General features: G+C 62.3%; 54 protein-coding genes, 1 tRNA gene and 1 pseudogene (1 of these 56 running past the window's edge). 28 read left to right on the plus strand and 28 right to left on the minus strand.

The window, feature by feature from the left end:
* Together D002_RS0103205 and D002_RS0103210 are read right to left on the minus strand one after the other, a co-directional pair.
* On the minus strand, positions 1-976 hold the 5' portion of the coding sequence (locus tag D002_RS0103205) for a phospholipase D family protein (RefSeq protein ID WP_018140471.1). It extends 590 nt beyond the left edge of the window; only the first 976 of its 1566 coding nucleotides appear in the window; the start codon lies at positions 974-976; the stop codon falls past the left edge of the window.
* A 131-nt stretch (positions 977-1107) separates the two neighbouring features.
* Positions 1108-1184: transfer RNA gene (locus D002_RS0103210), tRNA-Val, on the minus strand.
* Between the two features lie 326 nt (positions 1185-1510).
* Between D002_RS0103210 and D002_RS0103215 the strand changes: the two genes are divergently transcribed.
* A complete protein-coding gene (locus D002_RS0103215; protein ID WP_018140472.1) occupies positions 1511-1879 on the plus strand; it encodes a nucleotide pyrophosphohydrolase in 369 nt (122 codons plus the stop codon).
* Between the two features lie 72 nt (positions 1880-1951).
* Here the strand turns inward: D002_RS0103215 and D002_RS0103220 are convergent, their stop codons facing one another.
* On the minus strand, positions 1952-4360 hold the full coding sequence (locus D002_RS0103220; protein WP_018140473.1) for a DNA/RNA helicase domain-containing protein: 2409 nt from the start codon (positions 4358-4360) through the stop codon (positions 1952-1954).
* Between the two features lie 388 nt (positions 4361-4748).
* Here D002_RS0103220 and D002_RS0103225 point away from each other — a divergent pair, with 388 nt between their 5' ends.
* The 5 genes and pseudogenes from D002_RS0103225 (at position 4749) to D002_RS13690 (ending at position 10636) form a co-directional block, all read left to right on the plus strand.
* Positions 4749-5195 carry a hypothetical protein gene (locus D002_RS0103225; protein WP_018140474.1) on the plus strand — a complete coding sequence of 149 codons (447 nt, stop codon included), beginning with the start codon at positions 4749-4751 and terminating at the stop codon, positions 5193-5195.
* An 86-nt stretch (positions 5196-5281) separates the two neighbouring features.
* A pseudogene (locus D002_RS13300) lies at positions 5282-5810 on the plus strand (class I SAM-dependent DNA methyltransferase); the annotation flags it as partial.
* A gap of 234 nt (positions 5811-6044) precedes the next feature.
* Complete coding sequence (locus D002_RS13305) at positions 6045-7283, plus strand: hypothetical protein (protein WP_081610805.1); 1239 nt, start codon at positions 6045-6047, stop codon at positions 7281-7283.
* Between the two features lie 380 nt (positions 7284-7663).
* On the plus strand, positions 7664-8716 hold the full coding sequence (locus tag D002_RS0103235) for a lipase family protein (protein WP_018140477.1): 1053 nt from the start codon (positions 7664-7666) through the stop codon (positions 8714-8716).
* Positions 8717-10009: 1293 nt separating this feature from the next.
* The gene (locus tag D002_RS13690) at positions 10010-10636 is read left to right on the plus strand and encodes a hypothetical protein (RefSeq protein ID WP_018874765.1); all 627 of its coding nucleotides are present in this window, start codon (positions 10010-10012) and stop codon (positions 10634-10636) included.
* Positions 10637-11123: 487 nt separating this feature from the next.
* Here the strand turns inward: D002_RS13690 and D002_RS0103245 are convergent, their stop codons facing one another.
* Together D002_RS0103245 and D002_RS13315 are read right to left on the minus strand one after the other, a co-directional pair.
* Entirely contained in the window at positions 11124-11411 is a 288-nt protein-coding gene (locus D002_RS0103245) for a HigA family addiction module antitoxin (protein WP_026181483.1), read from the minus strand.
* Between the two features lie 10 nt (positions 11412-11421).
* Positions 11422-11700, minus strand: a complete 279-nt coding sequence (locus D002_RS13315; RefSeq protein WP_081610807.1) for a type II toxin-antitoxin system RelE/ParE family toxin — start codon at positions 11698-11700, stop codon at positions 11422-11424.
* Between the two features lie 373 nt (positions 11701-12073).
* Here D002_RS13315 and D002_RS0103250 point away from each other — a divergent pair, with 373 nt between their 5' ends.
* The 4 genes from D002_RS0103250 to D002_RS0103265 all read left to right on the plus strand — a co-directional run bounded on the left by D002_RS0103250 (position 12074) and on the right by D002_RS0103265 (position 13508).
* Positions 12074-12316, plus strand: a complete 243-nt coding sequence (locus tag D002_RS0103250; protein ID WP_018139194.1) for a type II toxin-antitoxin system Phd/YefM family antitoxin — start codon at positions 12074-12076, stop codon at positions 12314-12316.
* A complete protein-coding gene (locus D002_RS0103255; RefSeq protein WP_018140480.1) occupies positions 12313-12576 on the plus strand; it encodes a Txe/YoeB family addiction module toxin in 264 nt (87 codons plus the stop codon). The genes D002_RS0103250 and D002_RS0103255 overlap by 4 nt, the downstream gene beginning before the upstream one ends.
* A gap of 346 nt (positions 12577-12922) precedes the next feature.
* Positions 12923-13174, plus strand: coding sequence for a YlcI/YnfO family protein (locus D002_RS0103260; protein WP_018140481.1), 252 nt, complete (start codon positions 12923-12925; stop codon positions 13172-13174).
* Positions 13175-13199: 25 nt separating this feature from the next.
* Positions 13200-13508 carry a type II toxin-antitoxin system RelE/ParE family toxin gene (locus D002_RS0103265; RefSeq protein ID WP_018140482.1) on the plus strand — a complete coding sequence of 103 codons (309 nt, stop codon included), beginning with the start codon at positions 13200-13202 and terminating at the stop codon, positions 13506-13508.
* 28 nt (positions 13509-13536) lie between these two features.
* Here the strand turns inward: D002_RS0103265 and D002_RS0103270 are convergent, their stop codons facing one another.
* Together D002_RS0103270 and D002_RS0103275 are read right to left on the minus strand one after the other, a co-directional pair.
* The gene (locus D002_RS0103270; protein WP_026181484.1) at positions 13537-14229 is read right to left on the minus strand and encodes a transposase; all 693 of its coding nucleotides are present in this window, start codon (positions 14227-14229) and stop codon (positions 13537-13539) included.
* Between the two features lie 95 nt (positions 14230-14324).
* A complete protein-coding gene (locus D002_RS0103275; RefSeq protein WP_018140484.1) occupies positions 14325-14687 on the minus strand; it encodes a DUF1622 domain-containing protein in 363 nt (120 codons plus the stop codon).
* Between the two features lie 325 nt (positions 14688-15012).
* On the opposite strand from D002_RS0103275, the gene D002_RS0103280 reads away from it, so the two are divergent.
* The 3 genes from D002_RS0103280 (at position 15013) to D002_RS0103290 (ending at position 17295) form a co-directional block, all read left to right on the plus strand.
* Positions 15013-15984 (plus strand): DUF5996 family protein, encoded by a 972-nt coding sequence (locus D002_RS0103280; protein ID WP_018140485.1) that lies wholly within the window; start codon positions 15013-15015, stop codon positions 15982-15984.
* Positions 15985-16513: 529 nt separating this feature from the next.
* On the plus strand, positions 16514-16921 hold the full coding sequence (locus tag D002_RS0103285; RefSeq protein ID WP_018140486.1) for an ATP-binding protein: 408 nt from the start codon (positions 16514-16516) through the stop codon (positions 16919-16921).
* 32 nt (positions 16922-16953) lie between these two features.
* A complete protein-coding gene (locus D002_RS0103290; RefSeq protein WP_018140487.1) occupies positions 16954-17295 on the plus strand; it encodes an STAS domain-containing protein in 342 nt (113 codons plus the stop codon).
* Between the two features lie 29 nt (positions 17296-17324).
* Here D002_RS0103290 and D002_RS0103295 read toward each other — a convergent pair whose 3' ends face one another.
* Together D002_RS0103295 and D002_RS0103300 are read right to left on the minus strand one after the other, a co-directional pair.
* Positions 17325-19286, minus strand: coding sequence for a SpoIIE family protein phosphatase (locus tag D002_RS0103295; protein WP_018140488.1), 1962 nt, complete (start codon positions 19284-19286; stop codon positions 17325-17327).
* Positions 19270-20223 (minus strand): ABC transporter substrate-binding protein, encoded by a 954-nt coding sequence (locus D002_RS0103300; protein ID WP_018140489.1) that lies wholly within the window; start codon positions 20221-20223, stop codon positions 19270-19272. Before D002_RS0103300 ends, D002_RS0103295 begins: the two co-directional genes overlap by 17 nt.
* Before the next feature lie 178 nt (positions 20224-20401).
* Between D002_RS0103300 and D002_RS0103305 the strand changes: the two genes are divergently transcribed.
* Both D002_RS0103305 and D002_RS0103310 read left to right on the plus strand, forming a co-directional pair.
* A complete protein-coding gene (locus D002_RS0103305; protein WP_026181486.1) occupies positions 20402-22603 on the plus strand; it encodes a TRIC cation channel family protein in 2202 nt (733 codons plus the stop codon).
* A 312-nt stretch (positions 22604-22915) separates the two neighbouring features.
* Positions 22916-23248: a DUF3634 family protein gene (locus D002_RS0103310; protein WP_018140491.1), complete on the plus strand. Its 333-nt coding sequence runs from the start codon at positions 22916-22918 to the stop codon at positions 23246-23248.
* A gap of 93 nt (positions 23249-23341) precedes the next feature.
* On the opposite strand, the gene katG is transcribed toward D002_RS0103310, so the two are convergent.
* The 3 genes from katG to D002_RS0103325 all read right to left on the minus strand — a co-directional run bounded on the left by katG (position 23342) and on the right by D002_RS0103325 (position 26253).
* Positions 23342-25522, minus strand: a complete 2181-nt coding sequence (gene katG, locus D002_RS0103315; protein WP_018140492.1) for a catalase/peroxidase HPI — start codon at positions 25520-25522, stop codon at positions 23342-23344.
* Positions 25523-25737: 215 nt separating this feature from the next.
* The gene (locus D002_RS13885; protein ID WP_255349317.1) at positions 25738-25869 is read right to left on the minus strand and encodes a hypothetical protein; all 132 of its coding nucleotides are present in this window, start codon (positions 25867-25869) and stop codon (positions 25738-25740) included.
* Between the two features lie 153 nt (positions 25870-26022).
* On the minus strand, positions 26023-26253 hold the full coding sequence (locus tag D002_RS0103325; RefSeq protein WP_231362911.1) for a hypothetical protein: 231 nt from the start codon (positions 26251-26253) through the stop codon (positions 26023-26025).
* Positions 26254-26451: 198 nt separating this feature from the next.
* Between D002_RS0103325 and D002_RS0103330 the strand changes: the two genes are divergently transcribed.
* Together D002_RS0103330 and D002_RS0103335 are read left to right on the plus strand one after the other, a co-directional pair.
* Positions 26452-27402 carry a PDC sensor domain-containing protein gene (locus D002_RS0103330; RefSeq protein WP_018140494.1) on the plus strand — a complete coding sequence of 317 codons (951 nt, stop codon included), beginning with the start codon at positions 26452-26454 and terminating at the stop codon, positions 27400-27402.
* 155 nt (positions 27403-27557) lie between these two features.
* A complete protein-coding gene (locus D002_RS0103335) occupies positions 27558-28019 on the plus strand; it encodes a hypothetical protein (protein WP_018140495.1) in 462 nt (153 codons plus the stop codon).
* Positions 28020-28086: 67 nt separating this feature from the next.
* Here the strand turns inward: D002_RS0103335 and D002_RS0103340 are convergent, their stop codons facing one another.
* A complete protein-coding gene (locus tag D002_RS0103340) occupies positions 28087-28455 on the minus strand; it encodes a rhodanese-like domain-containing protein (protein WP_018140496.1) in 369 nt (122 codons plus the stop codon).
* Positions 28456-28500: 45 nt separating this feature from the next.
* On the minus strand, positions 28501-28848 hold the full coding sequence (locus D002_RS13825) for a PilZ domain-containing protein (protein WP_026181487.1): 348 nt from the start codon (positions 28846-28848) through the stop codon (positions 28501-28503).
* A gap of 291 nt (positions 28849-29139) precedes the next feature.
* On the opposite strand from D002_RS13825, the gene D002_RS0103355 reads away from it, so the two are divergent.
* A complete protein-coding gene (locus D002_RS0103355; protein WP_026181488.1) occupies positions 29140-29343 on the plus strand; it encodes a hypothetical protein in 204 nt (67 codons plus the stop codon).
* Between the two features lie 136 nt (positions 29344-29479).
* Here the strand turns inward: D002_RS0103355 and D002_RS0103360 are convergent, their stop codons facing one another.
* Positions 29480-29848 carry a nucleotide pyrophosphohydrolase gene (locus D002_RS0103360; RefSeq protein WP_018140500.1) on the minus strand — a complete coding sequence of 123 codons (369 nt, stop codon included), beginning with the start codon at positions 29846-29848 and terminating at the stop codon, positions 29480-29482.
* A gap of 713 nt (positions 29849-30561) precedes the next feature.
* Here D002_RS0103360 and D002_RS0103365 point away from each other — a divergent pair.
* Positions 30562-30900: a hypothetical protein gene (locus D002_RS0103365; protein WP_018140501.1), complete on the plus strand. Its 339-nt coding sequence runs from the start codon at positions 30562-30564 to the stop codon at positions 30898-30900.
* A gap of 85 nt (positions 30901-30985) precedes the next feature.
* Here D002_RS0103365 and D002_RS0103370 read toward each other — a convergent pair whose 3' ends face one another.
* Positions 30986-31429, minus strand: a complete 444-nt coding sequence (locus D002_RS0103370) for a hypothetical protein (protein WP_018140502.1) — start codon at positions 31427-31429, stop codon at positions 30986-30988.
* A gap of 541 nt (positions 31430-31970) precedes the next feature.
* Here D002_RS0103370 and D002_RS0103375 point away from each other — a divergent pair.
* Positions 31971-32342, plus strand: coding sequence for a rhodanese-like domain-containing protein (locus D002_RS0103375; protein WP_018140503.1), 372 nt, complete (start codon positions 31971-31973; stop codon positions 32340-32342).
* 420 nt (positions 32343-32762) lie between these two features.
* On the opposite strand, the gene D002_RS0103380 is transcribed toward D002_RS0103375, so the two are convergent.
* Positions 32763-33311, minus strand: coding sequence for a glutathione peroxidase (locus tag D002_RS0103380; RefSeq protein WP_018140504.1), 549 nt, complete (start codon positions 33309-33311; stop codon positions 32763-32765).
* Between the two features lie 143 nt (positions 33312-33454).
* Here D002_RS0103380 and ubiG point away from each other — a divergent pair, with 143 nt between their 5' ends.
* The gene (gene ubiG, locus D002_RS0103385) at positions 33455-34213 is read left to right on the plus strand and encodes a bifunctional 2-polyprenyl-6-hydroxyphenol methylase/3-demethylubiquinol 3-O-methyltransferase UbiG (RefSeq protein WP_018140505.1); all 759 of its coding nucleotides are present in this window, start codon (positions 33455-33457) and stop codon (positions 34211-34213) included.
* Between the two features lie 177 nt (positions 34214-34390).
* Entirely contained in the window at positions 34391-35359 is a 969-nt protein-coding gene (locus D002_RS0103390) for a sensor domain-containing diguanylate cyclase (protein WP_018140506.1), read from the plus strand.
* Between the two features lie 72 nt (positions 35360-35431).
* Here D002_RS0103390 and D002_RS13035 read toward each other — a convergent pair whose 3' ends face one another.
* Both D002_RS13035 and D002_RS0103405 read right to left on the minus strand, forming a co-directional pair.
* Entirely contained in the window at positions 35432-35977 is a 546-nt protein-coding gene (locus D002_RS13035; RefSeq protein WP_018140507.1) for a cyclin-dependent kinase inhibitor 3 family protein, read from the minus strand.
* Positions 35974-37242: a phosphatidylserine/phosphatidylglycerophosphate/cardiolipin synthase family protein gene (locus tag D002_RS0103405; RefSeq protein ID WP_018140508.1), complete on the minus strand. Its 1269-nt coding sequence runs from the start codon at positions 37240-37242 to the stop codon at positions 35974-35976. Before D002_RS0103405 ends, D002_RS13035 begins: the two co-directional genes overlap by 4 nt.
* 167 nt (positions 37243-37409) lie before the next feature.
* Between D002_RS0103405 and D002_RS0103410 the strand changes: the two genes are divergently transcribed.
* Complete coding sequence (locus D002_RS0103410) at positions 37410-40562, plus strand: error-prone DNA polymerase (RefSeq protein WP_018140509.1); 3153 nt, start codon at positions 37410-37412, stop codon at positions 40560-40562.
* Between the two features lie 182 nt (positions 40563-40744).
* On the opposite strand, the gene D002_RS0103415 is transcribed toward D002_RS0103410, so the two are convergent.
* Together D002_RS0103415 and D002_RS0103420 are read right to left on the minus strand one after the other, a co-directional pair.
* Positions 40745-42175 carry a mannose-1-phosphate guanylyltransferase/mannose-6-phosphate isomerase gene (locus D002_RS0103415; RefSeq protein ID WP_018140510.1) on the minus strand — a complete coding sequence of 477 codons (1431 nt, stop codon included), beginning with the start codon at positions 42173-42175 and terminating at the stop codon, positions 40745-40747.
* A gap of 5 nt (positions 42176-42180) precedes the next feature.
* Positions 42181-43524, minus strand: a complete 1344-nt coding sequence (locus D002_RS0103420) for a phosphomannomutase/phosphoglucomutase (protein ID WP_018140511.1) — start codon at positions 43522-43524, stop codon at positions 42181-42183.
* Positions 43525-43706: 182 nt separating this feature from the next.
* Between D002_RS0103420 and D002_RS0103425 the strand changes: the two genes are divergently transcribed.
* Positions 43707-44468 (plus strand): class I SAM-dependent methyltransferase, encoded by a 762-nt coding sequence (locus D002_RS0103425; RefSeq protein WP_018140512.1) that lies wholly within the window; start codon positions 43707-43709, stop codon positions 44466-44468.
* Between the two features lie 625 nt (positions 44469-45093).
* Here the strand turns inward: D002_RS0103425 and D002_RS0103430 are convergent.
* The 4 genes from D002_RS0103430 to D002_RS0103445 form a co-directional block, all read right to left on the minus strand.
* Positions 45094-46365, minus strand: coding sequence for a GGDEF domain-containing protein (locus D002_RS0103430; protein WP_018140513.1), 1272 nt, complete (start codon positions 46363-46365; stop codon positions 45094-45096).
* Positions 46366-46488: 123 nt separating this feature from the next.
* The gene (locus D002_RS0103435; protein ID WP_018140514.1) at positions 46489-46881 is read right to left on the minus strand and encodes a CBS domain-containing protein; all 393 of its coding nucleotides are present in this window, start codon (positions 46879-46881) and stop codon (positions 46489-46491) included.
* An 11-nt stretch (positions 46882-46892) separates the two neighbouring features.
* Positions 46893-47240, minus strand: coding sequence for a P-II family nitrogen regulator (locus D002_RS0103440; RefSeq protein ID WP_018140515.1), 348 nt, complete (start codon positions 47238-47240; stop codon positions 46893-46895).
* 2 nt (positions 47241-47242) lie between these two features.
* Positions 47243-48754, minus strand: a complete 1512-nt coding sequence (locus tag D002_RS0103445) for a DUF1538 domain-containing protein (protein WP_018140516.1) — start codon at positions 48752-48754, stop codon at positions 47243-47245.
* 77 nt (positions 48755-48831) lie between these two features.
* Between D002_RS0103445 and D002_RS0103450 the strand changes: the two genes are divergently transcribed.
* Both D002_RS0103450 and D002_RS0103455 read left to right on the plus strand, forming a co-directional pair.
* A complete protein-coding gene (locus D002_RS0103450) occupies positions 48832-49536 on the plus strand; it encodes an SDR family NAD(P)-dependent oxidoreductase (protein ID WP_018140517.1) in 705 nt (234 codons plus the stop codon).
* A gap of 90 nt (positions 49537-49626) precedes the next feature.
* Complete coding sequence (locus D002_RS0103455) at positions 49627-50277, plus strand: OmpW family protein (RefSeq protein ID WP_018140518.1); 651 nt, start codon at positions 49627-49629, stop codon at positions 50275-50277.
* Positions 50278-50306: 29 nt separating this feature from the next.
* Here D002_RS0103455 and D002_RS0103460 read toward each other — a convergent pair whose 3' ends face one another.
* The 3 genes from D002_RS0103460 to D002_RS0103470 are packed head-to-tail and all read right to left on the minus strand — an operon-like array spanning position 50307 to position 53844.
* Positions 50307-50729, minus strand: coding sequence for an HIT domain-containing protein (locus D002_RS0103460; RefSeq protein ID WP_018140519.1), 423 nt, complete (start codon positions 50727-50729; stop codon positions 50307-50309).
* A complete protein-coding gene (locus tag D002_RS0103465) occupies positions 50719-52686 on the minus strand; it encodes a M1 family metallopeptidase (RefSeq protein ID WP_018140520.1) in 1968 nt (655 codons plus the stop codon). The genes D002_RS0103460 and D002_RS0103465 overlap by 11 nt, the downstream gene beginning before the upstream one ends.
* A 3-nt stretch (positions 52687-52689) precedes the next feature.
* Positions 52690-53844, minus strand: coding sequence for a ChaN family lipoprotein (locus tag D002_RS0103470; RefSeq protein ID WP_018140521.1), 1155 nt, complete (start codon positions 53842-53844; stop codon positions 52690-52692).
* A gap of 125 nt (positions 53845-53969) precedes the next feature.
* On the opposite strand from D002_RS0103470, the gene D002_RS0103475 reads away from it, so the two are divergent.
* Together D002_RS0103475 and D002_RS0103480 are read left to right on the plus strand one after the other, a co-directional pair.
* The gene (locus D002_RS0103475) at positions 53970-54749 is read left to right on the plus strand and encodes an FkbM family methyltransferase (RefSeq protein ID WP_018140522.1); all 780 of its coding nucleotides are present in this window, start codon (positions 53970-53972) and stop codon (positions 54747-54749) included.
* Positions 54750-54780: 31 nt separating this feature from the next.
* Entirely contained in the window at positions 54781-55587 is an 807-nt protein-coding gene (locus tag D002_RS0103480; protein ID WP_018140523.1) for a creatininase family protein, read from the plus strand.
* The last annotated feature ends 328 nt before the right edge of the window (positions 55588-55915 follow it).

The following is a 55915-nucleotide window of genomic DNA, read 5'->3' on the forward strand; positions in this document are numbered from 1 at the left end:
CTTCAATGCGCTCACCCAGGGCATCCGCGACCCGCGAGCCGGTCCCACGTCCGCGCGCCTTGGCCTCATCGTCGACCACGAACTCCGCCGCGTCCGTCCACACATACGCGGCCGAATCCGTAACCGGCTGGGGCACAGGCTGACCGTTCAGGGGTTCCATCTGCATCAGAGGGTGGGTGTGATGCCGCGCCACCCAAGCGCGTAATTCACCATGCTGCCGGGCGAGCTGCTCGGGCGAACCCGACTCCCGTGCCACGCGGGCCACGTGCAGCGCACCCGGGCTATTCCAGAACTCCACAAACGAGTGCTCCACCTCCGCGACCAACGGCCCCACTAACACAAGGTCGAGATCCGCAAAGTTGTAGTCCGGGCTCGCTTCGAAGTACTCATCCCCCACATTGCGCCCCCCGGTGATCGCCAGGTGCCCATCCACCACCCACGCCTTGTTGTGCATCCGATGGTTCAAGTCGCTGCCGCGAAGAACAAACTCCGCACTCGCCCGCAGCAGCCCAGCACGCGTTCGGAACGGGTTAAAGATGCGCACCTCGATATTCGCGTGCTGATCCACCGCTGCCAGCAACGCGTCCCGCCCGCGGGCGTCGATATCATCCAGCAGTAGCGATACCTGTACCCCGCGATCGGCTGCCCCCAGCAACTCCCCCATCAACACACGCCCGGCCACATCGTCACGCCAGATATAGGACTGCACCTGAATCCGCTCGCGCGCCATTCGCACGCTCATCACCCGCCAGCGAAAGGCCTCCGTCCCGTCATCCAACAAGCGGAACCCGGTCTTGCCGTCCTCGCGGGCCGGCGCCAGTTCGCCCAGCCATTCGGCCAAAGGCCCCTGGCTTGCAGGCGGCTCCTGGGCCACGGGGACGCGGTCCGGCGCCGGCTGCAACGGCGCACAGCCGCCCGCCAGCACCACCAGAAGCAGCACCGCCACAACCCCAAAGCCCCTGTAGAGATCACGCATCAATCGCCAGCCGCAAACAAAGCCCCCCTAGCACGCCAGGCACAGCGTGCCGTTCCACCCGGTGCCTGTCCATTCCGGTGCCCAGAAACAAAAAAAGCGAGCCGGGCGGACCCGGACTCGCTTTTTAAATTTGGTAGGCGCGATTGGACTCGAACCAACGACCCCTACCATGTCAAGGTAGTGCTCTAACCAGCTGAGCTACGCGCCTGTCGTCTTCGAGCGGCGTATTGTACCGCCTCCCCGCCCCCTGTCAAAGCCCATCGCAACGCATCGCCTTCCAGCTTTCCCAGGGGCAACTCCGCGCCATGCCTTCCCCTGTGGGAGCCTGCTTGCAGGCGAAGCTCCAGCCAAACCCGGGCACAGGCAGGGGCTTCGCCTGCAAGCAGGCTCCCACAATTTGTGCCCCACCTCATCGTTATCCCGGCCGCGGCGCAGCGTAGAGCCGGGTATAAACGGCACCGCACAGCCGTGAATCAACAGGGGAGTGAATCCGTTAGGATGCCCGGACCAAGACCAACAGTCTGAGGAGCGAAGATGAACGCAGAATCGAACGGCACAAAGACCCTAGAAGAACTGGCTTCCCGGGTAGAGATGTTCGTCGAGGAGCGCGACTGGGCCCAGTTCCACTCGCCCAAGAACCTGTCGATGGCGCTCTCCGGCGAAGTTGGTGAACTGATTGAGCACTTCCAGTGGTTGACTCAGGAGCAGTCGCGGGAGTTGTCTGGCGAGGCATACGAGTCGGTTCGGCAAGAGATCGCCGATGTGCAGATCTATCTGCTACTCCTGGCGCGCAAGCTCGATATCGATCTCGTGCAAGCTGCCAGCGACAAGTTGGATATGAACGCGCGGAAGTATCCCGTGGAAAAGGCGCACGGCAACGCCCGCAAGTACTCGGAGCTTTAACACCCGTCACCGTAAGACACCAACACGGCTGAGGCGACCGCACGGCAAAATCAGCAGCCTGGGCGAAGTCCCTCAGCTATCGAGCTGACCGACGTACTCGCCCACGACCACGAGATCGGACAGCGCATCCTCTTCCAGCACAATCGGCTGATACCCCGGAAGACTGGACTCCGGCTTGAGGATGATCCGTGCGTGGCGCCACTCCGTATCCGGGTCGATGGTTTTCTCGCTGTGGTACCGCTTGATGGTGAAACTGGCGCCGGTGTCCGGATCATCGATGTCGCGATGCTGCACCAGTACGATCTTGCCCTCTCGGGTACCGCCCCCAGGCGGAGCGAACAGGCACCACGCCCCATCCGGAATCCGGCGGTTCATCGATTCACCGACCACTTGGGCGATAAACATGCCTGGCTTTGGTGCGATGAAGTCGGGCGGTGTCACCCAATCGAAGGCCTCCGGGTTCTGTTCAACGTTTTGCAGTTCGCTGAAGCCGCCCGCAGCCGCCTTGAACGAAACCACCGGCAGCGCATTCGCGAAAGGCTCGACCTCCTCCAATGCGAGTTTCGGAAACGGCAGCGTATCCGCATCGACGCTGTCGCTATCCGCCACATCAGGCTCTCCAACGTGTCGATGCACAAGCGCGCTGAAGTATTCATTGGTCTCCGGGTCCGCCGACCAGATCAAGCACCCCTTCATCCCGCGGCTCATCAGCGTGCGGTAGGTGTTCTTGATGATCTGGTCGGCCTTCTTGCGCGCGTGGTCCGGGTTTTCCTTCAGCGCCTTCTTGTAACCCTTGATCGAGGCATCGTTCTTTGAACGCGCCTCCGGAACCGTGATCACTTCGCCATCGCGTACGATCAGGTCCGGCCCGATGATCACGCCCACATAATCCAGCTCCAGCCCCTGGCTGGTATGGATACAGCCAATCTGGTGCACCGACTCCGGCTGGATCATCCAGGCGGAACCGTCCTTGTCCAGGTTCCACTGCATCGCGAAGTTGTGCTCCGCGAACCGGATATCCATCGCCTCCGCGTCCTTCTTGCTATCCCAGTCCCAGCAGTAGCCGGCCAGCAGCCGCGCCCGATTGGCCTCCACGTTCAGCGCGAAGATGCGATCACGCAGCTCGGTGGGCGACCCAACCACCTCGACCGAGTAATCCAAGTCGTCCAGGTTCTCGTTCGCGGTCTCCCGGATCTGCAGCGCCTGATCCAGCCAGGCCAGGTAGCCGTCAGAACCAGCGCAGCGAAACTGCGAGCGCAACTCGGCGTAGTGGATAGTCGCCCCGGCGGCCTTAGCCCACCGTTCGATCTCCTCGCGCGAGCCGATATCCTTCCAGTGGATCCGCTGCTCCTCGTCCAGGAAGAACACGGCCGTACGCGCGGCCCGGATGATCTCCTTGGCCTGGTTCTCCCCCAGGTTCTGATACATGCCGGACTTCTCGTTCAGGCGGTGGGCCTCGTCCACGATCAGGGTGTCGAACGTGTCCGCCTCCGTCTCGTGATAGGAACCGGAACCTCGGAACAGGTTGCTGATCCGAGTCTTCTTCATCGTGCCGGTCAGTCGAGCCTCGTATACCGCCCTGGGGGCTGCATTACGCGTCACGTACTGGGCCACCTTGCCCTGCCGGGTTAACTCCCCTAACAGGTTCACCGCCACGACCGACTTTCCGGTTCCTGGCCCGCCCTGCACGATGAACACCTGTTTGCCGTGCTCTTCGGCGATCGCGGAAAGGTTGAGCGCGCTCTCGAAAACCAGCTTCTGGTCATCGATCATCAGAAACTCGGCATTGCCCTGCAGCAACGAGGCCAGATGGTCCGCCAACGACTTCGACGGACGGATGCGGCCGTGCTCGACCCGATAGAGGATGTCGTTGGCATCCCCCTCACGCACATGCTGGCTCAGGAACCGGGCGAGCTTTTCGGTATCCGCCTTCAAGAAGGCCGGCGCGCGTTCCAGGTGCTCGTGATACCGCTCATCCCCGATCGCAGGCGACATGCTGTTGTGCAGGTAGGCGCAGGGATGCAAACCGATGTTGTCGGTCTGAACGGTTTCATTGTAGTCCTCCAGAAGCGCTGCATAGGACCACGCCTGGTAGGACGGATGGGTGACTTCGCGTTCTCGGCCACCGACGAAGGTACGCACAATCGCATCCTTCTCGGTCGCCTCCACATGCTCCCACTGCTTTAGCTCGACGATCACTGCAGTGTCATGCCCGTCGCTGTTGCGCCCGGTCAGGATGAAGTCCACCCGCTTCGAGGTCTGCGGGATCATGTATTCGATCGCCACGCCCGCATCATCCGGGATCCTGGACGCGCTGAGCACGTTTTCCATGTACTGCATGGAGTTGCGCCACGACGTGATCTCGTTGGGCGAGGGTTTGCCCTTCCCGCTACCCAGCATCCTTGCCAGAATGCGATCCTCGATCTCGTTGCCGCGCACATGCTCGATGAACCGGCGCTTGTCAGCCGTGTAGATCAGCATCCCGACGTTCCCTGCCCCCGCCTAAAACTCTGCCTGCTAGCGCGCACTACAACGCTCCTTGTCTGTTGCAGATGTAACCCGTTCGGAGACAACGGCATAGCCGCCCCACCAGTCCCTGCGCTCTCCCTCGTCACCCGCATCCCTTGGTATGAACGCCTTCACTACCCAGCATCCTAGCGAACTCCGCCCTGCTCCAGTAATCGCGGCTACCCCTGCGTACACGCGCCATTCGCTCAATATTGGTATGGTCTCCCCGAAGGAGCTCACGAACAACTGGATAAACAACGAGAGAGCTGCACGGATGGGGCTATCAGACCGAGATTACGACCGTGACGGGCCGCCCCGTCGTAAACGGGGACGACAACCGCGTCACTCGGACGAGCCAACGATGGACCGGAGCACCAAGCAACTGCTTATGGTCGTCCTGATCCTCGCGCTCATCCTTGCCCTAGCCTACCTGTTGCACTACCACATGCAGATCCGGGCCGTGAACAACCTGCTCGAGCGGCTAGGAGTGGTCCAGTCCGAAGCGACCGAGCAGCTCGTGAAACCGGCTCTGGAAGGCCTGCGCGGCCAACAGGAACGCCTCGAGCGACAACAACGGCGGGAAGAAGCAATCCGTCAGCGTGAAGCTGCGGAGGCCCAAAGGGAACGCGCCTTTGAACGCGCGTTCATCGCCCAGTATGACGTCCCGGAAGGCTGCGACAGCTGGGACTCCGAAGCGCAAATGGTCGAGTGCACCAACCACCGTATCCGCGCGCGCCGCGAGTTCCGTGCCGAATTCCTCCGCGAACCCGCGCCCAACCAGCTCCTGCTGGAGGGCACCCGGCAATGACGGCGCAGAAATCCACCCGCCTGATGCCCTCGAACACTCCGCGTCACCCAAGCGACCGGCACGGCCTGAAATCGGTGTCATCCACCGAACCCGACCTCGTCTCCCTGCTGCGCGAACTGCACGACGACCTCGACCGCGCCGTCTTCGACGCCTACGGCTGGAACGACCTCGCCGACCGCCTCGTCGGCCGCCCCGGCGCCACCACCCCGCTGCCGGACAAACCCGCCGACCAGGCCGAAGCCGAAGAAGAACTCCTCAGCCGCCTCGTCGCGCTCAACGCCGAACGCGCCGCCGAAGAAGCCCAGGGCCACATCCGTTGGCTCCGCCCCGACTACCAGGCCCTCGAAGCCACCCAGACCACCGCGACACTGGAAGCCAAGCCCGAGGCCGCCGCCGAGACCCCCAATCGAACCTGCAAAAAAGCCCATCTAGCCCAAATCCATGCCCGACCGGGTCGAAGTCGATTGCCGCCTCCTCGCGATCGTCCCCCAGACCCCGGAAGCTCTGGCCAGCCACTTCAAGCGGAAACCAACCAAGTCGATCACCCAGGTCCTCGCCGCCCTACAAATCCTAGGCCAGGCCACAACAGACAACGACCACTGGCGCCTGATATGACAAACCACCCACAGCATCAAGAGTCCATCGCCCGGCCATGTTCCCAAACCTCATCGACAGCAGCGGGAGATAACACGGTGCTCAAAACCGCCCCCGCGACACATCTGATTGATTCACGGCCGCTTCCTGATCCCACGCGCCCGACTCAATATCCAATTAAACACGCGCGCACGTTCATCCGATATCCGCGCGCACTATCCAATCACTGTTAGCTGTAAAAGGAACGGAGAGAATATGAGGCGCGGCTACGGAAAAATAGCAATTTTCGCTGAAAAAGACTTGGGAGATTACTTGGAGGGGAGAAAATCCTCAGTAATTCATTCCATCGAAAATGAACAGGATGACTACCTTCTTAATGTGAATGAATCCGACTATGTAAGGTACAAGGTAGATGAGGCGCTGGTTGACCCTTTAGAGATTCATGTAGACCAGATTTATGCTTCGTCATCGGAGCAAATGATTCCAGCTGAGTATTTTCCTCAATCGTTCCATGTTTGCTCAGGAAAAAGCTATAAGAAAGACGTTATTAAGTTCCACATTCCGTTTAGCGGCAACCCAGACCTGCTTAGATGCGTTCCTAGTACACGAGTCTTATGGTCGATGGATGTGGAGATTTCAGGTAACGAATTTTCATTTGAAATAATAAATTTTAGTGATAATGCCGAAAGCATAGGCCGAGATAAAGATTCAAACATGCGAAGCATTATGCAGCAACTTGGGAACGTTTCCTCAGAAGTAGAGCGTTATAACTCAGGCTTGCATTCACAAATTAAGCAAGCGTTTGAAGCGAGAAAGCAGAGAATCCTGGCAAAAAGTAATGTGCTGGCTTCTTTAGGTGTGCCTATTAAAAAGGCTGGCAATGTTTCTCCAACATTTTCTGTTCCCACACCGCAAAAGCGGAAGAAAGTCACTTTCAGTCGCCCTGCTGTAGCTGAGACTGGCTACAAGCCTGAGCCAAGCCTTGACCAATCGGCATATACAGACATACTTCGACTAATTCATGATGTTGGAAAAGAGTTTGAACGTCTCCCGAGCCTCTACGCGGGAAAAGAAGAAGAGCATTTAAGGGATCACTTTCTTATGATGCTTGAGCCCAATTTTGAGGGGTCTGCTACAGGTGAAACATTTAATAAAACAGGGAAAACTGACATCCTTCTGCGTTACGAAGGTAAAAACGTGTTTATTGCGGAGTGCAAATTTTGGCGAGGACAAAAGAATTTCTTAGATACAATCACCCAGCTACTCGGATATTTGACGTGGAGAGACTCTAAAGCTGCAGTGATTATGTTTGTACCAAATAAAGATTTTACGTCCGCCCTTGAAACCGCAAAGCACGTCATCAGTGAGCACCAAAATTACATCGAGTATAAAGATCAGATTGATGAGACCTGGCTAAACTACTCATTTCACCTAAATGGTGACAGAAATAGGGCGGTAAGTATCGCTGTCATGTTGTATCACACGCCAAGATAGGCAGCTAACTGAAAAACGGGGACAGATTTATTTTTCCCGAAGGCCATGACGGGGTCGGACCACGGTAACGCACTGTCGAGACTGCGCGGAAAACGGGGACAGATTTATTTTTCCGCGGCCAGAACGTCATCCCGGCCGGAGCGAAGCGGAGAATCGAGACTGCATAACGGGGACGGACCACGGTAGCCATCTGTATTGCAGACGATTAACGCCCCCTGAAGGCTGGGGCTTTGGGGTCAGACCTTGCTTCTTGCTCCCTAGCTGGCAGGTCTCGCCTGATTGCATTCCGCGAGAAGGCTGGTCTGATCCTCTGGCGCCACGCGTCTGATGTCTGCGCGCACCTTCTCAACGGACACGAGATCACAGGAGCTGACACCGATATGGACATCCAACACCTGCCATTCCCCGACCCCGCCGAGTTCGGCGATTACGACACTGACCTGGCTAGCTGCATGGCCGCCCACTCCGCTCTCGTTTACAAGGGCCACCGGGAGATCGCCACAACCCTCACGGCCGCCGGTTACGACCGGGTCGTCATCTTCCGCGACGGCGGCACCAACGCTTATCTGGCGCGCTGCAGTCCAACCCCGGAGGAGCGCGGCCGCCGCTGGGTGTTGGCGTGGCGGGGCACCGAAGCGGATTACCAGGACATCATCGCCGATGTCACGTTCCTCAAGCGCACCTCCGACTACCGCAATAAGTGGCGGGTCCACGGTGGCTTCCTGACCGCCCTTCAGGGCGTCTGGGGCTCCTGGTGGGAACCGGACCTGCCAGACGAGGCGGACGGCGCCCTGGTGACGCGCGTCGGCTCGGAGGGGGTCACGGAGATCATCGCCAGCGAGGTCGACGCACAGGACCGCCTCGTGGTCACTGGACACAGCCTCGGCGGTGCGCTGGCACAGCTTGCCGCGTTCTACCTCCACCGCGACGTGTTTCCCGACCGTGACCAGCTCGCGGCCGTCTACACCTTCGGCTCCCCCAGGGTGTTCGGAGCCGACCAGGCCAAGCACTTGGAGAGCGCGTCGCCCTACCCCCATTTCCGGATCGTCAACGGCGCGGACTTGGTGCCCCGGGTGCCGCCAATGGCGCTCAATTTCCGACACACCGGGCGCAACGTGTACATCGAGCGCAGCGGCGGCATCCGCAAGGACCCGTCTTGGTGGTGCGTCTTCAAGGATGTCGGCTGGCGCCAGGCAGTGCTGGTAGTCCTCACACTGCTGCTGGTATGGGGCGGGTTCGCCTGGCTTGAGTCGGCCGATCTGATGGCGTCGTCATGGCCCCTGCGAGGCGCCGTCATGGCCGTGCTCGCCGGTGGAGCGGTGCTCTTGCTGCCGAAACTGTTGCGACTTCTTCCCGGCACGGCCCGCTGGCGCTTGGTCAGCGACCATTTCATGGAGGCGTATGCGACCGGGGTGAAGCAGGGGCGGTCCTGAACGTCGCGAGACGATGAGGAGTGTCAGGTAAGCCTTATCTCCGGGCAGCTCTGCGTGATCCCGTCTGCGCAGATAGACTGACAAAACGCCGATGACGGGGTCGGACCACGGAAAAGGAAATGATGGGCTGAGACAACGGGGTCGGACCACGGTAACGCAAACCGTACAAGGCCTAACCAGCGCAGGCGCGCCGACGCCCTTTCTATTGCGCCTTCGGCTCCGATCCAAGGGCGCGCGTGCTGCAAACCTTGAGCAGTAGAAGAAGCCTCTGGGGGCTCACATGCCTTTGATCGATACCTACCGAAACGCGCTCCAGCGGAACCGCGAAGAGCTGGCGAAGCTATCTGCTGACAAAGCGAAACTTCAGAAGAAGTTGGCCGACTATACTGGAAAGGCTCAAAAGGCATCCGAAGCCGCCAGTCGATCAAACAATTCTTCCACGATAGGTAGCAAGTTGCGCGAAGCGGCTAGGCACGAAAAGAATGCAAGCCAAGAAGCTGACAATCTGGCTAAGCTGAGAAACTCGGGGGTCAGACCTTGCCTTTTGACCCCGCATCAAGGGAGAGGCAAAAGGCAAGGTCGAGGAAAAACAAAAAAAGGGGACAGATTTATTTTTCCCGAAGGCCATGACGGGGTCGGACCACGGTAACGCACTGTCGAGACTGTACGACTCAACTCAGGAGATTCGATGATTCTTAAGGAGAAGGACGGCCCGAGCGGCCAGGATGAACGCTCAAAGGCCGGGCACCAGCAGGAACAGGACGGGGCTTTGGGGTCAGACCTTGCCTTTTGCCCTTGCGCTCACTGCTGTCCCACTTACGCGGTCCTCAGTCGCAGCCCCAGCATAACGGGGTCGAACCACGGTAACCATCTGTATTGCAGACGATTAACGTCCCCTGAAGGCTTGTTCAACGCCTTAAAGCGCCCATTTCGACGCTGAAATCGGCCGCCAGCGCCAATTGATGGGGTCGGACCACGGTAACCATCTGTAGTGCAGACGAGTAACGTCCCCTGAAGGCTTGTTCAACGCCTTAAAGCGCCCATTTCGACGCTGAAATCGGCCGCCGGGGGCGCCTGGCGGAGATCGTGTAAGGCGACGACGGAGAGGCTGCCATACTGAACCGGATCAAGATGTTGAACAGGGGGCATGATGGGTGAAGTGAATATGTGGATGGTGCGTGCGGGCCAGGGAGTAAAAGGGGTTCAGGGTCAGACCTTGCCTTTTGCTCCCGTATCGAGGGGGAGGATAATGGCAAGGTCCGCCCCCCCACGATTCACAGTTGAGGTAAGTCGATGAGTGAGATCATATCTGTATGGGTGCCTGTGGGGAGGGATCTGGTGTTGGCTCTGTCAGCGGGGCTTACGACTGTTGCGGCGTGGATCGGGCTTTGGACATGGAAACGTGAACTTGCAGGAAAGGAGCAATTTCATGCTGCCAGGAGTCTTCTGAAATGTAGTCACCGGCTTTGGAGAGCCTGCGCGGAACTTAGTAAAGAGGTTAGGTCCGCGGAGCTTCAAAAAGTAGTAATAGAATTTGAAGATGGGCTTTCGGAGCGAGAGAAGACGGTGATAGCGGCAGCGGACGTGTACCTAAGGAGAGCCGCTGAGGCTCGAAGAGAGTGGGAGGAGTACAAGGAGGCCCGCCTTGAAGCTGGCGTTGTTATGGGGGTCTGGGTATATGAGGTCTTTCTTCCCTTTGACGAGAAGGTAGGGGAGGCACTCGATCAAGCTGCTGAGCGTCTGGGCGTGGGTTCAGTCGAGGATCGTGTTTCGCTGTTATTGTCGAGAATAGATAAATCGGAAAATTGCATGTCGCATGACTTAGCGGTAGACGACGAAATTTCGAAAGAGCTCCGCAAGACGTGGGTGGCTGCTGAGAAGCAACTTCGAGAAGCCTTGGGTCGGTCAAAGCATTCTTGATTTGATCGGTTCTCTGGGGGACACCTAGGGCCGGCGGGACAGATTCATGACGGGGTCGAACCACGGCAACCATCTGGATTGCATACGATTAACGTTACCTGAAGGCTTCTTCACTGCGTTAAAGTACCCATTTAGTCGTTGAAAATGGCCGCTGAGGGCGCCTGGCGGGAATCGAGTAAGGCGACCGCGGAGCAATGCATAGAAGGCGAAAACCGGGGACCGAAAACCGGGGACAGATTTATTTTCTCATCGAAACGGGGACAATCGAAACGGGGACGACAATCGAAACGGGGACAGATTTATTTTTCCGCGGCCAAAACGTCATCTCGGCAGGAGCGAAGCGGAGAATCGAGATTGCTGACGCTAACGCCTACCCCGCCGGCCGAGATCCCGGATTACCGCTTTGCGGTTTCCGGGATGACCATGGGTTGCATCGGGGGCATGCCCTGCATGGGTACGGCCATTGGGCCAGGGAGAAGAGCGGGATTTATGCGGCTACGAGCCTCTTTACCTTGAGGTCTTTCCGATGCTGCTCCGCATGCCAGAGCTCATATTGAGACTGCTGGTTCAGCCAGCTTTCCGCCGAGGTGTCGAACGCGATGGAAAGGCGGATGGCCATTTCAGGGCTGATCCCAGCTTTGCCGTTAAGTACGGCGCTCAGGGTTTTTCGGCTTACGCCCAGGGCTTCTGCCGCTTCGGTCACGGACAGCCCAAGGGGATCGAGGCAAAGCTCGCGCAATACTTCACCTGGATGGGGGGGGTTGTACATCAACATCGGCGCCACCTCAGTGGTAATCCTCGTAATCGACGATTTCGGCATCTCCATCCTTGAAGCGGAACGTCACTCTCCAGTTGTCACTGACAGCGACGGACCAGATTCCGGCACGTGCGCCCGTGAGTTCGTGTAGCCGCAGGCCGGGCAGGTCCATATCTGCGGGCTGTGACGCTGCATGGAGTCGGCCCAGAATGAGTCGAAGCCTTTTTGCGTGCACCGCCTGAATCCCCGCAGTACTGCCCGAGTCGAAAAACTTCGCCAATCCCTTGTGCTTGAAGCTTCGAATCATTCAGCGAATGTAACGCGTAACGTAACAGGTAACAATTACGCCTGAAAGAATACAGGCCATGAATCAGAGAAAGAGGACACCCATCTTTTCCCTCCCAGCTTCTCCCTGGCGGCAAACGGTCATCCCGGCCGGAGCGAGGCGGGGAATCGAGATTGCTGACGCTAACGCCTGCCCCGCCGGCCGAGATCCCGGATAACCGGCGCGCGGTTTCCGGGATGACCTTCCAGGCTGGGCGGAAGGATAATTCCTGGAACGATCCGACCCGTTGCCGCAGTTTCTGCGGTGTCTTGCAGTGATCGGATACCCGTACGGTTTACGGGACGTACGCCAAAGCGTACTCTTGGTCGAAGCCCACACACTTGCGAGGTGCGCCATGACGGGAATTACGGCTACAGAGGCGCGCAGCAACCTCTACCGGCTGATCGACGAAACGGCGGAATCCCATGAGCCGATTGTGATCACCGGCAAGCGGAACAACGCGGTCCTGCTATCCGAGTCGGACTGGTCGGCCATTCAGGAAACCCTGTACCTGCTATCGGTGCCGGGTATGCGCGAGTCGATCCGCGAGGGCATGGATACTCCGGCGGATGAATGCCACGAGGAGCTGGATTGGTGACATGGAAGTTGGTCTACACCCGACAGGCTCAGAAGGATGCGAAGAAGCTGGCGGCCAGCGGCCTGAAGCCGAAGGCACAGGAGCTGCTGACGTTGATCGCGGAAGATCCGTATCGAAAGCCCCCACCGTTCGAGAAGCTGGTGGGTGATCTCTCCGGCGCGTACTCGCGGCGCATCAATATTCAGCACCGGCTTGTGTACCAGGTTCTTGAAGACGAGAAAGTGGTCAAAGTGATTCGTTTATGGAGCCACTACGAGTAACCCCCGGCTACACGATCCCGTGGAGACGCGGAAACGGGGACAGATTGATTTTTCCGCTTGATTTTTCCGCGGCCAGAACGTCATCTCCGCCGGAGCGAGGCGGAGAACCGAGATCGCTGATACTAACGCCTGCCCCGCCGGACGCCTTCTGGACGAGGGGTGTGTCAACGTCTGGCTTTGGTGGGAGTGCTTCCACGGGGGTCGGGTTTTTCAGGGAGTAATGGACCTTCACGGCACCCTGGATACTCTCAGTGAACCAGGGAGACGAATGGCGAGGACTGGCCCGCTGATGCGCGCTGTATTGCATTTGCGATACACTACGTGAAGGTCCTTGCGGAGACGCGGCATGAAAAACACAACGTTACCGGCCCTGCGGGTCAGCGGTGGTTTTCGGCATCAGGTGGAGCAGGCCCTTGGCGAGGGAGAAACGCTGTCAGCCTTTATCGAGGATGCCGTTCGCCACGAGATTGACCGCCGACAAGCCCGGGCCGAGTTCCTGGCGCGTGGTCTGGAATCCGCGCGCAGTGCCCGGGAAGCGGATGAGTACTTCCCGGCCCAATCGGTGCTTGACGATCTCGACCGCCTGTTAAGTAAGTAGTAGCCGCCCCACTGGAGTCTCAAGGATGAGTTACTCGGTACGATTTACAGCGCAGGCGCGCGGAGATCTCCTGCGGCTCGTCGCGTTCCTCTCGGAGAGGGACCCGGCGGCCGCGGCCCATGCCCGAACCGCCATCGGCGAGGCGGTGTCGCTACTGGAGCGCTTCCCGCTGAGCTGCCGCATGCCCGACGCCTCCCGCCCCCGCATCCGCGAACTCCTGATCCCGTTTGGGCGCTCGGGTTATGTTGCCCTGTTCGAGATCGACGATGCCGAGACGGTCACCCTGCTGGCGTTTCGGCACCAGCGCGAGGACGACTATTTCGGCGCCGAATGACGGGGAAAAACGGGGACAGATTTATTTCTCATGCCCGACGTGACGGGGGACGGCCTGGACGGCGCCGCTCAATGCGACAGCCGATGACCTGCTCCACCTCATCCACAAAACGCTGGTTGCCGGTGAGTTGGCCGCGCTGCAGCGCCTCGCGCATCAGCGACAGCTCCTGCTCCGGAACGCCCTGCTCCACGAACCGCGCATACCGGACACGTCGTTCGGCATTGTCATCCGCGAGCTCGCAATACGCCGGGTCGAGATCGATCCAGCACTCCGCCTCACCCATGCGCTGGCGGAAGCTGGACCAGGGGTACTCTCCGGCGGCCGGCACCATTTGCGCTCGTACGGGGTTCAACTCGATGTAGCGCGTACAAGCCAGAAGATACGTCTCTGTCTGCACCGGGCTGGACTTGTAGCGCCCTTCCCACAACGTACCGGAGCGGCCTTCCAGTCGATTGCGATACCGCGTGGCACGCGCCGCCAATGCCTTCATCAAGCGGCCCATTGCAGCCACTTCTTCGCCTGGCCCCAGCAACAGGTGCACGTGGTTGGTCATCAGGCAGTACGCGTACACCCGAATGTCCAGCGCACTACTCAGTTCGCGCAGGTCTTCCAGGTACCGCTCGTAATCCACGTCCTCCGCAAACACGATCTGCCGATTGTGCCCTCGCTGCACCACATGGTGCGGCATATGCGGCAACACCACTCGCGCCATCCTTGGCATATCTCTCCTCCTGCATCACCGCCGCATCCTCGCGGCCGAAAATAAATCTGTCCCCGTTTAACTCCGCCGGACATTGGCCCACCGCTGCGAGTTGGTCAGGCCTTGCTATCGTCCTCCGACTGGGTCCACGGGAGACGGCCCTCGATCTCCAGGTGCAGGGCAAACACTAGCAGTGTGCGTATGAGAATAATCAGGGCCAGCATGAGTACGTTTTCCATGGAGTACTCGATCGCTACGGTCATGATGATGTCGGCCGCGACCAGGAACTCCAGTCCGAGAATCAGGCCGCGCACGCTGCGACGGCGATAATCGACGTAGGCCTCGTGTGTGCTCATGCGGCGCATGTTCACCAGCCAAACCACCGTTGCCAGCACGAATCCACCTATGATCACGGCGATGCCGACTGCTTCGAGCCCTAGTACCAGTGCATTGGCGATCTGAAGTAAGACATCGGTCATGTCCGCATCCTTTTCTGGTCAGCGATTTGCGGCAAGTCTACTGCCGGCTGTTGGTCGTCGCCCAATGTTGACCCGCCAGGAGTCTGTCGGGCCTGTGAGGGCTCCGGGGTCTACCTTTGGATTTCGCAGGCCATGCAGCTCATATTTGACGGCCTCGAAAAAAGCGGCCTGCTGGGCAGAACACCAGCGTCGTACGCGGCCGGGATCACAAGCGAGACGTCCGACAGCAAGCCCTTCGCTGCGGTCTACACTCCTCAGGGTGGCCTCGTGGGTTCCTCGAGACTGGTGGGCGAACCCTTTTTCCAGCGCTTTCGCTCGATTCGCAATGGCCCCGAATCTGCCCCCGGAGGATCTCATGCCCGCCCGCTCGCAGAATGGACATACCCACTGGCCCGAACTCCCACCCCTTGATCAGTGGGAGGACACATGCACCACGGTCCACATGTGGACACAGATTGTTGGCAAGATCCGCCTCGAACTGGGGCCCTGGGTGAATCACTCTTGGGGCTCCACGCTGTATGCCACCAGCACCGGGCTGACGACATCGCCGATTCCCTACCAGGGGTGGACCTTCACCATTGACTTCGATTTCGTCGCGCACCAGCTGGTGATCGCCACATCGAGCGGCCGCAAGGTGCTCTTTGGACTGGAACCAATGAGCGTTGCCGATTTCCACGAAAAGCTCTTTGATGCACTTACGTTCCTCGGCATTCACGTACGCATCCTCGCGCGCCCGGTGGAGGTACCAGAAGCCATCCCCTTTGCCAGGAACACGCGAAACCGCAGCTACGATCGGCATGCCATCCACGCTTTCTGGCAGGCACTGGTACAGGCGCACAGGGTTTTCTCGGAGTTCCGCGCGGGATTTCTGGGAAAGTGCGGCCCCGTGCACTTTTTTTGGGGTGCGTTCGACCTGGCCGTCACACGCTTTTCCGGCCGCGAGGCGCCGACGCATCCCGGCGGCGTCCCCAACTGTGCCGACTGGGTAATGGAAGAGGCTTATTCCCATGAGCTGGCCAGCGCCGGCTTCTGGCCCGGCACGGGCCTGGGTGAAGCGGCCTTCTATGCGTACGCCTACCCGGAACCGGAGGGGTATCGCGAGGCCGTTTTCCAGCCCGCCGCGGCGCGGTTCCACGAAGGCCTCGGGGAATACATCCTGCCCTTCGATGTGGTTCGAGCGTCGACCGATCCCGATGCTGTGTTGCTGAGTTTTCTGCAGAGCACCTACCAGGCGGCTGCCGACAAGGGCGGCTGGGACCGCGGAGCCCTCGAGTTCGTCCAGCCCAACCCAAGGTAGCGACAGAACTCCGAGGAAGAGGACGCCCATCTTCCCCCATCTTCCCCCATCTTCCTTCGGGTGCCACGCCGTCATCCCGACCGCCGCAAAGCGCAGAGCCGGGATCTCTAACGGCCGCGCCTGCCCCTACGCCCGAGATCCCGGAGCACCGCTGGGCGGTTTCCGGGGATGATCGCGCATTCAGAACACCGAAAGCCCTGTAGGAACTTGCCTTTTGCCCATGGAGTCAGCGCATGTCGTTTGCCGGTGCCTCGGCCAGAGGGCCGGCCTGAACCTATCGAATACGCGCCGCGTTATGGTCGCTATCTCTGCGAGTAGTCCTATCAATGGACCGAATGTACGGGAAGGCGACAGGAGAGATTGGCATCGTCACAGCATTCGGATGTCACCCGACCGGCCCATGCGCATGTGTCGGCGACCCGAGTGTTATACCCTGCGCCTGTAAAGGTAAGCGCTGCGTCCGAGAAGGCTACGCGGGCTCCGGCGGTCTATTGGGTACGAATGCGAGTAAGCGGAGGCCAGTGACGGCGTGCGGTGCAGTCTCGATATTGGGAACGAACTGACGGAGATCCCTCGACTCGCTGATGAAGTCGAGGCGTTCTGCGAGCGCGCCGGCATGGAAGCCAACACGGTGAATCTCGCGCTCGATGAATGGATTACCAATCTCGTGTCCTACGCCTTCGATGACGGCGGCGAGCACCGGATTGGTGTGGAACTCGAGGCGGACACCGAAGGCCTGACAGTCGTGGTAACCGATGACGGCCACTCCTTTCATCCGCTAGACGACGCACCGGAGGTCTCCCTGGAGGGAGGCGTCGAGGACCGCGCGGTCGGAGGCCTGGGGCTGTATTTCATCCGAACGCTGATGGACGATATTCAGTACGACAGTGCCGACGGAGTGAATCGCCTTCGACTGCGACGTCTCAAGCGCAAGTGACAACGAACTGAACAACAAGGCCCGATTACGTAATGGAATTGAATAAAGAGACCGTGGACGGCGTATGCGTGGTGAGCCCCGAGGGACGCCTGGACAGTAATACGTCGCCGGCTTTCGAGGCGGAACTGCTCGCCCTTCTGGACGATTCGCCCACCCTGGTGATCCGGTTTGCCGACCTGGAATACATCTCCAGTGCCGGGCTGCGGGTCATGCTTATGGCGGCGAAGAAGGTTCGGCAGCTGAATGGTCAGCTAGTGCTGTGCGAGATTCATGAGCCGATCCGGGAGGTCTTCGAGATCAGCGGCTTCCTGTCGATCCTGGACGTCTGCGATGATCGGGCGGTGGCCGTGGCACGCGCCCGCGGCGAGGACTGAAGCCCGGTACTGATTCCAGTGTCCGGGCCTCAGGTGCGTCCGCCCGCCGGTCCGACAAAGTGCAGTGCCAGCACGGTGACGTCATCCGCCTGATCGGCCTCGCCGGCAAACTCCTCTACCGCCTTCATGACGGCCGCAGTCTGCTCCCCAGCCGCTCGGCCCTTGAGCTCGCCGTACAGGCGGATCAGGCGGTCCTCGCCGAACAGGTCCTGCGCTGGATTCGCCGCCTCGGTCACGCCGTCGGTGTACAGCAGCAGCTCTTCGCCCGGAGCCAGGCGCAGATGCTGCGTCGCGTACGGCATATCTTCCATCGCCCCGAGCACCAGTCCAGGTGCCAGCTTCAACCACTCTGCGGTGCCATCCACCCGCCGGATCAACGGCGGGTTGTGGCCCGCATTCGCCATCACCAGCTCCCCGCTGTCCAAGTCGAGAATCCCGCAAAGATAGGTCACGAACATACCGCTGTCGTTGTTCAGGCACAGCTCGTTGTTGACCCGTTCGAGGATGCGCCCGGGATCCGGCTCCTGTTCCGCAATGCCCTTGACCAGGGTCTTGGTGACGGCCATAAACAGTGCGGCCGGGACGCCCTTATCGGAGACGTCCCCTACGGCAAAGAACAAGCGGCGATCGCCCTGCATCGTAAAGAAGTCATAGAGATCGCCCCCAACCTGGCGTGCCGGGAGCAGATCCGCATGCAGATCGACATCCGCCTGCATCCGAGAGAGCTCCAGCCGCCGCGGCAGAAAGCTCATCTGAATGTTGCGGGCGATCTTCAGTTCGGACTCGATCCGCTCCTTGGCCGCTGTGGTTGCGGTCAGGTCGTTGATGTAGTCCTTCAGGGACAGGCGCATGTCATTGAAGGATCGAGCCAATTCACCGATCTCGTCCTGAGAGCGGATGGGGGGCATCGGCTGATCGAGATTGCCCCGGGCGATCTCGCCGGCACTGGTAACCAGCCCCTTCAGGGGGCGCGTGATACCCTGGGAGATCGCGATAATGGCCCCCAGCAGGATCAGGAACCCGACACTTCCGATGATCAGCACCAGGTGCATCACCCGCAGCACATCACCGAACAGTTCCCGCTCCGGGATGACCACCCCCACCACCCAGTCAGGATCCGGGAGGCGGACGTGGTAGAGCCGCGCAGGTTCGTCCAGCAGCGCATTCGGCAACCGGCTGAACCCCTCCTCCTGACGCTGCAGCATGCGCCCGAGTTCGCGCAGTTCCGGTTCATCCAGCGTCTCGGCCAGACTGAACAGGCTCTCGCGCATAATCCAGTCGCTGTTCGGCCAGGAAATAAACCGCGTCTGCCCGCTCAACAAAAAGCCGAAGCCACTGTCCAGCACCTCAACCGCATCGACGGTCTCGGTCAGACGTCGCAACTCGACGTCGAGGGTCACGATCCCACCGAGTTCCTCCGTGCCGTCCGCCACGGCATTAGCCATCGCAAAGGGCGTCGAGAAGGTGGTGATCAGGCGATCGGGATCGGCCGCCGATGCAAACGGATCCGCCCAGAATGCTTCGCCGGTGAGCGCGGGGATCTGATACCAGTCGCGGGTGAAATAGTCGAAGTCGGCCCCGCCGAGGTTCATGTACTCCAATTCCCCATCGGGCCCCTCATAAACGAAGGGCCCGTGATATCGCTGCCCGGGGATTGCCGCTTCCGGCTCCCAGGTGATGGCGGCACCCTGGGCGGCCGCTGTATGGGTCGTAATCGACTCCAATAGAGGCCGCATGGCCTCGGGGTCATGCCCGCCCTGAGTCAACGAGGCGGCCAGGGTGCGCCCCGAGCCCGCGACTTCGTTGAGTGAGGCCTCGATGCGCCCGGCCGTGGCGCGGGTCAGCTCGCGGGCCTGATGCTCCGCATGGTCCAGCATGATGTCGCGGACCATGTAGTACAGCAGCCCCGACGTGGTGAAGAAGATGGTCGCCACCGTGACCACGGTGACCAGCGCCAGACGTACCGCCAGGCTCTTACTCGGGGCGTGCATCAATCACCGGGCGGTGGAAGGTGTCGTAGTCCACAGGTTCACGCTCGAGGCTGACCAGGTTGTTCATCAAGTTGTGGGCCATTAGATAATCATTGGGGTCGAGCACCGGGGCCGGCAGGCGACCGTCCGAGTCGAAGTAAAGCGAGCGAAGCACCTTGAGCATTAGGCTCTGGTGGGCGCGGTTCGTGGGCTCACCGTGCTGCTGGACCCGCTCCATCACCGCATCCACCGCCTGCTCCGGATGCTCGAACGCGTGCTGCCAACCGCGTAGCGACGCAGCCACGAAGGCCTTTACAGCTTCGGGGCGCTCCTCGAGCGTGGATTCGAGAACGTAAATCCCGTCCTCGGCCAGGCCAGTGCCGTGTTCCTCCAGCCCGATCGTGGAAAGCTCCTCCGGCTCGAATCCCGAAAGATAGAGCTCCACCATTTCGTTGAACCGAGTGGCCATGGCCGCATCGACCGCACCCGAGCGCAGGGCATTTACACCCGATCCCTGATCGATAATCTCCGGCTCCACGCCGTAGGCGCGAAACAGCGCTTCGGGTTGAGTGCGAAAGCTCTGCCAGCGGGCCACACGGCGCCCATCGAGATCCTCGGGCGCGAGAATATCGCGATCGGCAAAGGACACGATCACCAGCGACGAGTCGTGCAGCAGTTGTGCTACGTTGACGACCTCCACACCGGCGTCGCGAAGCTCCAGCGCCTGCACCAGATACAACAGGGCAATATCGGCCTCGCCGCGAGCCAGCGCCTCGGATGCCGGATAGTCCGGGCCGTGCGGAAGGATGTCCACGTCCAGGCCGGCATCGCGGTACCAGCCCTGGTCGGCGGCGACATAAAAACCGGCAAACTGCGACTGCGGAACCCAGTGCGGCTGAACACGCAAGGGTTCCGCGAATGCCGAACCCGCCGCCAGGACCAGACTCAGGGCCAGCAACCGGCCGGCCCACCGGGTCGGGTTCCAGGGGAGACCCGGTGATGGAAGTCGCATGGACGAACTCGGCATCGGCTGAAGACCACCGGGAGGATGGATGAAAACGACGGACAGCATACCGGTCAGGACGGCCTCGCGCATCCGGGGGCGGCTGCGGGATCTGTTCGTTGTTTTGGTGTTGATGGTGGCCGGGCTGGTAACGGTTCCCGTGGCCGCTGCCGACCCGGTCGCATCCCTCGCCGCGCCGCTTCCGGTCGCAACGGAAGGCCCTCCGGAGACGCTGCGTTCCGGCTGGTTCGAGCGCCCGCCGTACCAATATGCCGATCCGGATGGCGTATCCGGAGCCGCAACGGGGCTGGACCTGCGTGTCGCCCGCGAGGCGGCCGCGGCCACGGGCCACACCGTACGCTATGGCCCCATGCCTTGGTCCGACCAACTGGCGGGGCTGAAGCAAGGCACCCTCGATCTGGTCGTCGGTACGTACTATGAACCCGCGCGTCTGAGTTACGTCCACTACTCGCGGCCCTATCGCGAGGAACGCAACGCGCTCTACCTGCGCGATGACGGCGACATCCGCCCGACCAGCCGCGAGGAGTTCCTGGAGGCGGTCGAAGCCGGCGCGTTTCGCCTGGGCATCACACGGGGTTATGCCTTCGCCCACCCCGAGGTCGCGCGCCTCGTGCGGGACCCAGGCGATGCAGCCCGAATCCTGGAAACTGACAGCGATGCCGCGAACGTAGCCGCCCTGGTGGAGGGCCGTATCGACGGGTTTATCGCCGACCCGGTGATCCTCGACCTGTTCCTGGCACAAAACGCCCAGACCCACGAGGTCCGCCGCGCCCGCCTCGAGCTCGGCTCGGTAGGCGTACGTGTCATGTTCAGCCGCGCGACCGTTCCACGCGAATTCGTCGACGCCTTCGATGCCGAGCTACAGGCTCTGGGGGACAGCCGCCGAATCGCCAACCTCGAAGTAGAACACCTGCTACCCGCGTTTCTGGCCATGACCACCAGCGAGGGATGGTTCAACGTACTGACGCTGATGGGCATCCTCGCCTTCTCCGCCTCCGGCGTGATGCTGGCGCGCCGCGAGCGCTACAACCTGTTCGGCGCCCTGATCCTGGCCACGCTTCCCGCCATCGGCGGCGGTGTGCTGCGTGACCTGCTTCTGGGACGCGATCCGATATTCATCTTCGAAACGCCCGAATTCCTGTTACTGCCACTGGCGGTGGTGCTGGGCGGCTTCGCGCTCTACAAGCTGCATGACCACTGGCTCGTGCATCTCGCCCCCGCACAGCGACTGTTGGCACGTCAGCGCGCGGGCCTCGGCGGGCGCATGGTCGGCAATGTGCAGCACGGCCTGGATGCCTGGGCGGTAGCCGCGTTCACCGTGATCGGCGTGGGCGTGGCCGTCGAAGCCCACGCCAGCCCGCTATGGCTCTGGGGACCGGTGATGGCCGTGGTCACCGCATCCTTCGGCGTGATCATGCGCGACGTGGTTCGCTCGGACTTCAACATCGACATGCTCAAGCGCGACTCCTTTGCCGAGATCGCGATCATCGGCGGCATTGCTTACTCGCTCCTGCTTCTCTGGCCGCCCGTGGAACTCTCGATGTTCTACATCCTGATGGTCACCAACGGCGTCATCGTGAGCCTGTTCGTGGCGCGGCTTCTGGTGTTGTGGTCCGGCTGGGTGAACCCATTACAGATGGGCGACCCGCATACCCTGCCGGAACGTCGTCTGGATGCCCTGGAAGCGGCGGAACCCGCCCTGTGGCAGCGCCTGTCGACCTACCTGGAAGAAAGCGAGACCGGCCGTGCCCGCGGTGTCGACCCGAGACGCCTGGAATCCCTGCACAAGGACTTCGGCTATGCCCTGGAGCCCTGGCAGACAGAGTTCACCGCGCTGGCCGGAGAACCGCTGTTCGAGTCCACGGTCATGCGCTACCAAAACCTGCGCGCCCGATTCGACACACTGCGCGCGCTGGAGCAGCAACTCTATGACCACCTGCGTATGCCGATCGCCGACGCGCTACCGGATGCGGAAGAGGCCGGCGAACTGGAGACCCGAGTCTCCGAGGGCCTGCGCAGCCTGCTGGACACCGTCAGCATGGCGGTGGAAAGCGGCGAACGGGAAGACTTCGAATGGTTGCAGGAACTCTCGCGCAACCAGCGGACACGTTTCGACGACCTCCGAGCCCGGTATCTCAAGGCCGATCCAGCGCCCGGCGGCGCCCTGGACCAGGTGCTACAACGCACTCACCGGGTCGAACGGATGATGTGGATGCTCGCCGACTACGTGGACCAGCGTCTGTCACCAGGCGGCGTGGCCGCCGTCAGCGACCGCCGCCAACGGCAGATGATGATGCAGACCGGGGCCCACTAGGTGTGATCTCTCAATAGGCTGTCCACGGGACGACTCCGAAGGATGCTGAGTTTGCGGACTTAGCCATTCCTAAGGCGAGAAAGAAGACACCCATCGTGGTCACCTGCCGCCACAGCCGCTTTCTCTCGTGGGAGCCCAGCCCTCTGGGCGATTGGGAGCTGGACACGCCCGATCGGCGAGAGGGCTCGCCTCCTACAGCGAGTACCGAAGGGTCGGGTCTTGCCCTGCGCCCCACGGCAGGAGACGATGGATGTCGAACGGCGTGCGCTACACTGCGCAATATCCCCTGCCCACCCCATCCCACGAACCGTCATGCTGATCACGTTTCTGCTTATGTTCGCCGCACTGGGCCTTGGCGTTGCGCTGATGCTTTGGCACGCGCGGCTAGTGTTTTCGGTGGAGCTGCGCGATGGCGCCGCACGTGTACGTCGTGGCAAGCCGCCGTCGCGGTTCGTGAGCGGCTGCGAGGATGTGGCGCGTCGATATGGCTTGAAGCGTGGCCAGATCAATGCGGTACGAACCGACGGGGGTGTGCAGCTGCGCTTCTCCCGAGATCTTCCCGAGATGACACACCAGGCCTTCCGCAATGTCTGGACACCACCGCCGGGCGGTGGGGGTGGCGGCGGGATGCGGGCAACGGGCTAGCCGCGGGGGGTAAACGGGGGGCAAAAAAACGCCCGGGATGATCCCGGGCGTTTTGGTCTGCAGGCCGGGCTCACTGCCCGGCTCGGGTTGACGTTACTGCTGGAATCGCTCCAGGTCGAAGCGGTCGGCGTTCATCACCTTGGTCCAGGCCTGGATAAAGTCCTTCACGAACTTCTCCTCGTTGTCGTCCTGGGCGTACACCTCGGCGTAGCTGCGCAGGATCGAGTTGGAGCCGAACACCAGGTCAATACGGCTGGCCGTCCACTTCACCTGGTCGCTCTTGCGGTCGCGCACCTCGTAGGTGCCGTTACCCGCGGTTTTCCAGGCGTAGGCCATGTCGGTCAGGTTGACGAAGAAGTCGTTGGTCAACTGTCCTTCACGGTCGGTGAACACGCCGTGCTTGCTGCCACCGTGGTTGGTGCCCAGCACGCGCAGGCCGCCGAGCAGAACGGTCATCTCCGGCGCGGTCAGGCCCATCAGCTGGGCACGATCCAGGAGCATCTCCTCCGGCTTGACGATGTAGTCCTTCTTCAGCCAGTTGCGGAAGCCATCGGCCAGCGGCTCCAGCGGGTCAAAGGACTCGGCATCGGTCATCTCGGCGCTGGCATCGCCACGGCCCGGGATGAAGGGCACCTGGACGTCGTGACCGGCCGCTTGGGCCGCCTGCTCGATGCCCACGCTGCCGCCCAGCACGATCAGGTCGGCCACGCTGGCACCCGTCTCGGCGGAGAGCTGCTCATAGACCTTGAGCACCTTGGCCAGACGCTGCGGCTCGTTACCTTCCCAATCCTTCTGGGGTGCCAGGCGGATATGGGCACCGTTGGCACCGCCGCGCATATCGGAGCCGCGGAAGGTACGGGCGCTATCCCATGCCGTGCTGACCATCTCGGCGATGCTGAGCCCGCTTTCGGCGATCTTCTGCTTGGTGGCCTCGACGTTGTAGTCGGTGCTACCAGCCGGCACCGGATCCTGCCAGATCAGGTCTTCCTGGGGTGCTTCCGGGCCGATGTAGCGGGTCTTCGGCCCCATATCGCGGTGGGTCAGCTTGAACCAGGCGCGGGCAAAGCAATCCCTGAAGTACTCGGGATCCTTGCGGAACGCGTCCATGTACTTGCGATAGACGGGATCCACCTTCATCGCCATGTCGGCGTCGGTCATAATGGGGTTGTGGCGCTTGGAGGGATCACTGGCGTCGACCGGCTTGTCCTCCTCCTTCATGTCCACCGGCTCCCATTGCCAGGCACCCGCCGGGCTCTTCTTGAGCTCCCACTCGTGATCGAGCAGGGCCTCGAAGTAGCCCATGTCGAACTTGGTTGGGTTCTTGGTCCAGGCGCCCTCGATGCCGGAGGAGACCGCGTTGGCCGCCTTACCCTGCATGTGGGGGTTGGCCCAGCCAAAACCCTGCTCCTCGACGTTCGCCCCTTCGGGCTCCGGGCCGAGGGCGCTGGCGTCGCCGTTACCGTGGCACTTGCCGACGGTATGACCACCGGCGGTCAGCGCCGCCGTCTCTTCGTCGTTCATCGCCATGCGGGCGAAGGTCTCGCGGACCTGCTCGCCGGTCTTCATGGGATCGGGCTTGCCGTTGACCCCTTCCGGGTTCACGTAGATCAGGCCCATCTGAACGGCTGCCAGCGGGTTCTCCATGGTGTCGGGCTTTTCAACGTCGCCGTAGCGCTCGTCGGAGGGCGCAAGCCACTCCTTCTCCGCGCCCCAGTAGGTGTCCTTCTCGGGGTGCCAGATGTCCTCGCGGCCGAACGAGAAGCCAAAGGTCTTCAGACCCATGTTCTCGTAGGCGACCGTACCGGCCAGGATGATCAGATCGGCCCAGCTGACCTTGTTCCCGTACTTCTTCTTGAGCGGCCACAGCAGACGGCGCGCCTTGTCCAGGCTGACGTTATCGGGCCAGCTGTTGATGGGCGCGAAGCGCTGGTTGCCGGTGCCGCCGCCACCGCGGCCATCGGCGATGCGGTAGGTACCCGCCGCGTGCCAGGACATGCGGATCATCAAGCCGCCGTAGTGACCCCAGTCGGCCGGCCACCAGGCCTGGCTCTCCGTCAGCAGAGCGTGCATGTCCTTCTTGAGAGCGTCGAAGTCGAGTTGCTTGACCTCTTCCCGATAGTCGAAGTCCTCACCCATCGGATCGGTCTTGCGATCATGCTGGTGCAGGATGTCCAGGTTCAGCGATTCCGGCCACCAGTCGGTGACCGAATGGCCTGCGGCGGTCTGGCCGCCGTGCATGACCGGGCATTTGCCCATGTTCTGATGCTCACCCATTTCAATTCTCCATTTCGCTGCTATTGAGCGTGTTTGCCGTACGGAAACAGCCATCCGTGCATGGATGATGGCCTTCCTCGGGAACGGTAAGCCGCTTCAGCTCCACGACCCGGTTGGCCGAGGGCCGACTTATGTTCCTTCTGTCTCTAAAGGTAGGCCGACAAAGCCATTGGTACCAGTTGTTATTCACCATCATTTCGATAGCGAAGGACTATTCAAGAATCGGACGGAAGATCGATCTCCGGCGCCCATAATCCCGCCGCTAACACCCCGGTCAAGCAGACCTCCTGGTCCACATCGAAGGCATGAAATCCGACCACTGCGTACAGCCCCAGTTCACGGGGCATACCCCGCCGGTCTCGTAAACCTCAGTATCGAACCCAATTGGGATCGTGTTTCGGGCCGACCTGGAGCGCTCAGCTATTTTCATCGCCGGAGCCACTCGACGCGCGGCACGTGACACGCCACACATAAGCGATGACCAAGAACATCGCGACTTATCAGAGGGGAAAAGTAATAACGGTCCCGAACCGGACCCCCTTGGCGCGAACCAACCGACCCAGCCGGATGACATGTTTCCGCCCGCCGGTCTCGACGGGATTCTCCAGGAATTCCAGCGACGGCTGGTTGAAGCGCTCGAGCATGGCCTCAGCCAACTGGCCACGACGCCACGCTGATTGGGACTGTGCGGGCGCATCGATCTGCTGCGTCTGTTGGTAGGCCTGTGCCATGCAGTCGGTCTCCACACGCGTCATATGCGGGATCGAAGCGCTTCTTTAGCCAGCGCCATAGCCGACCGATCCTTGCTTCGCCTTTCCCGCGCCAGGCGGATTGTTGCGCCATCCCCGCTCCTGCGGCACCCTCGAGTAATGCACGCCCACAAGGCGTCCCCACGGCATCTGCGAGCGAAATGCATGAGTGAAGCGACCATGACGGCAGTGGCCCGGCAACGCCTGCTGCTCCAGGGGCAACTGTCGACCGCCTTGGCGCGTCTGGTCGGCCCTTGCGCCGAGCGATGGGGGGATCGCGACGCCCTGGAACAGCGGCTCACCGAGGCCTTGGGCACGCTGCCCTCCTGCAAGTACCTCTATGTGCTCGACCATCGAGGCCATCAGGTCACCGCCAACCTGTCTCCGGAAGGTCCGTTACCGGATCAGGCCGGACGGGACCGTAGCACCCGGCCCTACATGGCCGAGGCCCTGGCCGGCGCGGAGTTCTCGATGTCGTCGGCCTACATCAGCCGCAACCGGCGCCGCCCTACCCTGACCGCCGTGCAGCGCCTGATCCGAGGCGACGACACACTGCTCGGGTTCCTCGGCGCGGACTTCGACTTGCGCGAGCTGCCCCTGACCCGCGAGCTCTATCAACAGCCGGACCAGTGGATGCAGCTCAAGGGCGACCCGGCCATCCGCGGGGGACTGTTCAACCAGCACCGGGTCGACAGCCCGTTGGACGGCCGTATCGACGAGGTGCTGGACCTGGTGACCGAGTTGGTGGCCGCCCACGGCGTGTTCCACGGCAAGCTGCATTTCTCGAGCTCACGAGCGACGCTGTGGCTGCGGGACGATCCCTTCCGCTATCGCTTGTTGGACTACGAGGACCTGACGGACCCGGGCATCTGCCTCGCCTATCCCCAGCGGGCCTATCCCGAGGAAGCCTTACTCTCTCCGGCTGAGGTGGCTGCGGTGTTTCGTACATTCCGCGAATTACGGTTCATGGACGATACGATTTACCTACGCTCCGGCTCGGTCAACATCTTCAACGGCATGGTCGGCCTGAATTTCTCCTGCGACGGCTCCCACTACATGAGCGGCCAGGAGTTCCTCGGCAAGCGCCTGGACTTCTGGCTGGGTTCCGGGCCACCAGACGCGCAGCCATAGCTCGCGTTCCACCCGCCAAGATGTCGCCGCGCACTCCAAATCGTCCTCACCAGGAGTAAAGCCGCGGTCTTCAGACGCCCGCGCCCGGATGTCACGTGAGGAACAACGCTCTCCCCTATTCTCCGTCGTGGCTACCCGCATGGATGGCGGTCGGGATGCTCTTGGTGGCCTGCACCGGGGCACCCCAGGCAGAGTCATCTACCACAGCGGATGGCGCGCCGCAGGAGTCCGCTACGATCGAAGCAGCGGAGAAAGGCTTCGCGAGTCCCGATGACAAGATCCACTACTACCTGGAACGCTTGTCGGACCGTAATTACACCGAAACCTACGGGGGCGAGGAGCATCCGCGCACCTGGTATACCGCAGCCGAAGAACTCGGCGGCATCGGCGAACCGGCGGTCCCGCACCTGGTTCAATACCTCGACTCCGACGACCCATGGGAGTTGAAGCTCGCACTCTATGCGCTAATGCTGGCCTCGCAGGATCCGGCAGTGACTGCGCGCACTGATGGGGACTATGTCCGCCTGGGCACGGTCCTCGACGAGAACGAAAACGCCGCGAACCGAGCCATCGCACGCGACTGGTGGCAACGCTGGAGCCATCTCTGGCAGGAGTGAGGGTTAAAACGAAGCGGCACCCGGAAGTTCTCTTGCCCACGACCCGAGGCCGGGAGGATCCAGACCTTTAACGGCCCGCGTCTTCGTGGCCCGCCTCGCATGGGAGCCCTGCCTTCCACCAGGCCAGCATGCCGCCCCGAAGCTGGCGCGCGTCGTAGCCGAGCGCGCGCAGCTTGCGAACCGCCGGAATACTGCGATGTGCACTAAGGCAGATCGCCACCACGGGACGCTCGGGATCGAGGCCCAGGGAGTCCAGCCTCTTCTCGGTGAGCTGCGTGATTGGCAGATGGCATGCGTCCGAAATGCGACTACGCCGATACTCCAGCCCGGTGCGAACATCCAGCAATTGAACCTCGCCGCGCTCCAACGCCTGGGCCAGGTCATGGGCCTTCATCTCGGGGACGCGCCCAAAGGGCCGCCACTGACTCAAACCCATCTCGTGGTTCTCCTATGTGCGGTAGGACGACTGGGGAAGCATCGATCAATGTGCTCGCCGAGGCGAGTACCGCATGCGGGCACGCAACAGGTCTAGCAAGCCGTCCACCTCCGATGGATCTTCGGCCTCAAACATCGCGCCGGCACCGCGCTCATCCAACCGCATCACGATGCAGTCCCATACATATGCGCGACCACCGCCATCCCCTTCGGGCCTCACGACTAACCGCAGTCGAGAATGCCTGGTGAGCCCCGAGACCGGAAGTTCCAGGTACAAACCGCTGAGACTGACATTACGCACCCGCCCGGTGGCCTGATAAGCCAGGGCACAGGTCAGGTCCTCCACTTCGGCCGCCATACTGACGGGCCTCCGCCTTCCTTCCCGAAGCTCCATCGCAGCCAACGCCTCCCGGGCCCCATTAGCCCTAGTATCCATGCGGCTATGCTTTGGAGTGTAGTCCAGCCAGGAGCGATTCGAGGATCATGGCGAGGAACGCACAGGGACGAGGGACCGCACCCCTTCACTCCGCCTGTTCACAACTCCTTGAGGGCTAGGACAACACCTTGAGGGAGCCATGGTCGTCGCAATGATGTTCCGGGGTACACCGATCCGGATCACGCCTGGCCCCGAGGGGGTGCTCATGCGTATGCTGTTCGTACGCTGAATCGAGTTTTCGCCATGTCGATCTACGCTTATATACGCCCGCTACTTCTGCTCGTTGTCATCCTGCCGCTGGCTACCGGCTGTACCGCCGTGAAGGTTGCTGGAACCGCGGGCAGTGCAGCTGTCAGCGCGACCACCGGCACCGTCAAGGCGACTGGAAAGGCGGCCGGAGCAGTGGGTAGTGCCGTAACGCCGAGCGGCAAGAAGGACCAAGACGACGACTAATTGCCGGCGAGACCCTCTGATCCCAGGTGCCCGCCAACGTTGGGTACAGGCCGATCCACCTACAGCCGGCTCTTGTGCTTCACACGCCTCAACCGCGGCCGGTACCGACCTGCGCCATGAAACAGGCGAGTGGTTGCTACAACTCCGTGTACTTCCGGGCGTGGCCACGGGCCTTCTCGACCGGATATTTGCGCGCATTCGTTTCCAGCTTGTCCGCCGTCGCTTGCAAGAGATCGATCTCCAGCTTGCGCGCCAGCAGGAGCAAGTAGATTTGCACGTCCGCAAGCTCCTCTCGGACCGCCTCGAGTCTTTCCCCGGACAGTTCGCGGGACTGTTGCTCGGTGAGCCACTGGAAGTGCTCGATCAGCTCACCCACCTCGCCCGAAAGCGCCATGCTTAGATTCTTGGGCGACTGAAACTGCTGCCACTCGCGTTCCTCGACAAACGCCTCCGCACGCGCGGCCAGCGCTTCCAGTCCTGTCTCCTTGTCTGAATCGTTGCCCATCCTCATCTCTCCTCGGGAAACACTGATGAAAGTGCGCACTCGCGCTCGAATCGCTCTTACGTGCGAACAAGGCACGGTGACTGCCGCGCAGCATTCTGCACAAGGGAGCCTCAACGCCGCGTACGCACCCGTTTCTGACAAGCGCGGACGGCCGTGCCCCTGCGTTGAATGGTCTGTGGGGCTGGTGCCCCAGGTTGCCGGATTCTGCGTTGCACCGGGTGCGGGTAAACCGCCCCCCGCCGCACGACACGCCTCGTCTCGAAGAACCTGGGGTACCAACGCGAGTGGGTGCATCGATCCGTGCCTCCCTGGGCCTTGATGCCTCGATAGCGGCCATCGTAGCCGACCGTGCATTCTCGCAAGAACGGGTACTGGCCCGTGGCGAGCTCAAGTCGTGTATCGAGCACTTCGGCTGGAGTTCCCTAGCATCAACTCTCGATGGCTACGATTCTCGACAGATCACAACTCAATACAGACGCGTTTGAAGCATTTCACATCGCACCGGAGATGCGGTTGCTTGGACCGGGGTCGGCTTGAAAACATCAATCCCGCACCGCCAGCAAGCACTATTCATCCACTCGCTGGCAGTGCGAAAAACTTCAAGTAAGTGAGGAGTCTCATTATGTGGACTATGCGCAAAACCGCCCTGGCATTCGCCCTAAGCTCGCTGTTTACCATTGGCTCGATTGGGGCCGCCCAAGCCGGAGGCATGGGTGCCGAAGGCGAAGCCGCTCCGCCGAGTGCTGAAGGCGGCGCCCAAGGTGGTGCCGAAGCGGGTGGAGCCCCGCCTGAAGCAGGTGGTGGTGCCGGTGCCGGTGCCGGTGGTGGTGCTGGTGCTGAAGCGGGTGGCGCAGGCGCCGAAGGCGGTGCCGAGGCCGGTGGCGGCTTCCCTGACCCCGACGATGATGACGACGATGACGATGATGAGATGGGCCGCTAACGACGGGCCCATTCAGCACTCTCTCCACAAACGGCACATGGACGTGCCTTTTCTTTTATCAAAAGTCGGTAACAACGCGGACGTGCGATTCAATCAGCGTCTCCTTAACTGACTCCTGCACGCTCACCTACCTTACCCGCCTTTGGACTTACCCTATCTCGGCCAAGTCATTGGTAGATCCCTCTACCGATTGGTGTCTAAATTTCCGTATCGACGTGCGATCCCCGATTGGCGGGATCACTGGCGTCTATTGTCCCATCCGCCTGTAACGTATCCGCGAAGAACCCAGGCTCGGCATCGTTGGAGGTCTGAACCGTGGTTGCGGCAGATGTCTGCACCATCGTGCCCCCCATGGCGGTGACAGCGTTCGACGTCCCCATTTGCGCCGCTTCGAGCGCGCTTGGCGCCGTCAAGCCTTGTACCCCCATGGCAGTAAACTGCGGTTGCTGGGCGGCGTGTGCCGCATGGACGGGCTGGTTGAACTGGGGCTGATGGGGCTGGGGCTGCTGGGCCGCAGTGTTTTGCGCAGCAGCAGTGTTCTGGTTCTGGGCGTTGTTATTGGCTTGATTGCCTGCCTGTTGAGGGTTGTTGGCAGGCGTGGTTCGGGTATAGGCGGGTTGGCTCGTAATCCCATCGAACATAAAGCGACTCCTTGGGCTAGGACCGGACCAGCAACTACTGGCTCTTGCGGTCGAACGCCCGTTCCCAAGCAGCCACTATGCCAACTGCCTTCGCGATCTCATCTCATCCGTCGCCCTGCGCAGCATGACGCGATTTTGCTGCCTGCACCTTAACTCGGCGCCCCCCGGAGTACGGCGCAGAACCGGCAAATCCGTTCTGCCCCCTCCGGAACTGGATTGCCAACCGGCAACGCACTATCGATGGCTCGCGACACGCTTGGCGACCATCATCCCGGGCGCTCCGGGACGTTTTCGTGGGGCATTGCTGGCTTTGCCGGGGCCTTTGTGGCGCCCCGCGATGACGGCCCCTAAGTGGGTGGTAACCAAAGGCCATCAGTCGGTCGCGTGAGTCGATACGCTGATCGCACTCACGGCACCCACAAGGGTCTTTGGCATGGCGGACCAAGCTTGCCGAGAATACTGCAGGCAAGAGCCAAATCGTCCATCGCGCCGTTTGAGCCCATCACTCGTTGGCTTGACCAAGAACACAAAGGAGAAAGGAATGGATCATCACGACGAAGAGTTTCTGCGCCGCGCAGCAGCCGCGCGCGCCCGTATCAAGGAGATCGCGCCACAGCAGGTGGACACACATCTGCAGTCCGGCGCGGTGGCCATCGATGTCCGCGAACCCGACGAATACGAGAAAGGCAGCCTGCCGGAAGCACGGAATGTCGCCCTGGACTCGATCAGCCAACAGATTGAAGGCGTGGTGCCCGACAAGGACGCGCCGATGGTGTGCTTCTGCAATGGCGGGAATCGCGGGGCATTGGCCGCAGCCCAGTTACTGGAGCTTGGGTATACCAATGTCCAGTCCATCGCGGGCGGACTGCGAGGCTACGAGGCGTCCCACAACACGTCCGAGCAATCGGACTGAACACACGCCTTTCGCAAGACGCTGGACGAAGGAAGCCCTCCGGGCCTTTCTAGGGAGACGCTGATTGAATCGCACGTCCGCGTTGGTGCCCCCCAGTTTTTCGAGACAAAGCGTTCCGAGACAAGGCGCGTCGTGTAGCGGGTAGTGGTTCTACCCGCCCGTTTCTGATGGATTGGGGGCGCAACGCAGGATCGGGCCATATTCATTCAGAATCGGGGGGGCACCAACCCCACAAACCATGGAAAGCAGGGGCTCGGCCGCCCGTTGTTATCAAAAACGGGCGTGGGAACGGCGTTGCGGCTCCCTTGTGCAGAATGACTGCACGGCAGTCACCGCGCCTTGTTCCCACGCAAAAGCGACTCGAGCGCGGACGCGCGATTAAATCAGCGCCTCCCTAGCGCGCCGTTTGGGCCGCGTGGCTCAGAGGATGCTCTCGATGGCGCGACGAAGGTCGGCTGTCTCGGGGCCGGCCTGACTGGGAAAGTTCGCCACTACGCGACCATCACGGTCGACCACATACTTGTAGAAGTTCCAGCGCGGTTCGGCCGACTGGCGCGCCAGCTCCTGGAAGATCGGATGGGCGTTTTCGCCACGCACGCCGATCGGCTTGAACATGTCGAAGCTCACACCGAAGTTCTCGAAGCAGACGCGAGCGGTTTCGGCCTCGTCGTCGGCTTCCTGATTGAAGTCATGCGAGGGGAATCCAACGACCTTGAGCCCCTGATCCCGATACTGCTGGTACAGCACCTCCAGGCCCCCGAACTGGTCGGTATAGCCGCAATGACTGGCGGTGTTGATCACCAGCAGCGGATGCCCCTGATAGCGCTCCTGCAGGTTCACCACTTCGGAGGAATGCAGGCGCCCCAACTCGTGCTCGAACAGCGCTGCGGTATCCGGCTCGGCAGCGGCCGTGCCGCCAAAGGGCACGGCCAGCAGGAGGACGGCGAAAAGGCGGGCAGAAAAGGACATGGCAGATCTCCGCAGTGGCACGATGCTGAGACCGTCGCGAGAGAAAACGGTTCTCCGATCGGCATCGTCGACGCGCCCGGATCGATCTTTTCCCGCCCCCACTGGTCGCAAAGACACCGCCCCTTGCCAGGAGCATAAGCCCGATGGCGTCTCCAAACGTTGCGCAGGACTCTACCGTCGACCCCGAGGAGGTCGCCCGCTACCGGGCCCTGGCCGAGATGTGGTGGCAGCCGGACGGCAGACTATGGCCGCTGCATGTCCTGAATCGATTGAGGACCGAGTACATCCGCGAGGCGCTTTGCCACTCCCTGGGGCGCGACCGCCACGCAGACAAGCCCCTTGCGGGTCTACGACTGCTGGATATCGGCTGTGGAGGGGGCCTGTTGAGCGAGGCCATGGCCCGCGAGGGGGCCGACGTTCTGGGGGTAGATGTGGTGGACCGCAATATCGCTGTCGCGCGACAGCACGCGGCAGATCAAGGCCTCGCCGTTACCTATGAGCTGCACACGGCCGAGGAACTGGCCGAGCGTGGTGAGACCTTCGACGTGATCCTCAACATGGAGGTGGTCGAACATGTGGCCAATCTCTCGTCATTCATGCGCAGCGTGCATCGCATGCTCCGTCCCGGCGGCCACACCTTTGTGGCGACCATCAACCGCAACCCGATCTCCTGGCTCGTCGCGATTGTGGGAGCGGAATACCTTTTCCGAATTCTGCCCCGCGGCACCCACCAGTGGAGACGCTTCGTAAGCCCCGCAGAGACGCGCGCACTGTTTGCCCGCGACGGCCTGGAAGAAGTGGCCCGCACCGGCGTCAAGGTCAATCCGCTCAACCGCAAGATGTGGTTATCGCCATCGATGAGCGTGAACTACATGCTTCAGGCCAGACGCCCTTCCGCGTAACGCCAAACCCCTCGCCCCCATGCCATGCCCCACGGCCGCAGCGTCGAATGACGGATATCTCGGCGTTCGCTCAGCGTGAGCCGCGAACTCACTCCAATGCCGGCAGCACTGTACCTATATCGCATTCTCCTTATATAGTTCAGCCCCACTCGGGCCGCGCAGAGCGATGAAAACGGTATGGAAAACGAGAATGCCCAGGTTTCACGGGCCGAATATGAGGCCCTTCGGGCAGAACGCGACCAGCTGCTCGCACTCCTTCGCGCGCTTCCGGATATCTCCTTCGTCATCGATACCGATGGCCTGTATGTGCGTGTCATCGGGGGCGCCAACGAGACCATGTACATCGATGGCAAGACGCTGGAAGGCCACACCCTTCACGAAGCGCTGCCCGCTGAAATCGCGGACCGCTGCCTAAACCTCGTACACGAGGCCATCCGCACGGGCGATCTGCAAACGGTGGAGTACCCCTTGCGCGTGTCCGAAGTCGCGCTACTTCCCGATGCCTCACGGAAAGGTTCAAAAGGTGAGGTCGAACAATGGTTCGAGGGACGTGTCATCCCTCTATCGCCTTTCGATCACCCGAAACCCGTGGCCCTCTGGGTGGCCGTCAATATCACCCCCCGCAAGCAGCTGGAGCAGTACTGGCGCGAGGCGGCTCATACCGACTCGTTGACTGGGGTGGCCAATCGGTTACGACTGTTTGATCGCGCCCACCGCGAGGTCGAGCGGGCGCACCGCCATGGACGTCCGTTCTGCGTGCTGATGATCGACTTCGATCATTTCAAGCGGATCAATGACCACTACGGGCACGCCACTGGCGACGACGCGTTGCGTGCGGTCACCCGCGCCTGCGGCGAGATGCTGCGAGACAACGACTTTATGGGCCGCACCGGCGGAGAAGAATTTGCCGTGATCCTGCCAGAGACCGACCTGGAGGGCGCTCGGCACACCGCAAACCGGCTGTTGGAGACGGTCCGCACCATTCAGTTACCGAACGCCGCACCCGACCTTCACCTCACGATCTCGATTGGGTGTGCCCGCCTGCAAGCGGGAGAAGGCCTGGACCGCTTGATGCGCCGCGCGGATGAGCACCTCTACGCCGCGAAGGCCGCCGGGCGCGACCGCTGCTGCGGCGACTGCAATTAAGACGCAGGTGTCTTCTACCCCCGACCGTCGTCCAACCATCTTTCTGCGCGCCCTGAACCGGTGGATTCGGATTCAGATCGCCGATCCGGGACGCGTCTGCAGGTAGAGTTGTTGATCGGGGCTCTCGATGGCACCTGGGCGCGCCTGGCGCACGGTGGCGATCGCCTGGTCGGGTGACTCGCCGCGCTCAATCAGGGTCAGCGCTGCGATGGTCCCTGCCCGGCCCAAACCGCCGCCGCAATGGAACACCACGGACTCGCCGTCTTTCAGCTTTTGATGAATGGTCGGCCCTACCGCCAGCCATTGCTCCTCCCAGGGGCGATCAGGGGCGGCCATGTCACCGATTGGCAAGTACAGCCACTCCATCCCCGCTGCCTGGACAGTCTCCCCGAGCTGCGGCACACCCAGGGCCTCCAGCTCCTGTGGCGGATTCAACGTGACCACAGTGGTCGCGCCCCAGTCACGGATCGCGGCCAGGTCAGACGAGAGATCGCCGCCCTCGCGCGCGGATGCGGGCAGATCGAGCTCTGTACCCGGACAACGGGTGATGCCAATTGCCCCGCCCTCGGGTAAGCGCAGGGTTCCAATTTCAAGCGCACGTGGCAGATCTGTCGTCATAGATAAGGTCCAATCACCCAGGTAATCCAACCCGCAAGGCGGAAGCGCCACGGCCGGTTTTCCCATGCTTCTATCGTCAAGCGTTCCGCCTCAGCCTTGTCGGACTGGATCAGTTCGCGGATCTCCCGGGCGAAGTCCTCGTCCCATATGTTCAGGTTGGCCTCGTCGTTGAGACGAAACGACCGATTGTGCAGATTGGCCGAACCCACGCTAGCCCAGCGGTCGTCGACCGCCATCAGCTTGGAGTGGTACATGCGGGGGTGATATTCGTAGAGCTCCACACCGGCTTCGAGCATCGGACGCCAGCGATTGACCGAGGCATGGCGGAAGAAACCCAGATTCATGCCATCCCCCGGCACCAGGACGCGAATCGTTACGCCCCGGTCGGCTGCCTCCACCAATGCATCGAGAAAATCCGGATCGGGGTAGAAGTACGCCGTGCCAATGGTGATGTGTTCCTCGGCGGCCGCAATCGCATGCAGGAACATGGCGCGCACACGGTGCCGCCCCTCGCGCGGGGCGCTGTTTACCACCTGGGCATCGCGGTTGCCGGCTTCCACTAAGGCCGGAAAATACGCCTCGCCGGTAGGCATCCGGCCCGTGGCATCAAGCCAGGTCTCCATGAACGCAGCCTGCATATTGCCCACCACCGGCCCCGTGATGCGGAAATGGTTGTCACGATAGGCCTCCCGATCCTCACCGGGGAGCCAGGCATCCGCCATATTGGCGCCCCCGATAAAGCCGGTCTGACCATCGACCACCAGTAACTTGCGATGGGTGCGGTGGTTGAAGCGTGATAACTGGTACCAGGACGGCTCCCGCCAGCGAACCAGCTCCACCCCAGCCTCCTCCATGCGGTCGAACTGGTCGGGATCGGCATTGCGCGAACCAATGAAATCCAGCACGGCATGCACCTTAACGCCGCGCTCCGCCGCGTTCGTCAAGGCTTCGGAGAAGACCTTCGCCTGATCGCCCCAGTATTCGTACACCTCGAAAGTAACCGAGTGCTCGGCGTTCTCGATCGCTTCGATCTTCGCCGCGTAGATGGCCTCGCCATCCTTTAGCATCTCGATCTCGTTACCGCTGACAATGGGCTGCTGCAGGAGCAGGCCCATATCGCGCCGGAACTGGTCTGACGAAGTGCCATAGTCCAGCGCCAGCGGTTCCTTGAGACGGTCCGGCTTGGGCAGGGCATTGAACAGCATCACGTTGCCCAGCACAAAGACCAGGACAAGAAGCATGACCGGCAAGAAGACGTAGCGCATGAGGGACTCCGCGTAATCGGCGGGGGATCAGGGTATTGGGCGCAGTGTACACACGCGGGTCGCGGGACTCCGGAATCAGGCCACAAAGCATCAGGACGGGCGTTCCTGCGCCGCGATGACGGGCATACCTGTCGACTTCCGCATAGTACTGTATATTTTTACAGTCTATGTGCAGCGCGTCCCACACCTTTCCTGCCCCCTCAGCGGAACCTGCCTATGCCGAGCTGACTGCGCTCAGCAATTTCTCGTTCCTGCGCGGGGCCTCGCACCCGGAGGAGCTGGTCGAACGGGCACAGACACTGGGGTATCGAGCACTGGCGCTGACCGATATCGCCTCGCTAGCCGGGGTGGTGCGCGCCCACGCCGCCGCGAAGGACTGCGGCCTGCACCTGATCCTGGGGGCGACCTTCCAACTCGCGGATGGCCCCACCCTGACCCTGCTGGTGCGCAATGCCACGGGCTATGCCGCGCTGTGCCGTCTGATCACCCGGGCGCGCGGGGCAGCAAATAAGGGGCATTACCACCTGACGCAGTCGGACCTCGATGCCCTGCCCGCCGAGGCGCGGGCCGGCTGGCACGTCCTGCTGCGTATCGAACCCGAGATCCCGGAGCCGACGCTCGCCGAGGCGGCCCGCTGGCTGGCCGGGTGGGCCGCGCCGGGGCAGGTCCATCTGGCGGTCAGTCAGCTGCGCACGCCGGAGGATGTCCCACTCGCGACCCGCGCACGGCAGCTCGCCGACACGACGGGACTCCCGATCGTCGCTTGCGGCGATGTGCACATGCATTCTCGCGGCCGGCGTGCCCTGCAGGACGTGCTGACCGCGCTGCGCCTGCGCACCACGGTTGCCGAGGCGGCCCCGGCGCGCTTCCCCAACGGCGAACGCTGCCTGCGCCCGCGCGACGACCTGGCCACGCTGTATCCCGCCACCTGGCTCGCGGCCAGCGTGCGGATCGCACAGGACTGCGACTTCTCGCTGGACGCGGTCACCTACCGCTACCCGACCGATCCCCTGCCCCGGGACACGAGCCCGGCCGCCTATCTGCGCGAGGAGACCCTGAAGGGCGCACGCGGGCGCTGGCCCGATGGCATCCCGCCGAAGGTGTCCGAGCAGATCGCGCGCGAGCTCGGGATCATCGCGCAACTCGGCTACGAGCCCTACTTTCTGACGGTCTACGACATCGTGCGCTTTGCCCGTGGCCGCGGGATCCTGTGCCAGGGGCGCGGCTCGGCGGCGAATTCCGCCGTTTGTTATGCCCTCGGCATCACGGCGGTGGACCCCTCGCGCTCCAGCATGCTGTTCGAGCGCTTCATCTCCGCCGAGCGTGGCGAGCCGCCGGATATCGATGTCGACTTCGAACACGAGCGCCGCGAGGAGGTGATCCAGTACATCTACCAGCGCTATGGCCGTGAGCGCGCGGCCCTGGCCTGCACCGTAATCCGCTACCGCCGGCGCAGCGCCCTGCGCGACGTCGGTCGCGCCCTGGGCATCTCGCGCGCGCGGCTGGATGCGCTGACCGCCAACCTCGCCTGGTGGGACGACGGCATCCCCGCCGAGCGCCTGCGCGAGGTCGGGCTGGACCCGAACGGCGCGCTGGCTCGGCAGTGGCAGGCGTTGACCGCCGAGCTACTCGGCTTCCCGCGCCACCTGTCGCAGCACACCGGGGGCTTCGTAATCGCCGAGGGACGACTGGACGAACTGGTCCCAATCGAGAACGCCGCCATGCCGGAGCGCTCGGTAATCCAGTGGGACAAGGACGACCTGGACGCCGTGGGCCTGCTGAAGATCGATGTGCTGGCGCTGGGCATGCTCTCCTGCGTACGCCGCGCGCTGGAGCTGATGGCCCTCCACCGTGGCCGCGACTGGGGCCTGGCCGACATCCCTACCGAAGACCCGGCCGTCTACCGCATGCTGCAAAAGGCCGACACCCTGGGCGTATTCCAGATCGAGTCGCGCGCCCAAATGAGCATGCTGCCGCGGCTGAAGCCCAGCAACTTCTACGACCTGGTGATCCAGATCGCCATCGTGCGCCCTGGCCCGATCCAGGGGGACATGGTCCACCCGTATCTGAAGCGCCGCGCCCACCCGGACAAGGTGCGCTATCCCAACCCCGAGGTTCGGCGGGTCCTGGAGCGCACCATGGGCGTACCGATCTTTCAGGAGCAGGTGATTGAACTGGCGATGGTCGCAGCCGGTTTCACCGCCGGCGAGGCCGACGGCCTGCGCCGCGCCATCGGCGCCTGGCGGCGTACCGGACGCCTGGCGACCTACCGCGAACGCTTAATGCAAGGCATGCAGAAACGTGGCTATCCATCGGAATTTGCAGAGAAGCTCTACCAGCAGATCCTCGGCTTCGGGGAATACGGCTTTCCCGAATCGCACTCCGCCAGCTTTGCCCTGATTACCTACGTCTCGTCCTGGTTCAAGCGCCATGAACCCGCGATCTTTGCCTGCGCCCTGCTGAACAGCCAGCCAATGGGGTTCTACGCCCCGGCGCAGATCGTGGCCGACGCCCGCCGCCACGGTGTCGAGGTGCGCCCAGTGGACGTGCGCTTCAGCGACTGGGACTGCACGGTGGAACCCATCGCGGGCAGTGACGCCTTGGCCCTGCGCCTGGGCCTGAACCGGATTGGCGGACTGGCGCAGACCGTCGCGGAGCGGATCGTGGCCGCGCGTCAGACGCGCCCATTTCAGGATGTGCCGGACCTGGTGGCGCGGGCCGCCCTCACCCGCGCCCAGGCCAATCGCCTGGCTCGCGCCGACGCCCTGAAAGGCCTTGCCGGCAACCGCCACCAGGCGCGCTGGACGACCGAGGCGGTGGAAGAACCTCTGCCACTGTTCGCCAATCTCCCAGCCGAGGCCACCCGCGAAGCCGACGTAACCCCGCTGCTCCCCCGCCCGGATGGGATCGACGACCTGGTACAGGACTACGCCACCCAAGGCCTGAGCCTGGGCCCACACCCGCTGGCACTGATGCGCCCGTTTCTGGAACAGCAGCGCCTGGCCACCGCCGCCCGGCTACTGGAACAGCCCGGTCATAGCGGCGCCCGCTACGCCGGAATCGTCATTACCCGCCAACGGCCTGGTTCCGCCAAAGGCACGGTATTCCTGACGCTAGAGGACGAGAGCGGCACGCTGAACCTGATCGTCTGGCCGGACCGGGTGGAGCGCTTTCGCGCCGAGGTCCTGCACGGCCGCCTGCTGGAGGCCCACGGGGAATGGCAGTACAGCGAGGGGGTCGGCCACCTGATCGTGCAGCGCCTGATCGACCGCAGCGCCTGGCTGGGCGAGCTCGTTACCCACTCCCGCGACTTCGGCTAATCCGCGTCTCCCTGGTGGGATGCGGATTAAGGACCAATGGCTTTTGCACCACGAAGCCCACGAAGGCACGAAGAACAGACAAGGGACAGCAGCAACAAGGCAAAGTCGAGTTATGCGCGAACAGGCGGCTTGATCAGCGTCTGCCGGGGAATCGGCTCCATTGACCGCACCCGCTACCGTTTTCAGGTGCGGCCGTAGACGTCTTCCAAGCGGACGATATCATCCTCACCCAGATAGCTGCCCGACTGCACCTCGATCAACTCCAGGGGCAGTGTTCCCGGATTCTCCAGGCAATGAACCTGCCCGATGGGGATAAATGTCGACTCGTTCTCGGTGACCAGATAGTTCTGCTCGCCATTGGTCACCCGCGCCGTCCCGCGGACCACCACCCAATGCTCGGCCCGATGATGGTGCATTTGCAGGGACAGTCGGGCGCCGGGCTTCACCGTGATCCGCTTCACCTGGTACCGAGCTCCGGTGTCGATCGATTCGTAGCATCCCCAGGGGCGATAGACCGCAGGGTGATTCATATGCTCGGTTCGATTGGCGACCCGCAACCGATCCACGATGCGTTTAACGTCCTGTACGCGGTCACGATCGGCCACCAGCACCGCATCTCGGGTCGCAATCACGGCCAGATTGCGCAGACCGATGCCCGCCACCAGCAGGCCGTCGGCGTCGACCACGCAGCCCTCGCTGTCTTCCAGCAGGCAGTCACCGCGAAGGGTGTTGCCCTCCCCGTCCATGCCGCGAACGTTGGCCAGGGCTGACCACGAGCCGATGTCGCTCCAACCAGCAGACAGCGGCGTTACGGCGGCACGCTCAGTGCGTTCCATCACGGCGTAGTCCACCGAGATGTTCGGGGCGGCCGCGAAGGCCTCCGGATCAACCCGCAGGAAGTCCAGGTCCTCACACGCACTTTCCAGCGCCCCGCGACAGGCGGCCACGATAGCGGGCTCGAAGTGCTCCAGTTCCTTCAGATACTGCGAGGCACGGAACACGAACATGCCGCTGTTCCAGAGATAGTCCCCGCCGTCCACATACGCCTGCGCGGTCGCTACATCCGGCTTTTCTACAAAGCGGGCGACCCGCGCCCCGGAACTGCCCAGGGGCTCGCCCTGCTGGATATACCCATAGCCGGTCTCGGCGGCAGTCGGCACGATACCGAACGTCACTAGGTAACCCGCTTCGGCAAGCGCCACCGCGCGAGCGACTGCCTCCCGGAAGGCATCGGGATCACCGATGTGGTGATCTGCCGCCAGCACCAGGAGCAGCGGATCGCGGCCCTCCGCCTGCGCCTGCAGAGCCGCCAGCGCGATAGCAGGCGCCGTGTTTCGGCCTTCCGGCTCCAACAGGATTCGGGCGTGTTCCACCCCAATAGCCCGCAACTGCTCGGCCGCCAGGAAGCGGTGTTCCACATTTGCCAGCACCAGGGGCGCAAAGCAGCCAAGGCCCTCCAGGCGGTGGGCGGTTTGCTGTAACAGAGTCTGTTCACCCGTCAGGGGGAGAAACTGCTTGGGGTAATGGCTGCGCGATACCGGCCATAATCGAGTGCCCGAGCCTCCGGCGAGGATGACGGGCTGAAGTTCGCTCTGGCGATCCATGCGTTCCATCGGGCTCACCCCTTGATCAAGCTCGAAATCTCGTCCACACGCTGATTCAGAAGGGCTGCATTAGCGCGGGTCTCCACATTCAGCCTCAACAGCGGTTCGGTATTCGAGCTGCGCAGGTTGAAGCGCCAGTCGGCGAATTCCAGGCAGATACCATCGGTATCGTCCCGGATGCCACCCTGCCCTGCATAGGCCTCGAGGACACGATCCGTAGCCGCGGCGGCGTCCTCCACTTCGAAATTCAGTTCGCCACTGCACGGGAAGCGCGCCATCCGCTCCGCGACCATGGAGCCCAGCGACTGCTTACGGCGCCCCATCAGTTCGGCCACCCGCAGCCAGGGCAACATACCGGTATCGCAGTAGTAGAAATCCCGAAAATAGTGGTGCGCGCTCATTTCGCCGCCATAGATGGCGTCTTCGTAACGCAATCGCTCCTTCATAAAGGCGTGCCCCGTCTTCGACTGGATAGGCTCGCCTCCGGCGGCGCGGACCATCTCAATGGTGTTCCAGGTAAGGCGCGGGTCATGGACGATGCGCTCTCCGGCATGCCCTTCCAGGCAGGCCTCGGCCAACAATCCAACGATGTAGTAGCCCTCGATGAAGTGGCCTTCGGCGTCGAACAGGAAACAGCGATCGAAGTCGCCATCCCACGCAACCCCCAGATCCGCGCCATGCGCGCGAACCGCTTCGGCCGTGGCGGCGCGGTTCTCGGGAAGCAACGGATTGGGAATGCCATTGGGAAACCGACCATCCGGCTCGAAGTTCACCCGTATGAACTCGAACGGCAGATACGGCTCCAGTGCTTCCAGCACCGGGCCCGCGCCCCCGTTGCCGGGATTCACGACCACTTTGAGTTTGGGCAGCGAAGGAGAATCGACCGAGGCCAGCAAGCGGGCAATGTAATCCGCACGATGATCCAGGCGCCGGACCTGACCATTCGGCAGCGGCCGGAAATCGCCGCGTTCGGCTCGCGCCCGGATGGCCTGCAGCCCGGAATCGCCGCTGATTGGGCGGGCATCGCTACGCACCAGCTTCAGCCCGTTGTAGTCCAGGGGGTTGTGGCTGGCGGTAACCATAATCCCTCCCCCAGCCCCGTGATGGGCGGTCGCGAAGTACACCTCCTCGGTGCCACACATGCCGATATCGGCCACATCGCTTCCACCGGCGGTCAGACCTCCGATGAGGGCCTGGGCCAGCTCCGGACTGGACAGACGGATATCGTGCCCGACCACGGTCCGTCCCGGCCGAATCTCCTCGGCAAAGGCGCGACCGATCGCATGCACAACCTCCGGATTGAGTTGATCCGGCACTCGGCCCCGCACGTCATAGGCCTTGAAACAGTCGATCTTCATGCACATCCCTTCCGGCGTTCACCACCCCCGAGCCTATCGAGGGAATCACAACTCCTCACCGCATGATACATAGCCAAAACGGCCCATGGCGCCCGATCAGTGCCATTGGCGTGAACAACGTTACTTGACGTTACTGACGCATGCCCCCGAACATGGTGTGTTTATCCAACGAGGAGAAGCCGATGAGTGAGCCGCAAGTGAAGACCGAGGAGAAGAAGCAGCATTTTGACGATATCTACGTCGCCGAGACCCCGGTGCCGTTCAAGGAGCGCATTATCGACGCGCTCGATTACATCTCCGACGACTTCAACCGGCAAACCTTCGACCGGCTGATCCTCCCCTGGGCCGAACAACAGGCCGCAGCCGGCAAGACCCTCAATTACGTGGATCTTTGCTGCTGCTTCGGCAACACCACCATGGCGGCCATCCACAATATGGATGTCGAGGCGATCCGCGCCAACTGGGCGGACGAACAAGCCTGCAAGACCGTCGCGGCCCCGCGCCGACTGCCGATGAAGACCACCGGCATCGACATCTCCGGCAATGCGCTGGCCTATGGCAAGAGCGCCGGGCTGTTCGACGAGACCTTCGAGGCTGACCTCAACCAGCCCGCCCCGGAGACCCAGGACGCGATCGAGAAGGCCATGGCCGATGCGGACATCGTGATCTCCACGGCCTCCCTGGTCTATCTGGATCCACCGGCGATCGAGAAGTTGGTGCGCTCCTTCGCGGAAGCCCCGCGCGAAGGCTACATGCTGGTCAACTTCCTGAACCCCTTCGCCCTGGAAAAGGCCGATGCGACCAAGCGCCTGCTGCTGGAACATCTGGAGTTCGTGGGCAGCACCGCCAGCCGCCATCGTCGGCTTTCTCCGCTGGAACAGGAGAACTATCCAGGCGAAGACTGGGCCCTGCTGGAAATCTGGGTCCTGCGCCGCCGCGCCTAGTCCTCAGCAAGTTGCCAGCGAAACGGACACTACCGTCTCGCCACGCACCAACGGGCCGGCCTTTGCGCCGGCCCGTTGCATTTTGAAGCATTAAGGAAACGCTAATTAATGTGCACGCTCGCGCTCGAGTCGCTTTTGCGTGCGAACAAGGCGCGGTGACTGCCGTGCAGTCACTCTGCACAAGGGAGCCGCAACGCCGTGCGCGCTCAAAAGCGGCCGAGCCCCTGCACTCAATAGCTTGTGGGGTTGGCGCCCCAGGTTCCCCGATCCTGCGTTGCGGCCCGAATCAGTCAACAACGGGCCGGTAGAACCACTACCGGCTGCGCACCGCGCCTGGTCTCGGAAAACCTGGGGCGCCAACGCGAGCGTGCACATTAATCAGCGTTTCCTTAATGGACCACGAAGCGCACGAAGAGACGAAGAAGGGCCCATTCAAGGGATATTTGCAGGAAGACCGGAAGCTATGAAGGTATTGGGGTGTCAGACCTGATCCCATCGCGTATCAACTGCCAATCGTCCCACCAACAATCTCCTTGCCTTCCCAACTTCCTGTGAACCGCCCTTAGCCCTTCGCAGCGCTCTCTATGCGCTCTGTGGTGAAATCGAAATCGAGCTTACGTGGTCATCAGAGCGAGACGACGCGGTTACGGCCGGCTTCCTTGGCCTGGTACATCGCTTCGTCGACGCGGCGGGCGAAGGTCTTGGGGGTATCTCCGGGCCGCATATCCGTGACGCCAAAGCTGGCGGTAACCGAAATCGGACACGACGTCTTCATCGCAGCGACGGTCTGACGGAGCTTTTCGGCCATCGCCTCCGCGCCCTTGCAGGGGGTCTCCGGCACCACGACCATGAACTCCTCACCACCCCAGCGCCCCAGGGCATCGGCTTCGCGTAGTGCCTTGCGCACGGTGTCGGCAAGCTTTTTGAGCACCTCATCGCCGGTTTCATGACCGTAGTCGTCGTTGAAGTCCTTGAAGTGGTCGATGTCGAACATGATCAGTGACAGCGGTCGCCCGTAGCGCCGGCTGCGCTCCATCTCCGTCTCCAGCGTATCGCCCAGACTCAGACGATTCGCCAGGCCCGTCAGCCAGTCCGTATGGGCGAGACGGCGGACTTCGTCCTCCATACGCACCCGGTCGGTGATGTCCTTCCCGATCGCCACGTAGTGCGTAATCTGGCCCCTTTCGTTAATCACCGGATTGATGGTCTGTTCAAGATGAATCAACGAGCCGTCGTGGCGGCGGTTCACAAATTCGCCCCGGAAGGTATCGCCACGTTTCAGGGTCTCCCACATCTCTTGATAAAAGGCATCCTCCTGCTGACCCGATTTGAACAGACGCGGATTCTGCCCCAGCACTTGGTTGCGGCTATATCCAGTCTGTTCTTCAAAGGCCACATTCACGTATACGATGTTGCCCTGGGGGTCGGTGATCAGCACCGGGTCTCCCGCCACTTCCAGGGCCGTGGAGAGCAGGCGTAACTGATCGTCTCGTTCCCGGTCCTCGGTTTCATCACGCTGGACGGAAACAAAGTGGGTTACCGCACCCGTGTCGTCGGCGTAGATGGGGGAGATGTGCAAACTGACAACGTAGCGACGACCCTCGCGGGTATAGTTCACCGTCTCGCCGTCATAGGAATGGCCTTGCTCCAACGCCGCACGTAATTCGTGCCGGAATTCTTCGCTGGTCTCCGGCCCTTGCAACATCCGCGGCGTCTTGCCCAACACGTCATCCCGGGAATATCCCGTGATCCGTTCGAATCCGCGATTCACGTAAAGAATCCGCGGCCCTTCATCAAGATCGGCATCGGTGACCAGAACCGCGTTGAGAGAGTGCTCAATTGCCGTCTCCAGCAAACGCAGCTTCTCGTAGCCCTCGATGGATGGAACGGTCGTCATGTGTGGGGCAGCTCCGGTTTAACAGCGAACGCAGGCGCGCCGCAGGACGGGTTTCCAAATGTAGTGCGAGTTCACTCGTCTACGGAGGTTCCCCAGGACGATGAAACCGGTGCTGCGTCGCGGTCAGTCCATGTCGGCCATTTCCAGGATCGAGCCGACAATGTCACTGGTGGTAACGATGCCTTCGAGCTCATTGCCTTTCAGCACCACCAGGCGGCGGATCCCCTGGCTGACCATGAGTCGTGCAACGTACTTTACGTCCATCTCGGCGGGCACGGTAATCACCGGCTTGGTACAGACATCATAGACATTGGAGAGGTCAATATCGCCCTCTTCCGCCACGATGGTCTTGAGGATCGTGGTGTAGGTAATGATCCCATAGGCATCGTGGGCGTGCTGCTTGTCCACCACCAGGGACTTCACTTTGTGCTTGCGCATCAGTTGCATCGCCTCGCGCAGGGGTGCCAGCGGCGATACGGTGATGACGTCGGACTTGAGGATTTCGCGTACCAGCATGATGTTCTCCCTCAAAGTTCTTCCTTGACCTGTTCCTGGAACTGTTCGATCTGGTTGCGCCCAATACCGGCCAGATGGGCGACATCGACCGTGAAGGCGATCCCCCGGGGATCATTGGCCAGATCAAGCTCTTTCGAAATGGCCTTGAGCACACCCAGGGCCACCTTTTTTTCCAGCACCCACAACAGTACGGACTGGCTACCCTCGTAGGTCATACCGAGAAAGGTCTTGCGCGCCTCGGCGCCAATCCCACGGCCATCCATGATGGTGACACCACCCGCGCCCGCCTCCTTGGCCGTTGCGATCGCACGCTCCTCCAGGTCATCGGACAAAACCGCCACCAGTGCGGAAAATCTCATTGCTATTCCTCCTGCTGCTCGTTGCGAGCCAGCCAGCGTTCGTAAAGGTCCACGGCAATGGCGTAGAGCATGACCGTGACGATCGGGAAGATCGAGGCAAAGGCGATCAGGCCAAAGCCATCGATCAGCACATTGCGGTCTTCCAGGTGGGTCGCCAGGCCGATCCCCAGCGCGGTTACTAGCGGCACCGTCACCTCCGACGTGGTAACCCCACCGAGATCAAAAGCCAGCGCCACAATCTGCTTCGGTGCCAGGATCGTCAGCACGATCACCAGCAGATAGCCGCCCATGATGTAGTGATGGATAGAATCGCCCGCCAGGATGCGATGAACCCCAATGGTGATCCCGATCGCCACCCCAAGCGCGACCAGGATTCGGATCACATTGCCCCGCAGGGAGCCATGCGCCGCCTCCTCCGCCTTCTGGCCGATCGCAATCAACGCCGGTTCCGCCATCGTTGTGGCAAAGCCAATGGAAAACGCGAACAGATAGACCCACAGGAACAGCTCGTTGGTGATCAGCTGCTCCGCCATGCTCTCGCCGATCGGGAACAGCCCCAGCTTCAGCCCGACCACAAAGGCATACAGGCCCAGCACGACCAGCGCAAACCCAAAGATCACGCGCGGTAGATAGGGGATACGCTTGCGCAGCACGAAGTACTGGAAGACCACGATCACCGCGATAATGGGCGCCACGTCACGCAGCATCAGCAACAAGTCCATGCCCATCGCCGACAGCCAGTGGCGCTCGCCCTCACCCGGCAGGGCCGTATCCGGGTCCATTGCCTCCGCCTCCCCGCCTGCAGGGGCCGCGATATCCGCTCCGGCAAATACGATGATCCCGTAGATCTGCACCGTGATCATCGGGACCATCACCGCGAGAGCGACCAAGCCAAAGCCATCCCTTAGCGGGTTGCGCCCACTGATCGACGCCGCCAGGCCCAGCCCCAGGGCCGCAATGAGCGGCACCGTGACGATATTCGTGGTGACCCCGCCCGAGTCATAAGCCAGGCCGACAATCTCCTCCGGGGCAAAGAAGGTCACCAGGACCACCAGCACGTAGCCGCTCAGGATGTACCAGTGCAGCGGGTGTCCGAGCACCGTGCGCAGGATACCCAGCGCGACCACCGCGCCCACCGACAGGGCGACGATCATGCGTAGCACGAAGCCCTCGATCCGACCCTCGCTAATCAGCTCTGCCTGCTCGGCCACCGCAATCAGCGCCGGCTCCGCGATCACCGTGGAGAAGCCCAGCGTGAATCCGAAGGCCATCAGCAATAGCAGCGAGCCGCGCCGCGCCAGCGCGTTCGACAGGTTCTTGCCAATGGGGAAGATCCCCATCTCCAGACCCTGCAGAAACAACGCCACGCCGAAGACCACGATGGCCAGGCCCACCACCATGGAGAGCAAGCCATCCGGCACGGTTTGCAGCACAAGTGCCTGAAACACCGCGACCACGATCACAATCGGGGCCAGATTGCGCGCGGCATGGCCTAAGGTGTGAAGGAAGTTCATGCGCTCCTTTTCCGATCCCGGCTTGCTCCGGGTACGCACGCCCGGAATCTATTTCCAGACCCGCGGTCGCAGTATCCATGGAATCCCTGAATACACCCTATCGCGCCGTCGTCATCGGTGCCACGGGCGGCCTTGGCGCCGCGTTTGTCGAGCACCTGGAGCAGGACCCGAATTGCGAACGCGTGGTCGGGCTGGGCCGTCAAAGTACTCCCCCGGTGGACCTGCTCGACGAGGCCAGTATTGAACAGGCCGCGATCTGGCTGCGCGAACAGGCCAAGGAATGGGACCTGATCCTGGACGCGACCGGCATCCTGACCATCGATGGAAACGGGCCGGAAAAGCGGCTGCGCGAGATCGATCCTGCGATCATGGCCCAGTCCTTCGCCATCAACGCAATTGGCCCGGCCCTGCTGTTCAAACACCTCGCTCCCCTGCTCCCTCGCAATCACAAGGGCGTGCTCGCCACCCTGTCCGCGCGAGTAGGCTCCATCGAGGACAACCACCTGGGCGGCTGGATCAGTTATCGCGCCTCCAAGGCCGCGCTCAACCAGATCGTGCGCACCACGGCCCTGGAGCTGCGCTTCAGCCATCGCCAGGCCGTGGTCATCGCCCTTCAGCCCGGCACCGTTGCCACATCGCTTTCCGAACCCTACCGGGCGCGGGCACCGGAAGTGCTTACGCCTGCGTACTCGACCGGAGAACTGCTCAAGGTCCTGGATAAACGGGACGCCGAGGACTCCGGACGTCTCTATGACTTCGAGGGCCAGCGCCTGCCGTTCTGAACAATCGCCGCCCCAGATGATCTGCATCAACGTTTCCTGATGCAGCTGGCGCATTATGCCTCCAAACGATAACCCCTTGGAGGCATTGAAATGCGAAGCACCCTGACCTTCCGCTCCCTGGCCCTGGCGGGCCTGCTGGCCCCAGCCGCACTGCTTCCGGCCCACGCCACCGCCGCCAATGCCGACGTCTCCGCTGGTGATTGGCTGCTGCGTGGCGGTCTGACCTATATCTCTCCGAAGTCGGACAATGGGGAGCTAACAGACAGCGACCTGGGCGTGGATGTCGGTTCCAGCACCCGCCCAACCGGCACGGTCACCTACATGATGACCGACAACCTCGGTCTGGAGCTGTTGGTTGGTATCCCGTTCAAGCATGACATCGCACTCGATGGCTTGGGCAATGTGGGTTACACCCGGCACCTGCCGCCAACGCTGAGCCTGCAGTACCACTTCAACACCGGGACCGCATACCGCCCGTACCTAGGCGCTGGCGTGAATTACACCCATTTCTTCGATGAGACCACCCGGGGGGCACTGTCCGATCACAAATTGCGCCTGGACGACTCCTGGGGCGTCGCGCTTCAGGCCGGTATCGACCTGGCAGTTACCGACAATTGGTTTGTGAACGCTGAAGTCCGCTGGATCGACATCGAGAGCACCGCGCGACTCAACGGCGAACGGATAGGAACGGTCGAGATCGATCCTTGGGCCTTTGGGATGAACGTCGGCTACCGCTTCTGAGCCGTAGCCCAAGCGAGGGCGACGTCGGGCTAAGCCCCCACGTCGGCAACGAGGCCGAGGACCCGCGCAATGCGGTCCTCGGCCTCTTGCGTTTCCAGACCTCGCGATCTCGCCACGCCCCAGACCGGGCCGGGCCAAGCTGGATCGCCCTCGAAACGCGCAACATGGTGCAGGTGCAGCTGCTCGACGATATTGCCCAGTTTTGCCACGTTCAATGCCTTGGGGGTAAAGACCTGCTCCATCGCCTGCGCCAGGGCGCAGGACTCTCGAGCCAGCTGGGCCGCATCTTCCCGACCCAGCGTGTGCAGTTCACGCACACCTGGCCGACGAGGGACCAGGATGAACCACGGATAGTCCCAGTGATCCATCAGGCGCACGCGAGACAGCGGCCAGTCCGCCACGGCCCAGGTGTCGGCTTCCAGGCGCGCATCCAGGACAAAGTCATTCGTCATACGTCAGATCCTGCCACACCCCACCCTTGGGCCAGAGCCCGGTCACGCGCTCACCATTCCCATCGGGGAGCAGATAACTGTAATGGGAACGATGGCGCAGCTCCGCAGCCACACCACGCCGCTCCGATGCATCCGCCCCGCTAATCACCACCAGGTCGGCATCGGGAACCGCCCAGGCACGCGCGCCTGAACCCGCTTCCAGTTCTGACTCCACCATCGATGGGGTTGCGGGCAGGTCACGATCCGCCAGCCACTGGGCGACCGGTTCATGTTCACCCAGAAGGATGCGCATGCCCTCCATCTCATCGGCCTCCTTGGGGGCACGACCCAGCCAGGGGGCGACTTCCTCGACACCGGCATCCCCCAGCGCGATGACGCGCACATCCGGGTCCAGGGCCGCCTGGCGCAGGATCGCCGGCGACTCACTCGGAGGGAGGTGGCGAAATACCCGCCAATCCGGATCCACTGCGATGGCGAGTGGACGCTGGTCATGCTCGAGGGTGAACGACCGTTCAGCGGTCTCGAGTTCGACCCAATGCGTCCTGGTTCCCTCCTCGGTTTTGATCTCCAAGGGTACGCGCACGGACCACGGGTCCTGCTCGAAACGTTGCCGCAGCTGTCCCTCGACACGCCAGCCTTCGCCTTGCTCGGCCAGGCGCAAATCGGTCAGTTCCAATGCGGGTGCGCCCGCACGGCGAACCCATTGCTCGAAAAACGCCCTCAGGTCCTCGTCCGTAACCCCATCGAAGGCATCGACGAGGGCGTCCCAGTGCGCCTCACGGAAGCGCCATTCGCCAAAAAGCGCCCGGGATCCCTCCACCACGGACTCGCGCCCTACCCAGTCCTCCAGCATGGCCCACAACATGGCCCCCCGGTGATATCCCGCAATCCGTGCAGCCCCCGAGTTGCCGCCCCGGAAATCGCCATGGGGCCGGTCCTCGCTTTGGGGCAATGCAGCATAGTCACGCAGCCACTGACCGCGCTCCTCGCGACCCTCGCCACGTTCGCGTTTGAAGGCGTAGTCCGCCTGGTAGGTTGTAAGCCCCTCGGACCAGTTGCCACCCGTATCATCGACGTAAACACCGGTACCCCACCAGTTGTGCAGGACCTCATGCCCCAGTGAGGTATGCGGGATGAACGGCAGGGGAATGACCCGTTCCCCCAACAATGTGAAGCCGGAGAAGGCCTGTCCTACTGGTTGCGGACTGGCGGCGATCGTGAAGGTGTCGAACGGGTAGGCGCCAATTTGCTCACCAAACCGTTCGAGATACTCCGCCGCCTGCTCGCGGTAAATCTCGCCGAAGCGTCCTTCCAGCGCGGCCGGAAACAAGGTGCGTACTGAGAGCCCTTCGATCTCGTGATCGGCGGCTTCCCACGGGCCCGTCGCAACCGCCAGGGCACGCCCAGCCGGATGCTCGAAGGTCGCCCGGTAACGCCCCCCATCCTCCTCTTCGTGGACACGGGATCCCGAGGCTACGCCCAGGTGGCCATCCGCGACATCCAGGCGAATACGGACCGGGTGCGGCTCTGAATCCGGACGCCGTGGGTACCAATCCGCACCGGGCGGCAGGAAGCCACCCTGGTCGCCCAGAAAGCCACCACCCGGGCGGGCCTGGCTGGGCGCAGACAGACGCGCGCCGTAGACAATCGCCAGCACACCGCCACCGGCTTCAGGTGGCCGTTCGAGTTCGATCCAGCCCGCATCACTCCGGGAATATTCGATTGGATCGCCACCTTGGGTCACGGCGTCCACCGCAATAGCCGGATCCAACCGAAAACAAGCCAGCGAGGCCGGGTCCACTCGTGCCGGATCCACCTCGAATCGCCCTTCCATCCGTGCCTGGCTCGGGATCAGCTCGATCTGCAGCGTGACCCCCTCAAAATCCGTGTCCGCCACCGCCTTGCTGCCGACCAGCACGAGCACGACCACGCAGGTGATCGCCACACTCAATCGCATCCGCTAGTCCTCCAGCGGGAAGCGGGCGACCCGCTCCATCCGCTCGCCGTCGCGTTCGATCTCCAGTGGCAACCAGGTCCCTGGCTGCACGCTTTGGACCACGCGCTGAAGGTCCGCCACCGCCTGCAATGACCGCTCACCAGCCTTCAACACGTGATCACCGGCTCGCAGACCAGCCGCCTCGCCAATGGAGCCCTCTTGCACGGCCTGAATGCGAATGCCCGGCTCGCCCGGCTCGATCTGTACTCCCAGCATCCGCGACGAACGTTCGAAGCGTTCATCGGCTGGGACGCCAAAGACCGCACGCGCCAGATCCGGATCGGCGTTGCCACACGCTCCCGGCTCGCGCGGGAGCAGTACCGGTGACTCGGTCACACCCAAGTCGGCAAGCTGGTGCGGCACCCCGTACCCAAACTCCAGGTGGCCCGAGCCAATAATGGCCACGACCAACGGCGGCGAATCCCCACCGGCCTCAATCCGATCGGCGATGGCGCCGGCCATCATCCGGTCCCAAGCAAGCTGCGTGGCAATAAACCGATCCCCATTGGGCCCCATACCGGAGGGATGGCGCTCCAGCACGGCCTGCAAATAATCGCGATACCCCGCACTGGCCTCCGCCGGGGCGGACACACCATCGCGCGCCTGCGAATCAAGGGCGTCCCAACCTTCGTGACCCAGTTGCCGAATCTTCTCACGCTCCAGATTCAACGCCAGCAAAGGCACGTCGTGCACCCGCGCGAAATGCAGGATCGGCCAATACAATTCGGGATCGAATCCCCAGTGCGTATACCACTCGCTCGCCTCCAGAAAGGTATCCGGGTCAAGTTCGCCCGCGACCCAGGCATCCAATACCGCCTGCTTGGAGCGCGGCAACATCTCCAGGCCAATCACCATGTCGGGCCGCTTCCCGTGCAGCGCGGCCAGCGTGCCCAGCTGCCAGCGATGGTGATCCATACGATCATGCCGCTCGCCCAGCAGCACGGCGTCGGCAGTCGCCAGTTCCTTGTACAGCTCGGCGCTGTCCAGCACCTCGCCTGCGGGCGTGGCCCAACCGCCCGCAGGCGGGCACTCGCTCTCTGCCTGCACGTTGCTGACCATCAGGGCGCTCAGTAACGTGCCCACGGCCAAGCCGTGTCGAATCCGCAAACCTGCGTGCATGTCCAACTCCTATGTTTCGAAGGCAACCGGCCGCAGCACCCACGGCCGAAGCCAACAAACTTTCCAGAAGACCCCAGAGGGCATCGGACGTTCCCACGATGCCGACTGTGGGTTAGCCTGCCGCAATGACCAACCCCTCGAAATTCTTCGTTCGACCTGCGTGGTTCGATCGCACCATCGGTATCTTGAGATCCCTGATCATTTACCGTCGTCCGGGCCGACAGAAAGGGCTGCAACGCATGTATGCCCCATTCATCCAGCCCGGCGACCTGGCCTTCGATATTGGCGCACACGTCGGCGACCGGACCCGCGCCTTCGCGGATCTCGGGGCTCGCGTGGTGGCCCTGGAGCCGCAACCACAGCTCCTGCCCTGGCTTCGCCGCGCCGTGCGGGGTCGTACGGGCATCGCCATCCGGCGCGAGGTTGCGGGGCCGCACCCCGGTTCCGCGCAGCTCCAGGTCAGCCGCCGGCATCCGACGGTCTCCTCGGCCTCACGTCCCTGGGTGCAGTCCCTGCGAACCCGCAATCGTAGCTTCCAGCATGTGACCTGGGACGACGAGATCGCGGTCCCCATGGTCACGTTGGATCAACTGATCGCAGAGTACGGCACACCGAGCTTTTGCAAGATCGATGTGGAGGGTCTGGAGGCCGAAGTCCTGCGTGGATTGAGTCAGCCGGTGCGGGCCCTTTCATTCGAATTCGTGGCCGGAGCGCTGGACATCACCCAGGACTGCCTGGATCAGCTCGCCGCGCTGGGTGAATACGAATACAACCTGATCCCCGGTGAACATCGGCAATACCACTTCGAGGCATGGCAGTCAGGGCCGGAAATCCTTGCCTGGCTGGAGGTAAACGGCGAGCGCCTGGGCTCGGGCGATCTCTACGCCCGCCAGATCAACGCTTGACGCGGCATCCACGAGCGGCAAGGCTGACCGCATGAACGTCGACGCCCTTCCCTGGTGGCAGCACCACACCAGCGCCACGATTGCCGAGCTCGCCGCCCACGATGGCGTCGCGATCCTGCCACTGTCGGCGATCGAACAGCATGGACCGCACCTGCCACTGGACACCGACTACCGGATCGGCCTGGGGCTCCTGCAGGCGGCCTACGGACAACTGGACGACGCCCCGTCCCTGGCCATCCTTCCGCCCATGGCGATCGCCACCAGCAATGAGCATTTGGGCTTCCCGGGTACGCTGACACTGCAGCCCGAGACCGCCATTGCCGCCCTGCGCGACATCGGAATCAGCGTGGCTCGAAGCGGCATCCGCCGCCTGTTGATTGCCAACAGCCATGGCGGCAACACCGCGATCTGCGATCTGGTCGGCCTCGACCTGCGCCGGCAACAGGACATGCTGGTGGTCAAGCATCACTACTTTCAGCAACCGCTGCCGGCCGCGTTGGGCATCCCCGCGGAGGAACAGCGCCACGGCCTGCACGGGGGCTTGCTCGAGACCGCGATGATGCAGGTTCTGGCGCCGCAGCAGGTACGCATGGCGGCGGCCGCCGATGCCGGCTCGCTAGGAACAACACTGGAGAGTGAACTCGAGATGCTCCAGCCCGAAGGACGCGCGGCCTTTTCCTGGATGGCGGGCGATCTCAACCCGACCGGGGTCGTCGGTAATGCCCGAGCGGCCACCCCCGAATTGGGCGCGACGCTAATCGCGCACTATGCCTCCAGCCTGGCGGCCGCCATTCGCGACACGGCCCGCTTTGACCTGACACACCTCGGAACGCTCTAAGCCCGAGTCATTGCGCGCATCGCGCGGCAATCCTTAGGGAGACGCTGATTTAATCGCGCGTCCGCGCTCGAGCCGCTTTTGCGTGCGAACAAGGCGCGGTGACTGCCGTGCAGTCATTCTGCACAAAGGAGCCGCAACGCCGTTCCCGCGCCCGTTTTTTGATAACAACGGGCGGCCGAGCCCCAGCTTTCAATAGCTTGTGGGGTTGGTGCCCCCCGATTCTGAATGAATATGGCCCGATCCTGCGTTGCGCCCCGAATCCATCAGAAACGGGCGGGTAGAACCACTACCCGCTACACGACGCGCCTTGTCTCGGAAACCAGGGGGC

The organism is Thioalkalivibrio sp. ALJ7, assembly GCF_000376865.1.
Classification (GTDB): Bacteria; Pseudomonadota; Gammaproteobacteria; order Ectothiorhodospirales; family Ectothiorhodospiraceae; genus Thioalkalivibrio.

What these genes read in the sequence shown, in the direction of transcription:
- D002_RS0103370 (WP_018140502.1), bottom strand. Translation starts at nt 31,429, where the DNA reads ATGTTCGATGGGATTACGAGCCAACCCGCCTATACCCGAACCACGCCT.
- D002_RS13315 (WP_081610807.1), bottom strand. Translation starts at nt 11,700, where the DNA reads ATGATTCGAAGCTTCAAGCACAAGGGATTGGCGAAGTTTTTCGACTCG.
- D002_RS0103450 (WP_018140517.1), top strand. Translation starts at nt 48,832, where the DNA reads ATGGAATCCCTGAATACACCCTATCGCGCCGTCGTCATCGGTGCCACG.
- D002_RS0103245 (WP_026181483.1), bottom strand. Translation starts at nt 11,411, where the DNA reads ATGTTGATGTACAACCCCCCCCATCCAGGTGAAGTATTGCGCGAGCTT.
- D002_RS0103310 (WP_018140491.1), top strand. Translation starts at nt 22,916, where the DNA reads ATGCTGATCACGTTTCTGCTTATGTTCGCCGCACTGGGCCTTGGCGTT.
- D002_RS0103455 (WP_018140518.1), top strand. Translation starts at nt 49,627, where the DNA reads ATGCGAAGCACCCTGACCTTCCGCTCCCTGGCCCTGGCGGGCCTGCTG.
- D002_RS0103435 (WP_018140514.1), bottom strand. Translation starts at nt 46,881, where the DNA reads ATGCTGGTACGCGAAATCCTCAAGTCCGACGTCATCACCGTATCGCCG.
- D002_RS0103225 (WP_018140474.1), top strand. Translation starts at nt 4,749, where the DNA reads ATGGACCGGAGCACCAAGCAACTGCTTATGGTCGTCCTGATCCTCGCG.
- D002_RS0103340 (WP_018140496.1), bottom strand. Translation starts at nt 28,455, where the DNA reads ATGGGTTTGAGTCAGTGGCGGCCCTTTGGGCGCGTCCCCGAGATGAAG.
- D002_RS0103380 (WP_018140504.1), bottom strand. Translation starts at nt 33,311, where the DNA reads ATGTCCTTTTCTGCCCGCCTTTTCGCCGTCCTCCTGCTGGCCGTGCCC.
- D002_RS0103215 (WP_018140472.1), top strand. Translation starts at nt 1,511, where the DNA reads ATGAACGCAGAATCGAACGGCACAAAGACCCTAGAAGAACTGGCTTCC.
- D002_RS0103265 (WP_018140482.1), top strand. Translation starts at nt 13,200, where the DNA reads ATGAGTTACTCGGTACGATTTACAGCGCAGGCGCGCGGAGATCTCCTG.
- D002_RS0103430 (WP_018140513.1), bottom strand. Translation starts at nt 46,365, where the DNA reads ATGACGACCGTTCCATCCATCGAGGGCTACGAGAAGCTGCGTTTGCTG.
- D002_RS0103280 (WP_018140485.1), top strand. Translation starts at nt 15,013, where the DNA reads ATGGCCCCGAATCTGCCCCCGGAGGATCTCATGCCCGCCCGCTCGCAG.
- D002_RS0103445 (WP_018140516.1), bottom strand. Translation starts at nt 48,754, where the DNA reads ATGAACTTCCTTCACACCTTAGGCCATGCCGCGCGCAATCTGGCCCCG.
- D002_RS0103250 (WP_018139194.1), top strand. Translation starts at nt 12,074, where the DNA reads ATGACGGGAATTACGGCTACAGAGGCGCGCAGCAACCTCTACCGGCTG.
- D002_RS0103420 (WP_018140511.1), bottom strand. Translation starts at nt 43,524, where the DNA reads ATGAAGATCGACTGTTTCAAGGCCTATGACGTGCGGGGCCGAGTGCCG.
- D002_RS0103330 (WP_018140494.1), top strand. Translation starts at nt 26,452, where the DNA reads ATGACGGCAGTGGCCCGGCAACGCCTGCTGCTCCAGGGGCAACTGTCG.
- D002_RS0103480 (WP_018140523.1), top strand. Translation starts at nt 54,781, where the DNA reads ATGAACGTCGACGCCCTTCCCTGGTGGCAGCACCACACCAGCGCCACG.
- D002_RS0103465 (WP_018140520.1), bottom strand. Translation starts at nt 52,686, where the DNA reads ATGCGATTGAGTGTGGCGATCACCTGCGTGGTCGTGCTCGTGCTGGTC.
- D002_RS0103235 (WP_018140477.1), top strand. Translation starts at nt 7,664, where the DNA reads ATGGACATCCAACACCTGCCATTCCCCGACCCCGCCGAGTTCGGCGAT.
- D002_RS0103475 (WP_018140522.1), top strand. Translation starts at nt 53,970, where the DNA reads ATGACCAACCCCTCGAAATTCTTCGTTCGACCTGCGTGGTTCGATCGC.
- D002_RS0103415 (WP_018140510.1), bottom strand. Translation starts at nt 42,175, where the DNA reads ATGGAACGCATGGATCGCCAGAGCGAACTTCAGCCCGTCATCCTCGCC.
- D002_RS0103390 (WP_018140506.1), top strand. Translation starts at nt 34,391, where the DNA reads ATGGAAAACGAGAATGCCCAGGTTTCACGGGCCGAATATGAGGCCCTT.
- D002_RS0103440 (WP_018140515.1), bottom strand. Translation starts at nt 47,240, where the DNA reads ATGAGATTTTCCGCACTGGTGGCGGTTTTGTCCGATGACCTGGAGGAG.
- D002_RS0103470 (WP_018140521.1), bottom strand. Translation starts at nt 53,844, where the DNA reads ATGCACGCAGGTTTGCGGATTCGACACGGCTTGGCCGTGGGCACGTTA.
- D002_RS0103275 (WP_018140484.1), bottom strand. Translation starts at nt 14,687, where the DNA reads ATGACCGATGTCTTACTTCAGATCGCCAATGCACTGGTACTAGGGCTC.
- katG (WP_018140492.1), bottom strand. Translation starts at nt 25,522, where the DNA reads ATGGGTGAGCATCAGAACATGGGCAAATGCCCGGTCATGCACGGCGGC.
- D002_RS0103460 (WP_018140519.1), bottom strand. Translation starts at nt 50,729, where the DNA reads ATGACGAATGACTTTGTCCTGGATGCGCGCCTGGAAGCCGACACCTGG.
- D002_RS13035 (WP_018140507.1), bottom strand. Translation starts at nt 35,977, where the DNA reads ATGACGACAGATCTGCCACGTGCGCTTGAAATTGGAACCCTGCGCTTA.
- D002_RS0103425 (WP_018140512.1), top strand. Translation starts at nt 43,707, where the DNA reads ATGAGTGAGCCGCAAGTGAAGACCGAGGAGAAGAAGCAGCATTTTGAC.
- D002_RS0103325 (WP_231362911.1), bottom strand. Translation starts at nt 26,253, where the DNA reads ATGGCACAGGCCTACCAACAGACGCAGCAGATCGATGCGCCCGCACAG.
- D002_RS0103220 (WP_018140473.1), bottom strand. Translation starts at nt 4,360, where the DNA reads ATGCTGATCTACACGGCTGACAAGCGCCGGTTCATCGAGCATGTGCGC.
- D002_RS0103335 (WP_018140495.1), top strand. Translation starts at nt 27,558, where the DNA reads ATGCTCTTGGTGGCCTGCACCGGGGCACCCCAGGCAGAGTCATCTACC.
- D002_RS0103295 (WP_018140488.1), bottom strand. Translation starts at nt 19,286, where the DNA reads ATGCACGCCCCGAGTAAGAGCCTGGCGGTACGTCTGGCGCTGGTCACC.
- D002_RS0103290 (WP_018140487.1), top strand. Translation starts at nt 16,954, where the DNA reads ATGGAATTGAATAAAGAGACCGTGGACGGCGTATGCGTGGTGAGCCCC.
- D002_RS0103410 (WP_018140509.1), top strand. Translation starts at nt 37,410, where the DNA reads ATGTGCAGCGCGTCCCACACCTTTCCTGCCCCCTCAGCGGAACCTGCC.
- D002_RS13305 (WP_081610805.1), top strand. Translation starts at nt 6,045, where the DNA reads ATGAGGCGCGGCTACGGAAAAATAGCAATTTTCGCTGAAAAAGACTTG.
- D002_RS13825 (WP_026181487.1), bottom strand. Translation starts at nt 28,848, where the DNA reads ATGGAGCTTCGGGAAGGAAGGCGGAGGCCCGTCAGTATGGCGGCCGAA.
- D002_RS0103375 (WP_018140503.1), top strand. Translation starts at nt 31,971, where the DNA reads ATGGATCATCACGACGAAGAGTTTCTGCGCCGCGCAGCAGCCGCGCGC.
- D002_RS0103305 (WP_026181486.1), top strand. Translation starts at nt 20,402, where the DNA reads ATGGTGGCCGGGCTGGTAACGGTTCCCGTGGCCGCTGCCGACCCGGTC.
- D002_RS13885 (WP_255349317.1), bottom strand. Translation starts at nt 25,869, where the DNA reads ATGCCCCGTGAACTGGGGCTGTACGCAGTGGTCGGATTTCATGCCTTC.
- D002_RS0103270 (WP_026181484.1), bottom strand. Translation starts at nt 14,229, where the DNA reads ATGCCAAGGATGGCGCGAGTGGTGTTGCCGCATATGCCGCACCATGTG.
- D002_RS13690 (WP_018874765.1), top strand. Translation starts at nt 10,010, where the DNA reads ATGAGTGAGATCATATCTGTATGGGTGCCTGTGGGGAGGGATCTGGTG.
- D002_RS0103360 (WP_018140500.1), bottom strand. Translation starts at nt 29,848, where the DNA reads ATGGGCAACGATTCAGACAAGGAGACAGGACTGGAAGCGCTGGCCGCG.
- D002_RS0103260 (WP_018140481.1), top strand. Translation starts at nt 12,923, where the DNA reads ATGAAAAACACAACGTTACCGGCCCTGCGGGTCAGCGGTGGTTTTCGG.
- ubiG (WP_018140505.1), top strand. Translation starts at nt 33,455, where the DNA reads ATGGCGTCTCCAAACGTTGCGCAGGACTCTACCGTCGACCCCGAGGAG.
- D002_RS0103405 (WP_018140508.1), bottom strand. Translation starts at nt 37,242, where the DNA reads ATGCGCTACGTCTTCTTGCCGGTCATGCTTCTTGTCCTGGTCTTTGTG.